This is a genomic window from Pseudomonas sp. GW821-FHT01E10, from assembly GCF_059422365.1.
On sequence record NZ_JBWKWT010000005.1, the window covers coordinates 1 to 55,265 of the forward strand.

General features: G+C 60.6%; 55 protein-coding genes (1 of these 55 running past the window's edge). 28 read left to right on the top strand and 27 right to left on the bottom strand.

Annotated features, from left to right (window positions below; genetic code table 11):
• Nucleotides 1-78: 78 nt before the first annotated feature.
• Nucleotides 79-1,476, bottom strand: a complete 1,398-nt coding sequence (locus AC07V0_RS11330) for a NorM family multidrug efflux MATE transporter (protein ID WP_018927512.1) — start codon at nt 1,474-1,476, stop codon at nt 79-81.
• Between the two features lie 157 nt (nt 1,477-1,633).
• Here AC07V0_RS11330 and AC07V0_RS11335 point away from each other — a divergent pair, with 157 nt between their 5' ends.
• From AC07V0_RS11335 to AC07V0_RS11345, 3 genes are all read left to right on the top strand, one after another.
• Nucleotides 1,634-2,554, top strand: coding sequence for a LysR substrate-binding domain-containing protein (locus tag AC07V0_RS11335; RefSeq protein WP_019580487.1), 921 nt, complete (start codon nt 1,634-1,636; stop codon nt 2,552-2,554).
• Nucleotides 2,555-2,739: 185 nt separating this feature from the next.
• The gene (locus AC07V0_RS11340) at nt 2,740-4,716 is read left to right on the top strand and encodes a methyl-accepting chemotaxis protein (RefSeq protein ID WP_086944353.1); all 1,977 of its coding nucleotides are present in this window, start codon (nt 2,740-2,742) and stop codon (nt 4,714-4,716) included.
• Nucleotides 4,717-4,898: 182 nt separating this feature from the next.
• Nucleotides 4,899-6,113 carry an aldose 1-epimerase family protein gene (locus AC07V0_RS11345; RefSeq protein WP_018927517.1) on the top strand — a complete coding sequence of 405 codons (1,215 nt, stop codon included), beginning with the start codon at nt 4,899-4,901 and terminating at the stop codon, nt 6,111-6,113.
• 6 nt (nt 6,114-6,119) lie between these two features.
• Here AC07V0_RS11345 and AC07V0_RS11350 read toward each other — a convergent pair whose 3' ends face one another.
• A complete protein-coding gene (locus AC07V0_RS11350) occupies nt 6,120-7,613 on the bottom strand; it encodes a YifB family Mg chelatase-like AAA ATPase (RefSeq protein ID WP_086944354.1) in 1,494 nt (497 codons plus the stop codon).
• A gap of 455 nt (nt 7,614-8,068) precedes the next feature.
• Between AC07V0_RS11350 and AC07V0_RS11355 the strand changes: the two genes are divergently transcribed.
• Nucleotides 8,069-8,332 (top strand): HigA family addiction module antitoxin, encoded by a 264-nt coding sequence (locus AC07V0_RS11355; protein WP_086944355.1) that lies wholly within the window; start codon nt 8,069-8,071, stop codon nt 8,330-8,332.
• Nucleotides 8,333-8,481: 149 nt separating this feature from the next.
• Here AC07V0_RS11355 and AC07V0_RS11360 read toward each other — a convergent pair whose 3' ends face one another.
• Nucleotides 8,482-8,748, bottom strand: coding sequence for an accessory factor UbiK family protein (locus AC07V0_RS11360; protein WP_007894783.1), 267 nt, complete (start codon nt 8,746-8,748; stop codon nt 8,482-8,484).
• Between the two features lie 416 nt (nt 8,749-9,164).
• Between AC07V0_RS11360 and glnK the strand changes: the two genes are divergently transcribed.
• From glnK to sutA, 4 genes are all read left to right on the top strand, one after another.
• Complete coding sequence (glnK, locus tag AC07V0_RS11365) at nt 9,165-9,503, top strand: P-II family nitrogen regulator (RefSeq protein WP_002555808.1); 339 nt, start codon at nt 9,165-9,167, stop codon at nt 9,501-9,503.
• A gap of 35 nt (nt 9,504-9,538) precedes the next feature.
• Nucleotides 9,539-10,876, top strand: a complete 1,338-nt coding sequence (locus AC07V0_RS11370) for an ammonium transporter (protein WP_018927528.1) — start codon at nt 9,539-9,541, stop codon at nt 10,874-10,876.
• A 212-nt stretch (nt 10,877-11,088) separates the two neighbouring features.
• A complete protein-coding gene (locus AC07V0_RS11375; protein WP_018927529.1) occupies nt 11,089-11,514 on the top strand; it encodes a secondary thiamine-phosphate synthase enzyme YjbQ in 426 nt (141 codons plus the stop codon).
• 102 nt (nt 11,515-11,616) lie between these two features.
• Nucleotides 11,617-11,940, top strand: coding sequence for a dormancy-specific transcriptional regulator SutA (gene sutA, locus AC07V0_RS11380; RefSeq protein ID WP_018927530.1), 324 nt, complete (start codon nt 11,617-11,619; stop codon nt 11,938-11,940).
• An 81-nt stretch (nt 11,941-12,021) separates the two neighbouring features.
• Here sutA and AC07V0_RS11385 read toward each other — a convergent pair whose 3' ends face one another.
• The 6 genes from AC07V0_RS11385 to lptM are packed head-to-tail and all read right to left on the bottom strand — an operon-like array spanning nt 12,022 to nt 16,632.
• On the bottom strand, nt 12,022-12,729 hold the full coding sequence (locus tag AC07V0_RS11385) for an HAD family hydrolase (RefSeq protein WP_019650117.1): 708 nt from the start codon (nt 12,727-12,729) through the stop codon (nt 12,022-12,024).
• Nucleotides 12,726-13,625, bottom strand: coding sequence for a tyrosine recombinase XerC (gene xerC / locus AC07V0_RS11390; RefSeq protein WP_019580498.1), 900 nt, complete (start codon nt 13,623-13,625; stop codon nt 12,726-12,728). The genes AC07V0_RS11385 and xerC overlap by 4 nt, the downstream gene beginning before the upstream one ends.
• Before the next feature lie 2 nt (nt 13,626-13,627).
• On the bottom strand, nt 13,628-14,353 hold the full coding sequence (locus tag AC07V0_RS11395) for a DUF484 family protein (RefSeq protein ID WP_064621066.1): 726 nt from the start codon (nt 14,351-14,353) through the stop codon (nt 13,628-13,630).
• Nucleotides 14,354-14,366: 13 nt separating this feature from the next.
• Nucleotides 14,367-15,197, bottom strand: a complete 831-nt coding sequence (gene dapF, locus AC07V0_RS11400) for a diaminopimelate epimerase (protein WP_018927533.1) — start codon at nt 15,195-15,197, stop codon at nt 14,367-14,369.
• Between the two features lie 4 nt (nt 15,198-15,201).
• On the bottom strand, nt 15,202-16,449 hold the full coding sequence (lysA, locus tag AC07V0_RS11405) for a diaminopimelate decarboxylase (RefSeq protein WP_018927534.1): 1,248 nt from the start codon (nt 16,447-16,449) through the stop codon (nt 15,202-15,204).
• A 9-nt stretch (nt 16,450-16,458) separates the two neighbouring features.
• Entirely contained in the window at nt 16,459-16,632 is a 174-nt protein-coding gene (lptM, locus tag AC07V0_RS11410) for an LPS translocon maturation chaperone LptM (protein WP_007941283.1), read from the bottom strand.
• A gap of 238 nt (nt 16,633-16,870) precedes the next feature.
• On the opposite strand from lptM, the gene cyaY reads away from it, so the two are divergent.
• From cyaY to rnk, 3 genes are all read left to right on the top strand, one after another.
• Nucleotides 16,871-17,203: an iron donor protein CyaY gene (gene cyaY / locus AC07V0_RS11415; protein ID WP_018927535.1), complete on the top strand. Its 333-nt coding sequence runs from the start codon at nt 16,871-16,873 to the stop codon at nt 17,201-17,203.
• 4 nt (nt 17,204-17,207) lie between these two features.
• Complete coding sequence (locus tag AC07V0_RS11420; RefSeq protein WP_081625749.1) at nt 17,208-17,426, top strand: DUF1289 domain-containing protein; 219 nt, start codon at nt 17,208-17,210, stop codon at nt 17,424-17,426.
• Nucleotides 17,427-17,685: 259 nt separating this feature from the next.
• The gene (gene rnk, locus AC07V0_RS11425; protein ID WP_007941285.1) at nt 17,686-18,096 is read left to right on the top strand and encodes a nucleoside diphosphate kinase regulator; all 411 of its coding nucleotides are present in this window, start codon (nt 17,686-17,688) and stop codon (nt 18,094-18,096) included.
• Between the two features lie 5 nt (nt 18,097-18,101).
• Here rnk and AC07V0_RS11430 read toward each other — a convergent pair whose 3' ends face one another.
• The 3 genes from AC07V0_RS11430 to AC07V0_RS11440 all read right to left on the bottom strand — a co-directional run bounded on the left by AC07V0_RS11430 (nt 18,102) and on the right by AC07V0_RS11440 (nt 21,862).
• Nucleotides 18,102-20,948, bottom strand: coding sequence for a class I adenylate cyclase (locus tag AC07V0_RS11430; RefSeq protein WP_495019598.1), 2,847 nt, complete (start codon nt 20,946-20,948; stop codon nt 18,102-18,104).
• A 207-nt stretch (nt 20,949-21,155) separates the two neighbouring features.
• Complete coding sequence (locus AC07V0_RS11435) at nt 21,156-21,401, bottom strand: TIGR02647 family protein (RefSeq protein ID WP_007894898.1); 246 nt, start codon at nt 21,399-21,401, stop codon at nt 21,156-21,158.
• Between the two features lie 176 nt (nt 21,402-21,577).
• Nucleotides 21,578-21,862 (bottom strand): hypothetical protein, encoded by a 285-nt coding sequence (locus tag AC07V0_RS11440; protein WP_018927538.1) that lies wholly within the window; start codon nt 21,860-21,862, stop codon nt 21,578-21,580.
• A gap of 125 nt (nt 21,863-21,987) precedes the next feature.
• Here AC07V0_RS11440 and AC07V0_RS11445 point away from each other — a divergent pair, with 125 nt between their 5' ends.
• Nucleotides 21,988-22,647 carry a glutathione S-transferase family protein gene (locus tag AC07V0_RS11445; RefSeq protein WP_018927539.1) on the top strand — a complete coding sequence of 220 codons (660 nt, stop codon included), beginning with the start codon at nt 21,988-21,990 and terminating at the stop codon, nt 22,645-22,647.
• 107 nt (nt 22,648-22,754) lie between these two features.
• Here AC07V0_RS11445 and argH read toward each other — a convergent pair whose 3' ends face one another.
• Entirely contained in the window at nt 22,755-24,149 is a 1,395-nt protein-coding gene (argH, locus tag AC07V0_RS11450) for an argininosuccinate lyase (protein ID WP_086944357.1), read from the bottom strand.
• Between the two features lie 462 nt (nt 24,150-24,611).
• Between argH and AC07V0_RS11455 the strand changes: the two genes are divergently transcribed.
• From AC07V0_RS11455 to AC07V0_RS11485, 7 genes are all read left to right on the top strand, one after another.
• On the top strand, nt 24,612-25,358 hold the full coding sequence (locus tag AC07V0_RS11455; RefSeq protein WP_086944358.1) for a LytR/AlgR family response regulator transcription factor: 747 nt from the start codon (nt 24,612-24,614) through the stop codon (nt 25,356-25,358).
• A gap of 136 nt (nt 25,359-25,494) precedes the next feature.
• Nucleotides 25,495-26,436: a hydroxymethylbilane synthase gene (gene hemC, locus AC07V0_RS11460; RefSeq protein ID WP_018927542.1), complete on the top strand. Its 942-nt coding sequence runs from the start codon at nt 25,495-25,497 to the stop codon at nt 26,434-26,436.
• Nucleotides 26,433-27,200, top strand: a complete 768-nt coding sequence (locus tag AC07V0_RS11465; RefSeq protein ID WP_018927543.1) for a uroporphyrinogen-III synthase — start codon at nt 26,433-26,435, stop codon at nt 27,198-27,200. The genes hemC and AC07V0_RS11465 overlap by 4 nt, the downstream gene beginning before the upstream one ends.
• A gap of 16 nt (nt 27,201-27,216) precedes the next feature.
• Nucleotides 27,217-28,371, top strand: a complete 1,155-nt coding sequence (locus tag AC07V0_RS11470; RefSeq protein WP_018927544.1) for a uroporphyrinogen-III C-methyltransferase — start codon at nt 27,217-27,219, stop codon at nt 28,369-28,371.
• On the top strand, nt 28,368-29,606 hold the full coding sequence (locus AC07V0_RS11475) for a heme biosynthesis protein HemY (RefSeq protein WP_018927545.1): 1,239 nt from the start codon (nt 28,368-28,370) through the stop codon (nt 29,604-29,606). Before AC07V0_RS11470 ends, AC07V0_RS11475 begins: the two co-directional genes overlap by 4 nt.
• A 361-nt stretch (nt 29,607-29,967) precedes the next feature.
• Entirely contained in the window at nt 29,968-30,519 is a 552-nt protein-coding gene (locus AC07V0_RS11480; protein WP_086944359.1) for a disulfide bond formation protein B, read from the top strand.
• A gap of 178 nt (nt 30,520-30,697) precedes the next feature.
• On the top strand, nt 30,698-31,168 hold the full coding sequence (locus tag AC07V0_RS11485; RefSeq protein WP_064621058.1) for an Rsd/AlgQ family anti-sigma factor: 471 nt from the start codon (nt 30,698-30,700) through the stop codon (nt 31,166-31,168).
• 61 nt (nt 31,169-31,229) lie between these two features.
• Here the strand turns inward: AC07V0_RS11485 and AC07V0_RS11490 are convergent, their stop codons facing one another.
• Nucleotides 31,230-31,895 carry an FKBP-type peptidyl-prolyl cis-trans isomerase gene (locus AC07V0_RS11490; protein WP_018927548.1) on the bottom strand — a complete coding sequence of 222 codons (666 nt, stop codon included), beginning with the start codon at nt 31,893-31,895 and terminating at the stop codon, nt 31,230-31,232.
• Between the two features lie 192 nt (nt 31,896-32,087).
• Here AC07V0_RS11490 and AC07V0_RS11495 point away from each other — a divergent pair, with 192 nt between their 5' ends.
• The gene (locus AC07V0_RS11495; protein WP_064621057.1) at nt 32,088-33,251 is read left to right on the top strand and encodes an AlgP family protein; all 1,164 of its coding nucleotides are present in this window, start codon (nt 32,088-32,090) and stop codon (nt 33,249-33,251) included.
• Here the strand turns inward: AC07V0_RS11495 and AC07V0_RS11500 are convergent.
• Entirely contained in the window at nt 33,248-33,712 is a 465-nt protein-coding gene (locus tag AC07V0_RS11500; protein WP_086944360.1) for a TIGR02444 family protein, read from the bottom strand. The two genes, AC07V0_RS11495 and AC07V0_RS11500, sit on opposite strands and share 4 nt — an antisense overlap.
• Before the next feature lie 50 nt (nt 33,713-33,762).
• On the opposite strand from AC07V0_RS11500, the gene AC07V0_RS11505 reads away from it, so the two are divergent.
• The 3 genes from AC07V0_RS11505 to AC07V0_RS11515 all read left to right on the top strand — a co-directional run bounded on the left by AC07V0_RS11505 (nt 33,763) and on the right by AC07V0_RS11515 (nt 37,013).
• Nucleotides 33,763-35,673, top strand: a complete 1,911-nt coding sequence (locus AC07V0_RS11505; RefSeq protein WP_064621055.1) for an ATP-binding cassette domain-containing protein — start codon at nt 33,763-33,765, stop codon at nt 35,671-35,673.
• A complete protein-coding gene (locus AC07V0_RS11510) occupies nt 35,673-36,263 on the top strand; it encodes a mechanosensitive ion channel family protein (RefSeq protein WP_019650132.1) in 591 nt (196 codons plus the stop codon). The genes AC07V0_RS11505 and AC07V0_RS11510 overlap by 1 nt, the downstream gene beginning before the upstream one ends.
• Before the next feature lie 117 nt (nt 36,264-36,380).
• Nucleotides 36,381-37,013, top strand: coding sequence for a LysE family transporter (locus AC07V0_RS11515; protein WP_018927553.1), 633 nt, complete (start codon nt 36,381-36,383; stop codon nt 37,011-37,013).
• Nucleotides 37,014-37,083: 70 nt separating this feature from the next.
• On the opposite strand, the gene AC07V0_RS11520 is transcribed toward AC07V0_RS11515, so the two are convergent.
• From AC07V0_RS11520 to AC07V0_RS11540, 5 genes are all read right to left on the bottom strand, one after another.
• Nucleotides 37,084-37,827 (bottom strand): hypothetical protein, encoded by a 744-nt coding sequence (locus tag AC07V0_RS11520; RefSeq protein WP_018927554.1) that lies wholly within the window; start codon nt 37,825-37,827, stop codon nt 37,084-37,086.
• Between the two features lie 3 nt (nt 37,828-37,830).
• Nucleotides 37,831-38,418, bottom strand: coding sequence for a penicillin-binding protein activator LpoB (gene lpoB, locus AC07V0_RS11525; RefSeq protein ID WP_007941608.1), 588 nt, complete (start codon nt 38,416-38,418; stop codon nt 37,831-37,833).
• A 38-nt stretch (nt 38,419-38,456) separates the two neighbouring features.
• Nucleotides 38,457-38,828 carry a YcfL family putative periplasmic lipoprotein gene (locus AC07V0_RS11530; protein ID WP_018927555.1) on the bottom strand — a complete coding sequence of 124 codons (372 nt, stop codon included), beginning with the start codon at nt 38,826-38,828 and terminating at the stop codon, nt 38,457-38,459.
• 15 nt (nt 38,829-38,843) lie between these two features.
• Nucleotides 38,844-40,238, bottom strand: coding sequence for a COG3014 family protein (locus AC07V0_RS11535; RefSeq protein ID WP_086944362.1), 1,395 nt, complete (start codon nt 40,236-40,238; stop codon nt 38,844-38,846).
• Between the two features lie 207 nt (nt 40,239-40,445).
• On the bottom strand, nt 40,446-41,843 hold the full coding sequence (locus AC07V0_RS11540; RefSeq protein WP_064621051.1) for a COG3014 family protein: 1,398 nt from the start codon (nt 41,841-41,843) through the stop codon (nt 40,446-40,448).
• 153 nt (nt 41,844-41,996) lie between these two features.
• Between AC07V0_RS11540 and AC07V0_RS11545 the strand changes: the two genes are divergently transcribed.
• Both AC07V0_RS11545 and AC07V0_RS11550 read left to right on the top strand, forming a co-directional pair.
• A complete protein-coding gene (locus tag AC07V0_RS11545) occupies nt 41,997-43,895 on the top strand; it encodes an FTR1 family protein (protein ID WP_086944363.1) in 1,899 nt (632 codons plus the stop codon).
• A gap of 106 nt (nt 43,896-44,001) precedes the next feature.
• Nucleotides 44,002-44,457 (top strand): YaiI/YqxD family protein, encoded by a 456-nt coding sequence (locus AC07V0_RS11550; protein ID WP_064621049.1) that lies wholly within the window; start codon nt 44,002-44,004, stop codon nt 44,455-44,457.
• Between the two features lie 49 nt (nt 44,458-44,506).
• On the opposite strand, the gene elbB is transcribed toward AC07V0_RS11550, so the two are convergent.
• Entirely contained in the window at nt 44,507-45,175 is a 669-nt protein-coding gene (gene elbB / locus AC07V0_RS11555; RefSeq protein ID WP_064621048.1) for an isoprenoid biosynthesis glyoxalase ElbB, read from the bottom strand.
• A gap of 114 nt (nt 45,176-45,289) precedes the next feature.
• Here elbB and AC07V0_RS11560 point away from each other — a divergent pair, with 114 nt between their 5' ends.
• Nucleotides 45,290-46,525 carry a sterol desaturase family protein gene (locus AC07V0_RS11560; RefSeq protein WP_086944364.1) on the top strand — a complete coding sequence of 412 codons (1,236 nt, stop codon included), beginning with the start codon at nt 45,290-45,292 and terminating at the stop codon, nt 46,523-46,525.
• On the opposite strand, the gene AC07V0_RS11565 is transcribed toward AC07V0_RS11560, so the two are convergent.
• The gene (locus AC07V0_RS11565) at nt 46,506-47,138 is read right to left on the bottom strand and encodes a DedA family protein (RefSeq protein WP_064621046.1); all 633 of its coding nucleotides are present in this window, start codon (nt 47,136-47,138) and stop codon (nt 46,506-46,508) included. The two genes, AC07V0_RS11560 and AC07V0_RS11565, sit on opposite strands and share 20 nt — an antisense overlap.
• Before the next feature lie 208 nt (nt 47,139-47,346).
• Between AC07V0_RS11565 and hemB the strand changes: the two genes are divergently transcribed.
• Complete coding sequence (gene hemB, locus AC07V0_RS11570) at nt 47,347-48,360, top strand: porphobilinogen synthase (RefSeq protein ID WP_018927563.1); 1,014 nt, start codon at nt 47,347-47,349, stop codon at nt 48,358-48,360.
• A gap of 18 nt (nt 48,361-48,378) precedes the next feature.
• Complete coding sequence (gene ppk1, locus AC07V0_RS11575; RefSeq protein WP_018927564.1) at nt 48,379-50,601, top strand: polyphosphate kinase 1; 2,223 nt, start codon at nt 48,379-48,381, stop codon at nt 50,599-50,601.
• A 181-nt stretch (nt 50,602-50,782) separates the two neighbouring features.
• On the opposite strand, the gene ppx is transcribed toward ppk1, so the two are convergent.
• From ppx to AC07V0_RS11600, 5 genes are all read right to left on the bottom strand, one after another.
• A complete protein-coding gene (ppx, locus tag AC07V0_RS11580) occupies nt 50,783-52,285 on the bottom strand; it encodes an exopolyphosphatase (protein WP_018927565.1) in 1,503 nt (500 codons plus the stop codon).
• 226 nt (nt 52,286-52,511) lie between these two features.
• The gene (locus AC07V0_RS11585; protein ID WP_018927566.1) at nt 52,512-53,249 is read right to left on the bottom strand and encodes an amino acid ABC transporter ATP-binding protein; all 738 of its coding nucleotides are present in this window, start codon (nt 53,247-53,249) and stop codon (nt 52,512-52,514) included.
• A complete protein-coding gene (locus AC07V0_RS11590) occupies nt 53,236-53,886 on the bottom strand; it encodes an amino acid ABC transporter permease (protein WP_007899375.1) in 651 nt (216 codons plus the stop codon). The genes AC07V0_RS11585 and AC07V0_RS11590 overlap by 14 nt, the downstream gene beginning before the upstream one ends.
• Complete coding sequence (locus AC07V0_RS11595) at nt 53,883-54,563, bottom strand: amino acid ABC transporter permease (protein WP_018927567.1); 681 nt, start codon at nt 54,561-54,563, stop codon at nt 53,883-53,885. The genes AC07V0_RS11590 and AC07V0_RS11595 overlap by 4 nt, the downstream gene beginning before the upstream one ends.
• A gap of 22 nt (nt 54,564-54,585) precedes the next feature.
• Nucleotides 54,586-55,265, bottom strand: partial view of a transporter substrate-binding domain-containing protein gene (locus AC07V0_RS11600; protein WP_028939126.1) — the 3' portion only. The gene runs 106 nt beyond the window's last position; the window shows 680 of its 786 coding nt (coding positions 107-786); its start codon lies off the right edge, out of view; the stop codon is at nt 54,586-54,588.

Below are 55,265 nucleotides of genomic sequence, written 5' to 3' on the forward strand. Positions count from 1 at the left end.
CCCCCCCCCCCCCCCCCCCCCCCCCCCCCCCCCCCCCCCCCCCCCCCCCCCCCCCCCCCCCCCCCGCTCCTACAGGGTTTAATCAGGCTGGGTGATTTGGAAGCTCGGCTGCGACGATGGCTCGCGCCGAATCATCCGCGTCATCTTCCACTCAAACGCCAGCGTCAGGCTCACCGCCGCACACGCCAGCCCCAGCGCCAACCCCCACCAGACGCCCGTCGGCCCCCAGTTCAGATGGAAGGCCATCCACCAGGCGGCCGGCGCACCAATCAGCCAATAGCAGCCCAAACCTACCAGGAACGTGGTCTTGGCATCCTTGAGTCCGCGAATGCAGCCCATGGCAATGGTTTGCGTGCCGTCGAACAGCTCGAACCACGCCGCCACCGCCAACAAGCTCACGGCCAGTTCGATGACCGGGCGAAACGCCGGGTCGTTGTGGTCGAGGAACAAGCCGATCAGCTGATTCGGCAGTAGCCAGAAGACCATCGCGAACCCCAGCATCGACACCGCCCCGAAGGCGATCCCGACCCGTCCGGCCAGCCGCGCATCCAGCAATTGCCCGGCGCCGTAATGCTGGCCGATGCGCATGGTGATCGCGTAGGAAAGCCCCGCCGGCACCATGAACGCCACCGAGACGATTTGCAGGGCGATCTGGTGCGCCGCCAGTTGCGTGCTGCCCATGGTGCCCATGCACAGCGCGGCGAAGGCAAACAGGCCGACTTCCACCGCATAGGTGCCGCCAATCGGCAGGCCCAGGCGCCACAATTCCTTCAAGTACTGACGATTGGGCCGCGACAGCCCCTGGCGCAACGGATAAGCGTCATAGGCCGGGTGCCGACGAATGTGCAGCGCGAGCGCCAGCGCCATCAGGTTGGCCACGATCGCTGTGACCAGACCGATGCCCATCAGGCCCATTTTCGGCAGGCCGAACATGCCGGTGATCAACGCATAGTTGAGCAGGAAGTTGGCCACGGTGCCGCCGAGGCTGATGACCATCACCGGCGTCGCCCGGCCGATGGCGCTGGTGAAGCCGCGCAGTGCCATGAAACTCAGGTAGCCGGGCAGGGCGAACGGCAGGATCAACAGAAACTGGCCGGCGGCCTGGACGTTGGTTGCGGTCTGGCCGAACAGCAGCAACACCGGTTTGAGGTTCCACAGCAGCAGACCCGCCACCAGCGCCATCAACCAGGCCAGCCACAAACCGGCCTGGGTCAGCCGCGCTGCGCCGATGATGTCGCCCGCGCCCTGACGAATTGCCACCAGGGTGCCGACCGCCGCGATCACGCCGATGCAGAAGATCGACACGAACGAATACGTCGCCGCGCCCAGACCGCCGCCGGCCAGCGCCTCGGGACTCAGGCGCGCCATCATCAAGGTGTCGGTGAGGACCATCAACATGTGCGCCAACTGCGAGGCAATCAACGGCCCCGCCAGCCGCAGGATGGCCCAGAGTTCAATACGCGCTGGATGCTGCATGATCATCACGCTCGATTGTCAGAGAGAACAGGAAGCGTCGATTCTCGGCGCTCTGCGGGGTTTCCACAAAGGGATAAAAAGGATGGGTAGCATGATTAAAACTCATGCTCGGGACTTTCTGATAAGTTGAGGCAATCGCGCTATAGGAGGTTTCCCAATGTCTCGTCGTCTCCCTCCCTTGTATGCCCTTCGAGCATTCGAAGCGGCGGCGCGGCATAGTTCGTTTACCCGCGCCGCCGAAGAGTTGTCGATCACGCAAAGTGCGGTCAGCCGGCACATTCGTACGCTCGAAGAGCATTTCGCCTGTCGGCTGTTTCATCGCAGCGGGCGCAACCTGCAACTGACCGAATCGGCGCGGCTGATCCTGCCGGGCATTCGCGAAGGCTTCACCGCCCTTGAGCGGGCCTGCAACACCTTGCGCGCCGAAGACGACATCCTGCGCATGAAAGCCCCGTCGACCCTGACCATGCGCTGGCTGTTGGCGCGGCTCAGTCGCTTTCGCCACCTGCGACCGGGGAACGAGGTGCAATTGACCAGCGCCTGGATGGACGTCGATACGGTGGACTTCAACCATGAACCCTTTGACTGCGCCGTCATCCTCAGCAACGGGCATTTTCCACCGGACTGGGAGACGACTTTGCTGTTCCCCGAAGAGTTGATTCCGGTGGGCGCGCCGAATCTGCTGAAGGATCAACCGTGGGACGTTGCGCGCCTGGCCAGCACCGAACTGCTGCACCCGACGCCGGACCGCCGTGACTGGCGCAACTGGCTGGAGCGCATGGGCCTGAGCGATCAGGTCTCGCTCAAGGGCGGGCAGGTGTTCGACACCTTGGAGCTGGGCATGATCGCTGCCGCCCGTGGCTACGGCGTGTCCATGGGTGATTTGCTGATGGTGGCGGAGGATGTCGCGCAGGGACGTCTGAGTTTGCCGTGGCCGACGGCCGTCGCCAGTGGTGAGAATTATTACCTGGTCTGGCCGAAAACCCGCCCGGGAGGTGAACGTTTGCGCCGGCTCAGCGATTTCCTGCAAGGCGAAGTCCGGGCCATGGAATTACCGGATGTCGAACGCCTGGGTTGAATCGATGGAGCCGCTGCGATGGCGGCCTTGAGCCATATCCCCGTTAATCACTCAAGTATTCGGCTTTGCCGCCGAAAATCTGCTGATGGAACCTTCGTACCAGGCTCCACGTTTTCCCCTCTATCAGAAATTTAGCCGAGTGCGACGGGATCAGGATGATCCGGCCCACTGGGTCAGGAGCTGTCATGTCTCAACCTCGTGCTCGGATTGCCTCACAGCTGGGTCTTGCGCTTGCCGTGATACTGGCGATTGTCATCAGCGGCAGCACCGTGTTTGCCCTGCGCTCGCTGGACGCCGCCAACCTCGCCACCCGCGAAGAGCACCTGGCCAGCGAGGCGCGGCTGCTGGCCGATCAGCTGAGCACGTTCCACGGCACGTTGCGTGAGAGTACCCAGCGCCTCAGCGGCCTGTTCGAGAAGCGCTTCAGCGCCGGTTTGAGCGTGCATCCGGATGAGCCGGTGACCGTGGCGGGCGTGCAGACCCCGGGCCTGCACCTGGGTGGCGAAGTGTTGAACAACAACTTCAAGGAAGTGGATGAGTTCAAGCAAATGACTGCCGGCGTTGCGACGCTGTTCGTGCGCAGTGGCGAAGACTTCATCCGGGTCAGCACGTCCCTGAGCAAACAGGACGGCACCCGGGCCATCGGCACATTGCTGGATCACGCTCACCCGGCTTATGCGCGCTTGATGGCCGGGCAGAGCTACGTCGGTCGCGCCTTGCTCTTCGAACGGTCCTACATGACTCAGTACACCCCCGTACGCGACAGCGGCGGTAAGGTGATTGCCGTGCTGTTCGTGGGATTCGATTACACCGACGCCCAGAACGCCCAGTTCGAAAACCTCAAGCGCTTCCGCATCGGCCAGACCGGCTCCCTGGCGTTGCTCGATGAGCAGAACAAATGGCTGGTGCCGATCGCCGGTGTGCAAGCATTGGACGTGGCCGTCCCGGCCATCGTCGGTCTGGCCAAGACACCGGGCAAGGGCGATTTCTGGAGCGACAAGTCGCAAGACTTCTACAGCATTGCCGTGCCGTTCGAAGGCGGCCCATGGTCGGTGGTGGCGAGCATGCCGAAAGCGGAAATCCGCGCGGTGACCTGGAGCGTCGGCATTCGCCTGGCCATCGGCAGCCTGTTGGCGATGTTGCTGGCGGTGGGTTCGGCGGTCTGGTTGTTGCGCAGCAAACTGGCGCCGCTGGGGGATCTGGTGCGTCAGGCCGAAGCCTTGGGTGCCGGTGATTTGAGCGTGCGCCTGAACGTGTCGAGCAACGACGAAATCGGTCAGTTGGCCCGCGCTTTCAACCAGATGAGCCAGGCCTTGTCGACCATGGTCGAGCACATTCGTAGAGCCTCGGAAGAGGTCAACAGCCGCGCCCAGGCGTTGTCCGGTCTGTCTGGCGGTGCCTATGAAGGGATGGAGCAGCAGTCCGGCGAAATCACCAGCATGGCCGGCGCCGTGGAAGAATTCAGCGCCACCTCGCTGAACATCGCCGACAACATGGGCAACACCCAGCGCCTGGCGCAGGAAAACGCACAGCAAACCCAGATCGGTCGTACGTCGATGGACGAAGCGTCCTCATCCCTGGAGCAAATCGCCGGTGCGCTGAACAGCACCGCGACGGTAATCAACACCTTGGGTCAGCGCTCCCAGGAAATCGGCGGCATCGTCGGGGTGATCACCGCGATCGCCGAGCAAACCAATTTGCTGGCGCTCAACGCTGCCATCGAAGCCGCCCGTGCCGGTGAACAAGGTCGTGGGTTTGCGGTGGTGGCCGATGAGGTGCGCAACCTGGCTTCACGCACTCGCCAGGCCACTGACGAAATTTCCGGGATGATCCAAAGTATCCAGCAGGAAACCGGCAACGCGATCAGCACCATGGAGCAGGGTAACGTGCTGATGCAGGAAGGCTTGTCGCGCAACGCCAACGTCGCCTCAGCCCTGGCGCGAATCGATGAGCAAAGTCGCTCGGCCGGTCAGCAATTCGCCGCCATCACCACCGCGACCCAGGAGCAAAGCAGCACCGCGACCTTGCTCAGCAGCAACCTGCAAAGCATTGCCTTGGCGAACAGTGAGCAGCGGGAAGTGGTGTCGAACCTGGCGGTGACTGCCAAAGAGCTGGAGAAGCTCGCGGCGGACTTGCGGCATGAGGTTGACCGGTTCCGCTAAGGCACCTCCGAAACAGCCATCGCGAGCAGGCTCGCGATGGCATCAACTCGATTCTGCGCGTTATCCACAAGCCCCGTATCGACGATCATTTGGCATTTGCCGTCGTGATCTCGATTTTTATGCTTGCTGAAACGTTTCTTCAAGTTTATAAAAATGGCACAACTCCAAGAAAGGCTGCTGCCATGACCCCGCTCAAACTCTTCGTTGCCCTCAGCGCACTGTCCGCTGCTTCCCACGCCATGGCCTGGGATTACGTCCTGCTCGATACCGACAAAGCCGCCCAGAACTGGCAGATCACCAGCCAGCAACTCGGCGTGAAAACCGACAAACCCTTCTCCGTGACCCTGCGCACCTTGCATGGCGGTCGGCAGGAGGGCGTCAGCATTGTCGACATCGATAATGGCGCGATGAAACTCTCGGTGGTGCCGACTCGCGGCATGAACGTGCTGCAAGCTTCGGTCGGCAATGTGCGCATGGGCTGGGATTCGCCGGTCAAGGAAGTGGTCAACCCGTCCTTCATCGAACTCAACGGTCGCGGTGGCCTGGGCTGGCTGGAAGGTTTCAATGAACTGGTCACCCGCTGCGGCTACGAATGGGTCGGCCATCCCGGCATGGACAATGGCGAGCTGCTGACCCTGCACGGTCGCGCCGCCAACATCCCGGCCAACAAAGTCACCCTGCACATTGATGAAAAACCGCCATACGCCATCAGCCTGCGCGGTGAACTGAAAGAGCAGGCATTCAAGAAGGTCGACTTCTCCGTCGCAACCGAACTGGTCACCGACCCCGGCAGCGTTGTGTTCGCCCTCAACGACACTCTGACCAACAACGGTGATTATCCGAAGGAATACCAAGCGCTGTATCACAGCAACTTCAGCACCCCGTTCCTGGAACAGGGCGCCCGCTTCGCCGCGCCGGTGAAGCAGGTGTCGCCGTTCAACGACAAAGCCAAGGGCGATTTGCCGGACTGGCAAACCTACCGCGCACCGACCAAGGACTACGACGAAACGGTTTACAACGTGGTGCCGTATGCCGATGCCAAGGGCGATACGTTGACCGTGCTGCATAACAAGGCCGGCAGCCTGGGTGTCTCGGTCGGCTTCAACACTCAAACACTGCCGGTGTTCTCCCTGTGGAAAAATACCGATACCCAGGGCCAGGGCTATGTTACGGGGCTGGAGCCGGGAACGAGCTTTTCCTATAACCGCCGGTATCAGCGGCCACTGAACCTGGTGCCGACAATTGCGCCGAAGGAACAGAAGCAGTTCCGTATCAGCTACAGCTTGTTGGCGGATAAGGCGGCTGTGGATAAGGCGTTGAAACGGGTGAGCGAGATTCAGGGCGGGCGCGAGACTGAAGTGCGGCAGACGCCGTTGGTTGATCTGACCAAGGGGTGATACGGACTAGAGCGTTGTTGGCCGATATTGCAGCGCTTCGGCCAGGTGTTCGCGTCTGATCCCGTCAGCCTGCTCAAGGTCCGCCAGCGTGCGCGCGACCTTGAGCAGTCGATGGGCCGCTCGCAACGACAGCGTTAAACGCTCGCAGGCGGATTCCAGCCAGTTTTCATCGGCTGTGGATAACTTACAGTGCCGGCGTAGGCCTGGCAGGTCGAGGAAGGCATTGGCGCAACTCTGGCGTTTGTGTTGCCGCTCTCTTGCATCAGCAACCAACTCGGCGGCGGTGGCTGTATCGTCGCCGGGATTCAACGCAGGATTCAACGCCGTGGCCTCACGAGCAACCGTCAGGTGCAGATCGATGCGGTCCAGCAGCGGCCCCGACAGTTTGTTGCGATAGCGCTGCACCATGTCCGGCGTGCAGGAACAACGACCACTTGGCTCGCCAAGATATCCACAGGGGCAGGGATTCATCGCAGCCACCAATTGAAAGCGCGCCGGAAAGCGAACGCGGTCCTTGGCGCGGGAAATCACGATGTGGCCGGATTCCAATGGCTCTCTCAACACCTCCAATACCTTGCGATCAAACTCTGGAAGCTCATCGAGGAACAACACGCCATGGTGGGCGAGGGTGATTTCGCCGGGTTGCGGTTTCGAGCCGCCACCCACCAGTGCCGGGCCTGAGGCGGAGTGGTGTGGCTGTCGGAAGGGACGCTGTGGCCAATGACTCAACGGCACACAACTGGCGACCGATTGAATCGCCGCGACTTCCAGTGCTTCGCTCTCGGCCAATGGCGGTAACAACCCCGGCAGACGACTCGCCAACAACGTTTTCCCCGTCCCCGGCGGACCGCTGAACAGCAGGTTATGAGCCCCCGCCGCTGCAATCAGCAAGGCTCGCTTGGCCGCAAGTTGTCCCTGAACTTCATTCAAGTCGGGATAGGGTTTGCTGGCGTAGAGCAAACCGTTGGAAGCGTAGGGTTCGATGGGCGTGTGACCATTGAAATGCGCGACCGCTTGAAGCAGATGATCCACCGCAATCACCTTCAACCCCGACGCCAGGCAGGCTTCTTCAGCGTTCGCTCGCGGGACTACCAGCGTGCGCCCGGCCTTGCGCGCCGCCAGCGCCGCCGGCAACACCCCGCGAACCGCACGCACCGCGCCCGACAGCGCCAGCTCTCCCAGGCACTCCACGTCATCCAGCGTCAACGTCGGCACTTGCACACTGGCCGACAGAATCCCCAAGGCAATCGCCAGATCGAAACGCCCGCCATCCTTCGGCAAATCGGCGGGAGCGAGATTCAAGGTGATGCGCCGCGCTGGAAATTGCAGCCCCGAATTGATGATCGCGCTACGCACCCGATCCTTGCTTTCCTTCACCGCCGCCTCGGGCAGCCCGACCATGGTCAGCGACGGCAAGCCGTTAGCCAGATGCACTTCGACGGTGACGGCGGGCGCATCCACGCCGACTTGGGCGCGGCTGTGGACGATGGATAGGGACATGGTCGTTCCTTGAGCTGACGGGGAACCGCTTCCTGCGGGTTTTTTAAAGCGTAGTAGGAGAGGGGCGCTTTAACGTGGCAGAAGAGCCGCCAAACTTTCGCAGGATGTTGCTGGGGCCGGTGAGTTGATTCCAGCCAGTTAAGCCATAACACGATCCGTAGCAGCTGGCGGAGCCGGCGCACGGCTGCGCAGCAGTCGTAAAATCAGATCACGCGGTGGATCAGGCAGACCGTACAACTTGGATTTACGACTGCTGCGCAGTCGAACGCAGCCTTCGGCAGCTGCTACAAAGGTTACGTCGCGGCTGGTATTTGGGCGTAATCAACCGAGGAGCTAGATTTCTTTGTAGGACCGGGCCTGGATAGATGAAGGACTTCGGTGAAAGAGTTCGGACGCTCTTGTCGGATCGGGGGGGATGCTTATGATCACAGCTGATCAAGCCCTAAGGAGGGGAGATGAGCAATTCTGGAATGCGGCCGATTCATCCTGGCGAAATCCTTGAAAAGGAGTTTCTAGAGCCTCTGGGCATTACGGCGACTGGTCTGGCTAGCGTGTTGAATGAAGGCACGGATGAAGTGAGTGCCCTTTTCATGCAGGAGAGAGGTATTAGTCCTGAGCTCACAAAGAAGCTATCGCGCTACCTGAAAACCACGCCCGGATTCTGGTTAAAACTGCAATCGACCTACGATCAGCGCAGGGCCGAAATCGAGCGTGGTTGAGCTTCGGGTACTTAAAAAGACTGCAGCGTCCGCGAAGCACGCTTGAACGATGGTTCCCACGCTCTGCGTGGGAACCATCCCGTGACGCTCTGCGTCACATCTGGAGCGTCCCTGGCGGCGTTCCCACGCAGAGCACGGGAACGATCAGGTTACTCGGCGTCAGCAGGTGGATTGAGCTTCGCTTCCAGCTCCGCCACTTTCGCCTCCAAGCTCTCCAACCGGGCGCGGGTCCGCGCCAGCACAACCATCTGGCTGTCGAATTCTTCACGGCTCACCAAGTCCAGCTTGCTGAAGCCGCTCTGCAACAAAGCCTTGAACTGGCTTTCGATTTCGCTTTTCGGCAGTGGGGTGTCGCCGCTGAAGAGGCGGGAGGCGGTGCCGCTCAGGGCGTCGAGGAAGTCTTTGGGCGCGAGCATGGGAAATGTCCTGTCAACAATGGCGGGCAGTGTACCACGCAGTGTCTATAGTCAATCTCGAAGGCTGGGATGCACGCTTTTCGCGCATGCGAGTGGAGAGCCACGCACTGTTGTTGTGCGTAACCGTGGCGTCAATCGGCTGGAGAGGCCTGCGTTAGCGGCCAAGGGCTTGAAATCAATGGCTTTTGGATAGATGGCAAGCTTTCTGCTTAGTCGCTGGTGACCCATGCACTGATGCAGTCGCTGTGACGAATGCAGTGCGCCAAGCGGAACGGGGGAAGTTTCGTGCGGAGTGGTTAGCTGGCGTCGGACGGGCAGGTAAAGCCGACGATGCGTTACAAAGCCAGGCACTGCGCTTAGACTTGAGTCGGGTTTGTTTTCCTGGGGCAAGTCCACCAATTCGGGAGAGAGTTTTCATGAAGCTAGTCACTGCCATCATCAAGCCGTTCAAACTGGACGACGTGCGCGAGTCGCTGTCCGAGATCGGCGTGCAGGGCATTACCGTTACTGAGGTCAAAGGCTTCGGTCGGCAGAAGGGTCACACCGAGCTGTATCGCGGCGCGGAGTACGTGGTCGATTTTCTGCCTAAGGTGAAGATCGATGTCGCCATTGACGACAAGGATCTGGACCGGGTTATCGAGGCGATAACCAAGGCCGCCAACACCGGCAAGATCGGTGACGGCAAGATCTTCGTGGTCAATCTGGAACAGGCGATTCGCATCCGTACCGGCGAAACCGATACCGACGCAATCTAAGCCGCCACAAACCCAACGCCCCAGGAGAAAACAAAATGACTCTGCGTAAATTCGCAGGGCTAGGAGCCCTGTTGTCCATCGTAATGCCTGGCCTGGCCATGGCGGCAGATCCGGTGGCGCCTCCAGTCCTCAATTCCGGCGATACCGCCTGGATGATGACCTCGACAGCCCTTGTGCTGTTCATGACCATCCCCGGCCTCGCGCTGTTCTACGGCGGCATGGTTCGTTCCAAAAACGTTCTTTCGTTGATGATGCAATGCTTCGCCATTACCGGCCTGGTCACCATCCTGTGGTTCCTTTACGGCTACAGCATGGCGTTTGACACAACGGGTATGGAAGCTAACGTCGTCAACCTCAATTCGTTTGTCGGCAGCTTCGCCAAGGCATTCCTCGCCGGCATCACGCCTGCCAGTATTACCGGCCCCGCGGCGCTGTTTCCCGAGGCGGTGTTTGTCACCTATCAGATGACCTTCGCCATCATCACCCCCGCGCTGATCGTCGGTGCTTTCGCCGAGCGGATGAAGTTCTCCGCAATGCTGGTGTTCATGGGGATCTGGTTCACCCTGGTTTACGCGCCGATTGCGCACATGGTCTGGAGCGGTCCGGGTTCGCTTTTGGGCGACTGGGGCGTGCTCGACTTCGCAGGCGGCACCGTGGTGCACATCAACGCCGGTGTGGCCGGGCTGATCGCCTGTCTGGTACTGGGCAAGCGTAAAGGCTTCCCAACCACCCCGATGGCTCCGCACAACCTCGGCTATACCCTGATGGGTGCCGCGATGCTCTGGGTTGGCTGGTTCGGTTTCAACGCCGGTTCCGCTGCCGCAGCCAACGGCACTGCCGGTATGGCCATGCTGGTGACTCAGATCGCTACCGCCGCCGCAGCCTTGGGCTGGATGTTTGCCGAGTGGCTGACCCACGGTAAACCGAGCGCACTGGGTATCGCTTCGGGCGTGGTGGCCGGTCTGGTTGCGATCACTCCGGCGGCGGGTACCGTTGGCCCGATGGGCTCGATGATCATCGGTCTGGCAGCGGGCGTGGTGTGCTTCTTCTGCGCCACGACTCTGAAACGCAAAATGGGTTACGACGACTCCCTCGACGCTTTTGGCGTGCACGGTATCGGCGGTATCCTCGGCGCGATCCTGACGGGTGTGTTCGCTGCACCGTCCCTGGGTGGTTTCGGCACCGTCACCGACATCGCGGCTCAAGTCTGGATTCAGTGCAAAGGCGTGGGCTTCACGGTGATCTACACCGCGATCGTCACCTTCATCATCCTCAAGGTGCTGGACGCTGTCATGGGTCTGCGCATCACCGAGGAAGAAGAAGCAGTCGGCATCGATCTGGCGCTGCACAACGAACGCGGCTACAACTTGTAAGCACGCCTATAAAAAATGCCCGGCTTGCCGGGTATTTTTTTGTCTTGATTTTGTCAGTGAAGGAAAGGCTGAAAGGTTTTTTCATACACGTTCAGGGGCGTTTACAACGGGTGTTTTTCTGCGGCCAATGGCTTACACGATTGAAGGAATATTAGGGCCTTTGTTTTTTCCCAGAGCGCGCTAGAATGCGCCCCGAACGTGCGGAGAACTGTATGTGGCAACAGACTCTGATTACCCTGCGGGCACGGCCCCGGGGCTTTCATCTGGTAACGGACGAGTTACTCGCCGGCTTGCCTGAACTCAAGGCGTGTCGGGTCGGTCTGTTGCATTTGTGGCTACAGCATACCTCGGCGTCGTTGACCATCAACGAGAACGCCGATCCGGCGGTACGTCGCGACTTCGAACGATTTTTCAATCGTCTGATCCCACAAGGAACGGACGACTATGAGCATAACGACGAAGGCCAGGACGACCTCCCGGCGCACTTCAAGGCCAGCGTACTTGGCTGTCAGCTCAGTTTGCCGATCTCGGCAGGCCGACTGGCGTTGGGAACCTGGCAAGGCGTTTATCTGGGCGAGCACCGTGATCATGGCGGTGCCCGTAAAGTCCTCGCCACCGTGCACGGTGAAGGGGAATAAACCGCTGGTCACCAGCGGTGGTTGAATTTTTTCCGGCGGCCTTCGACAGAAGGCAAAGCTGGGCTATAACTAATCTGCTTTTCGCAAGTCATGAGGTAGAACATGAGCGACGATGATCTGGAAAACGACGACCTCGAAGTAGGCGACGACGACGAAACCGAAGAAGGCCTGGAAGCGGCGGCTGAAGACGTCGCTGAAGACGACGGCGGTGATGTGCCCGTTCCGACTGCCAAAGGCAAAGCCAAGGCAGCGGTATCGGTCGATGAGCTGCCGAGCGTTGAAGCCAAGAACAAGGAACGCGATGCCCTGGCCAAGGCCATGGAAGAGTTTCTGGCACGGGGCGGCAAGGTGCAGGAAGTGGAGGCCAATGTGGTCGCCGATCCTCCCAAGAAGCCTGATAACAAGTACGGCAGCCGGCCTATCTAAGCGCCTGCTTCCTGCTTGCTGAAAAAAGCCCGCCGTCGCTGCGGGCTTTTTCATGGGTGAAAATCAAAAGATCGCAGCACCTCAAATATCGACTGAGTTCCAGCGGGCGAGCAGTGCAGGCAACTCGGTCAAACTGCGAATCTCGGCATCCGGCGCCTTCTCGGCTTCCCACACTTTGCCCGCCGGGTTAAACCAGATCGCTCGCAACCCCGCCTGCTGTGCTCCGGCAATGTCATCGCCAGGATGATCGCCGATATGCACCGCGGTTTCGGCGGTCGCGCCGCCCCGTTGCAACGCTTCATGAAACAGTCGCGCATCCGGTTTGGCGATGCCGATGTCTTCGGCGCACAGGGCAAACCTGAAGTAATCCGCCAGGCCCAGTCGGCGCACATCGGCGTTGCCGTTGGTCACTACACCGAGGGCGTAGTGCTTGGCGAGTGTCTCCAGCGTCGGCTCGACTTCGGGGAAAACTTCCAATTGATGCCGGGCATGCAGAAACACTTCAAAACTTTGATCAGCCAGGTCTGAGGCTTGACCATGGTCGTAACCAGCCTCTTCCAGAGCATGAAAAAGTACCCGCCGACGCAGCGCACTGATTCGGTGCTTGAGGTTCGGCTCGTTGCTCAACACCCGCTCGCGAATCGACCACAAATGCTCCACCGGCACCGCGCCCAGGTTCGGCGCATGCTCGGTCAGCCATTCACGCAATATGGCTTCGGCGCTGGCGATTACCGGGGCGGTGTCCCACAGGGTGTCGTCGAGGTCGAAGGTGATCAGTTGGATGGTCATGAATCATCGCCTTTAATGCGTTTGGCCCGTGGATGGGCGCTGTCGTAGACCGTCGCCAGGTGCTGGAAGTCCAGATGGGTGTAGATTTGGGTGGTCTTGATGTCTGAGTGGCCGAGTAGCTCTTGCACGGCGCGCAAGTCCTGAGAGGACTCCAGCAAATGGCTGGCGAAAGAGTGTCGCAACATGTGCGGGTGCAGGTTCTGCCCCAGCTCGCGCTCGCCGGCGGCCTTGACCCGCACCTGAATCGCCCGAGGACCGAGGCGCCGACCTTGCTGGCTGACAAACACTGCGTCGTCCGCCGGGTTGGTCATGGCCCGCAACGGCAGCCACAGTTCCAGTGCTTCACGAGCCTTTTGGCCCACTGGCAACAGCCGGGTCTTGCTGCCTTTACCGAGGACCTGGACCATGCCGTCAGCCAGGTCCAGCTGATCGAGGTTGAGCCCGGTCAGCTCGGAAAGGCGCAAGCCGGAGGAATAGAACAACTCCAGAATCGCCTGATCCCGACGGGCCAGAAAATCATCCTCCACCGCGCCTTCCAGCAGTTGCAGCGCACGGTCGGTATCGAGGGTTTTCGGCAGACGACGCTCGCCTTTGGGCGGTGCCAGGCCGTTGGCCGGATCGTGGTCGCATAGGCCTTCGCGGTTCAGATAATGATAGAGCCCGCGCACCGCCGACAGTAGCCGTGCCAGGCTACGGGACGATTGGCCTTGTGCATGCAAGCGGGCGATCAGGCTGCGCAGCCGCTGGATATCCAGTGCGGCCCAGCTGCCGATGTTCTGTTTGACGCACCAGCCAAGCACTTTGTCGAGGTCGCGGCGGTAGGCGTACAGCGTATGCGGCGACACTTGCCGCTCACTGCGCAGGTGTTCGCAGTAAGCGTCCAGTTGCCGTTCCACGATCAGCGTACCGAGCGCAGGGAGTTGTTGACCCGTGGCAGTACGCGACCCATGACTTCGGCGATGTAGCTGAGGAACAATGTGCCCACCGAACTCTTGTAGTGCTGCGGATCGCGGCTGGCGATGGCCAGAACACCGTGGATGCCCTGGTGGCTGATGGCGACGACGGCGGTGGAGCCGATCTGCTTGCGCTGTTCTTCGCCGAACAGGAAGTCCAGTTCATGCTCACGCAGGCTGCCGCAGACGCTCTTGTCTTCCGAGAGCAGGCCGCCGATGGCCGTTTGTGCGTCGGCGTGGGTGACCCAGCGGCCTACCGGCATCGGGTTGTCGCCCAGCAGGATCAGGCTGACGAAGGGCACCTGAAAGTCCTGGCGCAGGCTGTCTTCGACGCCGATCACCACGTCATCCAGGCTGGTCGCGTCCATCAACGTGAGAATCAGACGGCGGGTCTTGTCGAACAGGCGATCGTTGTCGCGGGCCACGTCCATCAAGTGCGAGAGACGATGACGCAACTCGATGTTGCGATCGCGCAGAATTGTCATCTGGCGTTCGACCAGCGAAATGGTGTCGCCGCGCTGGTGCGGAATGCGCAGGGCCGGGAGCAGTTCTTCATGCTCGATGAAGAAATCCGGATGAGCCTCCAGGTACGCGGCAATCGCCGCCGCCTCAAGGCTTTCGGAAGGGGATTCGTCGGGCTGTAGGGCGGGAACCTGGGGCTTGTCGGTCATGGATTTCGCTCACTCAAAGACGCACTTGTCCTTCGTATACGCGTACTGCCGGGCCGGTCATCATGACCGGTTGGCCAGGGCCTGCCCATTCAATGGACAGGCGCCCGCCGGGCAGGTCGATCAATAGCGGCGAATCCATCCACCCCTGGCTGATCGCGGCCACCGCGGCAGCACAAGCGCCGGTTCCGCAGGCCTGGGTTTCCCCGGCCCCGCGTTCCCAGACGCGCAACTGCGCGCGGTTCCGGTCGATGACCTGGAGAAAACCGACATTGACCCGTGCCGGAAAGCGCGGGTGATGTTCGATTTTCGGCCCCAGTTCATGCACCGGTGCTTTGTTGATGTCGTTGACCCGCAACACGGCATGGGGGTTGCCCATGGACACCGCAGCCAGTTCGACCATGGTGCCGTCGACGTCGACCTGATAGCTCAGGGCCTGGCTTGGGGCTTCGAACGGAATCTCGGCCGGCACCAGGCGCGGGGCGCCCATGTTGACGCTGATCTGGCCATCGTTGCGGATGTCCAGTTCGATGATGCCGCTTTTGGTCTCGACGCGAATCTGCCGCTTGGCGGTCAGGCGCTTGTCGAGCACGAAGCGGGCGAAGCATCGAGCGCCGTTACCGCACTGTTCCACTTCGGAGCCGTCGGCGTTGAAGATCCGATAGCGGAAATCCACGTCCGGGTTGCTGGGCGCCTCGACGATCAGCAACTGGTCGAACCCGATGCCGGTGTGCCGATCGCCCCATTGCTTGGCATGCTTGGGCAGAATGTGCGCGTGCTGGCTGACCAGGTCGAGAACCATGAAGTCATTGCCCAGGCCGTGCATCTTGGTAAAACGCAGCAGCATGGGGTTACTCCGGCAGCAGGCTTTCGCCAGCAAACAACTCGGCTACCGTCTCGCGGCGACGCACTTCAATTGCCTGATCACCGTCCACCAACACTTCAGCGGCGCGGCCGCGAGTGTTGTAGTTGGAACTCATGACAAACCCGTAGGCACCGGCCGAATGCACGGCCAGCAGGTCGCCTTCTTCCAGCGCCAGTTGACGATCCTTGGCCAGGAAGTCGCCGGTTTCGCAGATCGGGCCGACGATGTCGTAAGCACGCGCGGCGGTATCGCGAGGGCGCACGGCGGTAACGTCCATCCAGGCCTGGTACAGCGCCGGGCGGATCAGGTCGTTCATGGCCGCATCGACGATGGCGAAGTCTTTGTGTTCGGTGTGCTTGAGGTACTCGACCTGGGTCAGCAGCACGCCGGCGTTGGCAACGATGAAGCGGCCTGGCTCGAACACCAGCGCCAGGTCACGACCGTCGAGACGTTCGCGCACGGCCTTGATGTAGTCGGCGGCCAATGGCGGCTCTTCATCGCGATAACGCACGCCCAGACCGCCACCCAGATCGATGTGGCGCAGGTAGATGCCGCAATCGCCGAGGCGGTCGACCAGGCCCAGCAGGCGGTCGAGGGCATCGATGAAGGGCGGCAGGGTGGTCAGTTGCGAGCCGATGTGGCAATCGACGCCGACCACTTCCAGGTTAGGCAGTTGCGCGGCGCGGACGTACACGTCTTCGGCGTCGGCGATGGCGATGCCGAACTTGTTTTCTTTGAGACCGGTGGAAATGTACGGGTGCGTGCCGGCATCGACGTCCGGGTTGACGCGCAGCGAGATCGGCGCGCGAACGCCCAGCTCGGCGGCGACTACTTGCAGACGCTCGAGCTCGTCGGTGGATTCGACGTTGAAGCAGTGCACGCCGACTTCCAGGGCGCGACGCATGTCGTCACGGGTCTTGCCGACACCGGAGAACACGATCTTTTCGGGGCTGCCGCCAGCGGCCAGTACACGCTCCAGCTCGCCACGGGAAACGATGTCGAAACCGGCGCCCAAACGGGCCAGGACATTCAGTACACCCAGGTTGGAGTTGGCCTTGACCGCAAAGCAGACCAGGTGAGACGTGCCGGCCAGCGCATCGGCGTAAGCCAGGTACTGGGCTTCGATGTGGGCACGGGAGTAGACGTAGGTCGGTGTACCAAAGCGTTCGGCGATGGCGGACAGGGCAACACCTTCCGCGAACAGCTCACCGTCACGGTAGTTAAAAGCGTCCATGGCGTTCCCTTATTGGTAGACGTCGTGTTTGTGTGCTTTCGACGGAGACTGTTGCGACGACTTGGCCTGCTCTGCAGGATCCTGGCTGTCATCGGGCAGGTACAGCGGGCCTTTTTGACCACAGGCCGATACCAGGCAGGCAACCGCGACGAGCGCAGCAAGGGAAGAGATCAGGCGCTTCATGGCGAAATCCTTGAAAATGCGTTAATTGCGCCGGAGTATACCGGCCACCCGGCAGCTTGCCTATGTGACGCGGCTCCCGTCCGGCGGGCCTTTGACTGTGGCGCAGTAACTTGTCTTGCGTTGCGCAGGGATATTTCGTACCGCACCTCGTCCTTGGTGGTTATTCTTTGCAATCATCGGGGCTCGCCCGTATCTTGCGGCGCTTGAGCGTGAGTAGACACTTTTTGAGGTTCCCGTAATGAGTTTGACTGAAGCCCGTTTTCACGACCTGGTCGATGCCACCCAGCAGACGCTGGAGGATATTTTCGATGAGAGTGACCTGGATATCGATCTGGAGAGCTCGGCCGGTGTGCTCACCGTCAAGTTTGAAAACGGCAGCCAGTTGATCTTCAGTCGCCAGGAGCCGTTGCGGCAATTGTGGTTGGCGGCGGTGTCCGGCGGTTTCCACTTCGACTATGACGAAGAGAGCAAGCGCTGGATGTGTGACAAGAGCGACGAGCAACTGGGTGAGATGCTCGAGCGCATCGTCAAGCAGCAAGCCGACGTCGAACTCGATTTCGAAGGTCTGTGAGATCGTGACCCAGCCTGCGCCCGTTCGCCCGCCCAAACCGCTCTATAGCAACGTCAGCCCGGCAGTGCCTTCGCCGTGCAGCGGTGTGTGCCGGCTGGATGAGCAGAAGGTTTGCCTGGGGTGTTTTCGGCATGTCGAAGATATCCGCGAATGGCGCTCGGCCGATGATGAGCGGCGGCGGGTGATTTGTGCGCAGGCTGTACAACGCAAGATCTTGGCTTAAGGGCTTTTGTGGCGAGGGAGCTTGCTCCCGCTCGGGTGCGAAGCAGCCGCAAGGTTTTTAGGGCCGCTCCGCGCCCCAGCGGGAGCAATCTCCCTCGCCACAATGGTCAGCGCTGGGCCGTGGTCGCCCCCGGCTTGTTTATTTATTGAGCTGTGATAGTGTCCAGATACGCCTCAACCCATCGAGGCTCGTGAAAACCCCGCCTTTTTCTGGCGGGGTTTTGCTTTTTTCGTGCAGAAGAAAGGAGTCTGCCCTGATCATGACCGCACCTTCCATCACCCTTACCCGTCTGGACGTGCAACGTCTGGAGCGCCTGATCGACAGCCTGGATGACTCGCTGCCGGGCGTTATCGCGCTGCAAACCGAACTGGATCGCGCCGATACCCTGGTCGGTCACGAAGAGGTGCCGGCCGATGTCGTGACCATGAATTCTAAAGTGCATTGCCGCGAAGAAAGCAGTGGCAAGGACTACCACCTGACCCTGGTCTACCCCAAGGATGCCAACGCCGACGAAGGCAGGATTTCCATTCTGGCGCCGGTGGGCAGTGCGTTGCTCGGCCTGAAGGTTGGCCAGCACATCGACTGGCCGGCACCGGGTGGCAAGACCCTCAAACTGACCCTGCTGGAAGTTGAATCGCAGCCTGCCAATGGCGGCGCGTTCCCGGAATGAACCCCTCAGACCTGCTCGAGCGCCTCGTTCAATGCGCGCTCCAGGTCGGCCTTGTAGCGCAAATACAGATTGCTTGAACTCTGACCATCACCGAGCAGGCCCGACAGGTCCAGGTCGGTGATGTAGCAGCGATAGCGTTCGGTCTCGCGGCGCTGCTCGACGATTTCCCGGGCGACCACGCTGAACAGTTGGTCGCCATGTTCCAGCTCTGAAAATTCCCGCTGATTGCAATACAGCGTTACTTGCACCTGTCCTGGTGCGGCTTTGCCGACGATCGCCTGCACGTCATAGAACGGTTTGTTGACCGGGGTTTGCGGCGCCGGTCGGGCTTCGACCCGACGCGCCCGTGCGGAGCCTGAAGGCAATAACTGGTAATACAAAGTCTCCAGGCTCAGCGGCTGGGCGGCGTCCATCGGTAGCAAGGCGTCGCGCCGGTACTGGATCGATTGCAGGAAACGTTGCAGCGGCACCAGCAGGCTTTGTTCGTCGTGATAGGGCAAGCGTTGTTGCCACAAGGCATTGAACTCATCCAGTACGTACAGATCGGCCTGGTGTTCGTTGATCCGGTAGAACACCTGAACGCAGTCGGGTTGCCCCATGGGCAGGATCAGCGCCAGGTCGTGGTCTTCCAGTGCCATCGGGTCCAGATGCAGCGGGCTGTAGCTCGCCAGCTCTTCGCCGAGGTAGTCAAACAGTGCCGGCAGCGTGGCGAGCGCAACGTGATTGACCTGGCCGGGCACCAGCTCCAGCACGTGGTAATGCTGCTGGACCTGAATCAGGTAACGATGATTGAGTTTGCTCAGCAGCAGGTTTTGCGCGGTGTCGAGAACTTCTTCGACCCGTCGGGCAATGAATTGCGCGCGGTTGTGGCAGAAGCAACGGACCCGCAGCTTGGGCTGCTGTGGCCCGTCCGGCAGGTTGTTGAGGTAATCGCGCAGGCAGTCGAGCAGGGCGTGGGGGCCGTCAAAGCGGCTGACCAGCACCTCGTTCCAGCTGTTTAGCGTGACCTGATCCAGGGTCAGCACCAGATTTTCCCGCACGCCGGCGTAGCTCAGGGAGTCGGTGCGCTCGGTGGTCATCAAGATGTTCATGTCGCGATGGTGCTTGAGCGGATCAACGCCGACGTTCACCAGAATCAGTATTTCGCTCGGCACGCTGGCGCGCAGCAAAGGCTCTTCGGCGACGGTAGTCAGAGGCAGGGCGATGCTTTGTTGCAGGCTGCCGAGCAGGTTGAACAGTTCGAATTCGCTCAAGTCGCTGGTGCCGGGGTGCAGGGCCAGGCGGGTGCTGCTGTCGATCACGCCGTTACGGTGGCACCAGGTGAGCAGCTCGAGTAACTGGCGGCTGCGCTTGATCGGCGCAAAATGCTCCCACTCGTGAGCGGTCAGGCTGCCGTTGTACAAACCCCATTGGGTTTGCCCCGGCTCTCTCTTGTTCGGGGCTTGCACCAGCGTCAGGGTGTCTTCGGCCAGATCGGGGGCGATGCCCGGGTTGATGCATTCGACCTTGTCGGCCTTGCGCTCGAAGGCCGCGTACAACCGCCGGCCCAGCACATTGAGGTCGCGCTTGTTGATCAGGCTGACGGTCTGCTCGTTACGGGCAAACTGTGTCAGGAAGCGGTAGCTGTAATTCAGTTCGCCGACCAAGGCACGGCGCTCGGCGCTGACCTGGCGGACTTTCCACTGGCTGCGGCTGTCGAGCAACGCCAACTGACGCTGATCCCAATGCCATTCGTGGGCCAGACGTTCGAGCAGCGAACGCTGCCAGCTCTGGGGGCGACCGCTGCTGCCGGTGAGCTTGCGATTGACCTTCAGGTACAGCGCACGACGTACCAGTTCGAGCCGCTCCGGTTCGCCCCGAGCCGTGAGGTATTCCTCGATGCGCCGGTAAACCACCATGTACGGGTCCAGTTCATCGAGGTCCAGTCGATTGGCAAACACCGCCTGTTTGAAACGCAGGCTCAGGCAGTGGACTTTCGGGTGTTCACTGGCGTAGACCTCGGTCAGCAGCAGTTTGAGCACTGATTTGTAGGGCGATTCGATGCCTTTGAACAGCTGCCAGAGCCCGGCACCGATGAACTCCCCGGGAGGGATGTACGCCAGATGCCCCAGGTCCAGGGTTTCGTCGGCACGGATGAAGCGTTTGGAAAGCAGCGTGTGGGTGTAACGGTTGTACGCGGCCTCTTCGTAAACCGGCACCAGCCACCAGATGGGGGTGCGTCCGGCCAGCCAGATCGCGGTTCGATAGAACTCGTCCAGCAGCAGATAGTGCTGGGTGGTGCCACAGTCTTCCGAGCTCAACTGCGTATCGCGCTCGCCGAGCACGAAGCGGGCCGGGTCGATCAGGAAAAAGTGCGCCTCGGCGCCCTGGCTGGCGGCCCAGACTTCCAGCAACTGGCATTTCTTGCGCAGTTCAGCGAGCTCGCTTTCGCTCAGGTCCGGCCCATGACAGACCCACACGTCCATGTCGCTCTGATCGGCCTGGGCCAGAGTGCCGAGGCTGCCCATCAGGAACAGGCCGTGAATGGGGCGCGGCGGATTGCTGCCGTGGCGTGGTTTGTAGGAAAACGAGCGGGTCAGGCGTTGGGCTTCGGCGAGGGTGTTGGTATCGGGTTCGTAATTCGACAGGCCGGCCGGGGTGCTACCCGAAACGTAACCCGGCAATAGCGGATGATTGACGTGGAAAAACAGCGGCAGCAGGGTCAGCACCGTTTGCTGGCGGGTCGACAACCCTTCCATCGCACGGGCCATGCGACCCTCGTTGAGCTTCAGGAAACGGGCGCGCAGCTGGCTGAGAACCTTGCGATCGATTCCCTCGTCCAGATCGGGGCGGATTTCATGGGTGCGGGTCATGTCAGCTCAATCCGGCTCGCGGGGCTCGGACGCAGGAGGGCTCAGGGTGAGGGGCAGTTTAGCGCCTCGGCCCCGGGACTTTTAAGCTGATTTTGTTTTCCTGGCGTCAGATTTCTATCGTTTGGCGACGGCAGGTAACAGGGCCAGTCATCAAGTGTGCCCGCGGAAATCCCGTGACAGAGCTTTCCGTGGGCTACGCAGTGATGCTCAGGCTGTTTCCCGCACGGACAGAATGGTGAGAACGGTTTGCACGTTTTGTGCGGCGTCACGCCCCAGGCTGGTCAGATAACCGCCATCGGGCTGGGTGATCAATTCTTTGTCGAACAGTCTTTGTGCGGCGGCAATGGCTTTCGGGGCAGCGGTCTGATGAATTTTCAAACCTTCCTGGGAACTGTCCAGGTTGAAGAGTGCGAGGATTTCCAGTTCGGCAACCAACTCAGGGGTAAGCGACATAAGGACTCCAGACTTTCTAGGAATTAGACGATAGCGTCCCTAAGGTGAACCCGTCGGTGAGGCATGTCCAGTGCTGGCAACAGGGTTTTTCTCCCCCAGAGGCATTCCTCGGAAGGTGGTACGGACAGCGGGGGTGGTTTCTGTAGGAGCGAGCGCGCTCCTACAGGGGGGCGGGGTTATTGCTTTTCCGGCGGCAACTCTGGCAGTGCGCGCAGCGCCGTTTCATACCATTCGGTGTCGAATGCACGGTCCTCATCGAGCATGGCGTCGATCTCGTAGGCCAGCACATGGGCCATCAGGTTGAGGATTTCTTCACGCTCGTAACCCACCAGGGTCAGCTTGTTGAAGGTTGCCTTGGCCGCTGGCGGGTTGTCGCTTTCGATCTGGTTTTCGATTGCTTCGATCAGCGTCGTTTCGGCGAATTCTTCTTCGTCGTTGTCGATGTCGTTTGGCTCGCTCATGGCAGGCTCCTCAAGGAAAGGCGGCCAGTTTACCTGCATTCAGCATTGTGATGCTGCTGGCAAGAAGTGCCTGGGCGTTCTATAACTGGCGCTGCCAACCCCCTGCACGGCCTGGAGGCTATGTAATGCTCAAGCTTTATGGATTTTGCGTCAGCAACTACTACAACATGGTCAAGCTGGCGTTGCTGGAGAAGGGACTGCCGTTTGAGGAAGTACCGTTTTACCCAGGCACCAGCCCCGAGGCGCTGGCCATCAGCCCGCGCGGCAAGGTTCCGGTACTGGGCGTCGAGCAAGGTTTCGTCAACGAAACCAGCATAATTCTCGAGTATCTCGAGCAGAGCCAGAAAGGCACACCGCTGCTGCCGAGCGAGCCCTTCGAGCGAGCGCAGGCGCTGGCTTTGGCCAAGGAAATCGAGTTGTACATCGAACTGCCGGCGCGCGCCTGCTACCCCGAAGCGTTTTTCGGCATGTCAGTGCCGGAAGCGATCAAGGACAAGACCAAGGCCGAGTTGCTGCTGGGGTTCGCCTCACTGGGCCGGCACGGCAAGTTCGCCCCTTACGTGGCGGGCGACCGTCTCAGCATTGCGGATTTGTATTTCCTGTACAGCGTGCCGATGGCTTGTGCCGTGGCGCAGAAGCTGTTCGATATTGATCTGCTGGCTGAGATGCCGGCGGCCAGGGCGCTGCTGGAGCGTCTGGGGCAGAATCCGAACGTGCAGCGAATTGCGGCAGACAAGGGCGCAGCAATGCCCGCGTTTCTGGAGATGATCGCGTCGAAGAAATAGATTGTGTAACGATCTTGAGAATGCCTTTGCGGGCAAGTCTCGCGCCTGAGGGGTACGGTCCCCTGTAGGCGCGAGCGGTGCGGCGATCCGACTTGCCCGCGAAGCTTTTAACGGCTGGCGAGCAATGCCTGACCGCGAGCCACGGCAGCCTTGACCTGTGCCGGCGCGGTTCCGCCGATATGGTCACGGGCATTCACCGAACCTTCCAGGGTCAGCACGGCAAACACGTCCTGCTCGATCTGGTCGCTGAACTTGCGCAGTTCTTCCAGGCTCATTTCCGCCAGGTCCTTGCCGCTGTCTACGCCGTACTTCACCGCGTGGCCAACGATCTCGTGGCAATCACGGAACGGCAAGCCGCGACGTACCAGGTAGTCGGCCAGGTCGGTGGCGGTCGAGAAACCGCGCAGGGCCGCTTCGCGCATCATCGCGTGCTTGGGCTTGATCGCCGGGATCATGTCGGCGAAGGCTCGCAGCGAGTCGCGCAGGGTATCGGCGGCGTCGAACAGCGGTTCCTTGTCTTCCTGGTTGTCCTTGTTGTAGGCCAGGGGCTGGCCTTTCATCAGGGTCAGCAGGCCCATCAGCGCGCCAAATACCCGGCCAGTCTTGCCGCGAACCAGCTCCGGCACGTCCGGGTTTTTCTTTTGCGGCATGATCGAGCTACCGGTGCAGAAACGGTCCGGCAGATCGATGAACTGGAACTGTGCACTGGTCCACAGCACGAGCTCTTCGGAGAACCGCGACAAGTGCATCATCGCGATGCTCGCGGCCGAGCAGAACTCGATGGCGAAGTCGCGATCGGACACGTTGTCCAGGGAGTTGCCGCCAACAGCGTCGAAGCCCAGCAACTTCGCGGTGTACTCGCGGTCGATCGGGTAAGTGGTGCCAGCCAGCGCAGCACTGCCCAGCGGCATGCGGTTGGTACGCTTGCGGCAGTCCACCAGGCGCTCGTAGTCGCGGCTGAGCATTTCGAACCAGGCCAGCATGTGGTGCCCGAAAGTCACCGGCTGCGCGGTTTGCAGGTGGGTGAAGCCTGGCATGATGCTGCCGGCTTCGCGCTCGGCCTGCTCCAGCAAGCCTTTTTGCAGGCGGGTGATCTCGGCCAGGATCAGGTCGATCTCGTCACGCAGCCACAGACGAATGTCGGTGGCGACCTGGTCGTTGCGGCTACGGCCGGTGTGCAGCTTTTTACCGGTCACGCCGATGCGGTCGGTCAGGCGCGCCTCGATGTTCATGTGCACGTCTTCGAGGTCGATGCGCCAGTCGAACTGGCCGGCCTCGATTTCACCCTGGATGGTCTTCAGGCCATCGATGATGCTGTCGCGCTCGGCATCGGTCAGCACGCCGACCTTGGCCAGCATCGTGGCGTGGGCGATCGAGCCCATGATGTCGTGGCGATACAGGCGCTGGTCGAAGGTGACGGAGGCGGTGAAGCGGGCAACGAAGGCGTCGACGGGTTCACTGAAGCGGCCGCCCCAGGACTGATTGGTCTTGTCAGTGCTCATGAATTCGCTCGTATCGGCTTGAAGAAAGATGGCGTGGAACGCTGACGCGGATAATAACAGGGTTGTTAATCCTGTCGCTGACACTGGTCGATACGTTTTTTTCTCATGGGGCGATCCATACTCGAAGCCAGCGATGCGCAAATTGCGCAACGATATTTCTCATTTGAGCAATATCGTCGCGGCAACCGTCTACAGTTGGACAGTAGGATCAGCGCACTTCTCGATGCTGCAGCTGACTATAGAGAGAAGAGGGGTGTTCATATTGTGTATCAGCAAACCTTATGGCGATGCCTCGCCAACGCGGGCCTGGGCCGTCAGTCACCCGGCAGATGAAAATTTAGCCGCCGGTCTTGCGGCACTTTTTGGCCCTCGCGCTAGTCTTAGCGTGGATCGCGGTGACGGACGTCACTTCACCTGTCTACGCTATCTTTGTGCGAGACTCACGCAGGAATCCAGCGCAATATGAATGTCCTGATCGTTGATGACGAACCCCTGGCCCGCGAGCGCCTGAGCCGAATGGTCGGCGAACTCGAGGGATACAACGTCCTGGAGCCCAGCGCCACGAATGGCGAAGAGGCGTTGGCACTGATCGACAGCCACAAGCCGGATATCGTACTGCTCGATATTCGCATGCCGGGCCTCGATGGCCTGCAAGTGGCGGCACGATTGTGCGAACGCGAAACCCCGCCCGCCGTGGTGTTTTGCACAGGGCCCGATGAATTTGCCGTGGAAGCCCTACAGGCCAGCGCCGTGGGCTATCTGGTGAAGCCAGTGCGCACAGAACAGTTACATGAAGCATTGAAAAAAGCCGAACGCCCCAATCGCATCCAGCTCGCCGCCTTGACTCGTCCCGCCGCCGAAACCGGCAGCGGCCCACGCAGCCATATCAGCGCCCGCACCCGTAAAGGTATTGAACTGATCCCGTTGGGCCAGGTGGTCTACTTTATTGCCGACCACAAGTACGTGACCTTGCGCCATGAAGGTGGCGAAGTGCTGCTGGATGAGCCACTCAAGGCCCTCGAAGACGAATTCGGCGACCGTTTCGTGCGGATCCACCGCAACGCACTGGTCGCCCGCGAACGCATTGAACGGCTGCAACGCACCCCCCTGGGGCATTTCCAGCTGTTTCTCAAAGGCCTGAACGGCGACGCCCTGATCGTCAGCCGACGCCATGTGGCCGGCGTGCGCAAAATGATGCAGCAGCTTTAATCCGCCATTCAGGGCGGATTTCTACCCTGTTTTCGGACCTTGAGGGCCAGGGAGGCCATGCAGTTTCTGATACAAGTCAAAGTGGATTTGGCTGAGCTGTTATTATCTGCCGTATCTATTCAGTACGGATTGATCCATGTCCTCTCGCGAAATCCGCATCGCCACCCGCAAAAGTGCTCTAGCCCTGTGGCAGGCCGAATACGTCAAGGCTCGTCTGGAACAGGCCCATCCGGGCCTGCTCGTGACACTGGTGCCCATGGTCAGTCGCGGCGACAAGCTGCTCGATTCGCCCCTGTCGAAAATCGGCGGCAAGGGCCTGTTCGTCAAGGAGCTGGAAACCGCGCTGCTGGAAAACGAAGCTGACATCGCCGTGCACTCCATGAAGGACGTGCCGATGGACTTCCCCGAAGGCCTCGGTCTGTTCTGCATCTGCGAGCGCGAAGACCCGCGCGATGCATTTGTCTCCAATACCTTCGCCAGCCTGGATGAGTTGCCACCAGGCAGCATCGTCGGCACCTCCAGCCTGCGCCGCCAGGCTCAGTTGCTGACCCGTCGCCCGGATCTGGAAATCCGCTTCCTGCGTGGCAACGTCAACACGCGCCTGGCCAAGCTCGATGCCGGCGAATACGACGCCATCATCCTCGCCGCGGCGGGTTTGATTCGTTTGGGCTTCGAACACCGCATCACCTCGGCCATCAGTGTCGATGACAGCCTGCCGGCCGGAGGCCAGGGCGCGGTCGGTATCGAGTGCCGTAGCGCCGACACTGAGATTCATGCACTGCTCGCGCCGCTGCATCACCAGGATACGGCCATCCGCGTGACCGCTGAACGTGCCCTCAACAAACATCTGAATGGCGGCTGCCAGGTGCCGATCGCCTGCTACGCCGTGCTTGAAGGCGAGCAGATCTGGTTGCGTGGCTTGGTGGGCGATCCGAACGGCGGCCTGTTGCTCTGCGCCGAGGCCCGAGCGCCGCGCAGCGAGGCCGAGGCCCTGGGCGTGCAAGTGGCCGAAGACCTGCTGAGTCAGGGCGCCGACGCCATTCTCAAAGCAGTCTACGGCGAGGCTGGGCACGAGTGACTGGCTGGCGCCTGCTGCTGACGCGCCCTGCGGATGAATCGGCGGCGCTTGCCTGCGTGTTGGCTGACGCGGGGGTTTTCAGTAGCAGCTTGCCGCTTTTGGACATCGAGCCGATGCCGGCCTCTGCCACAATGCGCGCAGTGATTCAGGACCTGGATCACTATTGCGCGGTGATCGTGGTCAGTAAGCCGGCCGCCAGAATCGCTGTCGAGCTGCTCCACCAGCATTGGCCGCAACCGCCGGTTCTGACGTGGTTCAGCGTCGGCGCGGCAACGGCGCAGATCCTCGAGGCTAACGGGCTGGATGTGAGTTTCCCGGCCGACGGTGATGACAGCGAAGCCTTGCTTGAACTTCCACGGTTGCGCGAGGCTATCGCCCGTCCCGATCCTCGGGTGTTGATCGTGCGTGGGGAGGGTGGGCGCGAGTTGCTGGCTGAGCGTTTGCGCGAGCTTGGTGCTAGTGTCGAGTATCTGGAGTTGTACCGACGCGGCTTACCGCAGTACCCACCGGCAGCGTTGCCTGAGCGGATCGAGGCGGAACGCTTGAACGGGCTGGTGGTCAGCAGTGGACAGGGTTTTGAGCACCTGCACCGATTGGCTGGCGATGCCTGGCCGATCATGGCGCGGTTGCCGTTGTTTGTTCCAAGCCCCAGGGTCGCCGAGCTGGCACGCGCCGCCGGGGCCCAAACAGTTGTGGATTGTCGTGGCGCCAGTGCCGCGGCCTTGCTGACGGCGTTACGGGAGCACCCCGTACCCGTTTTCTAATGCAAAGGATGGATACGTGAGCAAAACAGCCTTGCCTAAAGATGACGTCCAGCCGGTGCTCGATGCGCCGGTAGAAGCACCGGTTGTAACCGGGCCACCTGCTACTGAGCCGCGCCGAGGCAATGGGCTGGCAATCGTCGCGCTGCTGTTGGGCGCTGCCGGTGTTGCCGTGGGCGGTTGGGGAGTCTGGCAGGTGCGTCACCTGCAAGCCGATAACCTGCAACAGTTGAGTCAGGTACAGGCGTTGAACGATCAGGCGCAGAGCCTGAAGCTCAACGAGCAGCGTCTGACCGCTCGCCTCGAACAAATGCCTGCCGCCGAAGAGCTCGATGCGCGCAGTCGCTTGGTCACTCAACTTCAGGGCGATCAACAGCGTTTGAATCAACGCCTGGAAACCGTCCTCGGTGCCAGCCGCAAGGATTGGCGTCTGGCCGAGGCTGAGCATTTGCTGCGACTGGCCAGCCTGCGTCTGTCGGCGTTGCAGGACATCAGCAGCGCCCAGGCCCTGGTGCAGGGGGCCGATGAGATACTCCGTGAACAGAATGACCCGGGGGCTTTTGCCGCTCGCGAGCAAGTGGCCAAAACCTTGGTGGCCCTGCGCAGTACCGAACAGCCGGATCGCACCGGGTTGTTCCTGCGACTGGGTGCCTTGCGCGATCAAGTGATCAGCCTCACCGAACTGGCGCCCGAGTACAAGGACCGTGGCGAATCCCTGCTGGGCCTGACGGCCGATGGCGACGGCGCCAGTCGCTGGGCGCAATGGTGGGATCAGATCTCGCGTTACATCCGAATCGATTTCAACGCCGACAAGAATGTCCGTCCATTGCTGGCAGGGCAGAGCCTGAGCCAGGTGCGTCTGGCCCTGAGCCTGGCGCTGGAACAGGCGCAGTGGGCCGCGCTCAACGGTCAGGCTGCGGTTTACACTCAGGCGCTGACCGAGGCGCGGGACGTGCTCAAGGGTAACTTCAATCCGGACAACCCTCAGAGCAAGATCATGCTGGAGCAGGTGGCCGAGTTGAGCAAACAGCCAGTCACGGTGGTCACGCCGGATCTGACAGGCACGTTGAGCGCCGTCCAGGCTTACCTTGAGCGACGCAACGTCAACGCCGAGGACTCAGTGAAACCTCTGGGCAAACCTGCCGCGAGCACTGCGCAGGAGGCCACACCATGAAACGTCTCTATGTGATCGTGTTCGTGGTCATCGCTGCCGCCGCCGCGTTGGGGCTGGCGATTGCCGAGCATTCCGGCTACGTGCTGATCGCCTACAAGAGCTTCCGTTACGAATCGAGCCTGTGGGCAACCCTGGCCTTGGTGGCCGTGCTGTGGCTGGTGTTCTGGGGCATCAAGGCGCTGGTCGAACTGGTGACAACTTCCGGTGGGGTGGTCAACCCTTGGTCGCGGCGCAATCGCAGTCGACGGGTGCAAGTGGCGATCGAGCACGGCCAGCTGGATTTGGCCGAGGGCCGCTGGGCCAGTGCTCAGCGTCACCTGTATCGCGCGGCAGAAGCCGAGCGTCAGCCACTGCTCTACTACTTGGGTGCTGCCCGCGCCGCGAACGAACAAGGTCTCTACCAGGAAAGCGATAACTTGCTGGAGCGCGCTTTGGAGCGACAGCCCCAGGCCGAGCTGGCGATTGCCTTGAGTCATGCCCAATTGCAGACCGACCGCGGCGACACCGACGGCGCCCTGGTCACCCTGCAAGCCATGCACGAGCGTCATCCTCATAACGTCCAGACCCTGCGCCAGTTGCAACGCCTGCATCAGCAGCGGGGCGACTGGTCGGCAGTGATTCGCTTGCTGCCGGAGTTGCGCAAGGACAAGGTGCTGCCGCCAGCCGAGCTGGCTGAACTGGAGCAACGCGCCTGGGGTGAGAATCTTTCGTTGGCGGCGCACCGGGAAGAGGACGGAACGGTCGGTTTGCAATCGCTCGCTCGTGCCTGGCAGCAGCTCACCGCCGCTCAGCGGCAGGAACCGCAACTGGTGCTCGCCTATGCCGAGCAACTGCGGCAACTGGGAGCGCAGGTCGAGGCCGAAGAGGTTCTGCGTACGGCTCTCAAGCGCAAATACGACAGTCATCTGGCACGCCTGTACGGTCTGGTTCGCGGTAGCGATCCGGCCAGACAGCTGCACACCGCTGAAGGTTGGCTCAAGGATCATCCGGCCGACCCGAGCCTGTTGCTGACGTTGGGCCGTTTGTGTCTGCAAAGCAGTCTGTGGGGCAAGGCCCGGGATTATCTGGAAAACAGTCTGCGTGTACAGCGTAATCCTGAAGCCTGCGCCGAACTGGCGCGGTTGCTGGCGCAATTGGGTGACACTGAACGCAGTAATCAGTTGTTCCAGGAGGGCTTGGGCCTGCTGGACGAGCGCTTGCTGTCGGCTCCGCTGCCGGTGCCGGCTCATGCTTGATGCCGGCCTGTAGCCGCTGCCGAAGGCTGCGTTCGGCTGCGCAGCAGTCGTAAATCAGGCGCCGCAGTCGGATCAGGTGAGTCGTGTTAAACCGACTACGACTGCTGCGCAGCCGAACGCCGGCTGCGCCAGCTGCTACAGGGGGAGTCGTTCGTCAGGGCAATCCAACCGCTCCGAGTCTGCCACTGTTTTTGAGTTGTGGTCCTGGTCTGGCAAAGTCCTACAGCGGACTACATCTTATCCTCTCGACTCTGTCGGGAATTCCCTACACTTCTGGTGAAGTGTCCGTGCTGGCCTGCCTTGAAAGGCTGCTGCGCTTTCCTCTACCGTAACCGCTTGTCTCTACAGTTACGGAAAAGCCATGTCTTTGGCCTGCTCACGCTCCTTGTTTTTCATGGTTTTCATTGCAGGTGCCCTGGCCTTGGGCGTTTCCTATTACCTGGAATATGCGGTCGGCCTCAAGCCTTGCGGGTTGTGCCTGTTGCAACGGGTTTGCCTGGCGCTGCTCACGGGTGTCTGCCTGATGGCTTCGGTGCAGGGGCCTGGTCGCTTCGGATCATTCCTGTATTGGTTACTGGGTCTGCTATGCAGTGTGGCGGGTACCGTCACGGCGTGGCGGCAGGTTGTGTTGCAGAGTGATCCGGTGCATCAGCTCTCGGCATGCTCGCCCAACCTGACTGATCTGTTTGCCAGTACGCCCTGGTTGTGTGCCTTGCAACGGTTGTTCAAGGGAACCGACGACTGCGCGGAAATTTCCTGGACGCTGTTCGACCTGAGTATCCCGGAATGGAGCCTGTTGTTCTTCGTTGCGATGATGATTCTGGGCGGGTATCAATTGCTGCGCCTTGTCTGGATCGCCTGTCAGCGACCGCTCAGCGGCGAGTCGTCGCACCGGGTATTGGCGGGCGATTAAACACTTGTATGAACTTTATCTCCTGCGTACCTTGAAGCCATAGGCGCGCGGGCATAATCTGGCCCGCACGTATCATTGGAATTATGTTGCTCGTTGCTGTTCTGCCTGACCCAGACCGGATGTGCCGAGTCTTGGTCAGGCGTAGAACGGCATGACCCATTAGGGAAGAGAGATCGCCATGTTAGATAGTTGTCAGAATGCTCAGGAACGCTGGGGTGGGGTTCATAAGCTCATTGACCGCTGGCTACAAGAGCGTGAAGAGTTGATAAAGTCGTTCCACGACTTGCGAAATGCCAAACCGGCTTTTGCCGACAAGTCCTTGAACGGTCGGTTCTGCGAGATTCTTGTCGATTACGTTTCTGCCTGGCACTTCGAAGTGAGTGAGCATCTGGTCAATGAGGCCAAGGCCTTTGGCGACGATGGCGGCCTTGAACTGGCGGAGCAGATCAACCCGCGTATCGACGTGAGCACCGAGATGGCGCTGTCGTTCAATGATCATTGTCACAAGGGTGACTGCAACGACACCGAGCGTTTCGCCGAAGCGCTGGAAAAGCTGGGCAGCCAACTGCGTGAACGCTTCGAACTGGAAGATTGCCTGATCGAAGTGCTGCACACCGCCCACAAGGAAGAGAGTTCGGTTCAGGCCTGAACCCTTCCCGGCTAGACACTGAAAACGGTGCGCAATGCGCACCGTTTTTCGTTTCCGGCATTCAGCTTGTAGCACCACGCAATTCGACTTCGAATACCAGCGGCGTGAACGGCGCGATCAAGTCGCCGGCACCGTCGGCGCCATAGGCTTGCGCCGATGGAATTACCAGGCGCCATTTTGCGCCGACCGGCATATTTTGCAGCGCGCTACGCCAGCCGCTGATCACACTATCAAGACTGAACCACTGTGGCTGACTGTTCTGATCGAACACGGTGCCATCAGGTAGACGACCGATATACAGCACCTGGACTTTGCCGTTCGGTCCTGCCTTCGCGCCAGTTCCGGGAGCCAGCTCGGTCAGCAATACTCCATCTGCCAATTGACGGACGCCAGGTTTGGTTTTTTCCTCATCGAGAAAGCGCCGCTCTTTTTCGAGGGCAACTTCGCTTTGCGCGACGGCGGGTTGCTCGGCGACCTGGGCTTCGTGCTCGGCAAGAATCTGTTCGATCTGCTCGTCTTTCAGCGCTAGCGGCTTACCTTGGTAGGCTTGCTGCAAACCTTCGAGCAGTGCCTGAAGTTGCAGGTCCGGAACCTCCTGGCGCAAGCGTTCGCCAAGGCTCGCACCCAAGCTGTAAGCGAGATCGTGAGCGTCATTTGTGGTGGTTTTTTCGGCGGCCTGGACCACGGAAAAAAACATGCACAGCGATAAAAAAAGGTAGCGCGACATAGGCACTCTCCGACCTGAGATGCGCAGGATTATGCCAGTGTGAATGCTCTCGAAGGTGAACTGGTTTTGCGTAAGCGCAGAACATTTTTACTTCGTTGCAACGCAGCGCTTTCGATACTGTCAACATGCCCTAGCGGCGGTTGCAGCAGAGGTCTAGTATGAGCCGCATTCACGTCAGCCAGGAGGTAAACCATGTCGGCCACCAAGAAGCCAGTAAATACTCCGTTGCACTTACTCCAACAACTCTCGGGCAGCCTGCTCGAGCACTTGGAAAACGCTTGTTCCCAAGCCTTGGCTGATGCTGAAAAACTGCTCGCCAAACTGGAAAAGCAGCGCGGAAAAGCGCAGGAAAAACTGCATAAATCCCGCACCAAATTGCAGGACGCTGCGGCGGCCGGCAAAGCCAAGGCACAAGCCAAGGCCAAAGATGCGGTGAAAGAACTTGAGGACCTGCTTGACGCCCTCAAGGCTCGTCAGTCCGAAACTCGCAGCTACATCCTGCAACTCAAACGCGACGCTCAAGAAAGCCTGAAACTGGCCCAGGGTGTCGGTCGTGTCCAAGAGGCTGTCGGCAAGGCGTTGTCCCTGCGTTCGGCCAAGCCAGCCGCGGCACCTGCGAAGAAAGCCGCTGCCAAACCGGTTGCTGCCAAAGCACCGGCCAAGCCTGCTGCGGCTCCTGTTAAAAAAACCGCCGCCAAAGCACCGGTAAAAGCTGCAGCGAAACCAGCCGCAAAACCTGCGGCGAAAAAACCAGTCGCTGCCAGCGCTGCGAAACCAGCAGCTAAAACGACAGCTGCCAAACCTGCCGCTAAGCCAGTCGCTGCCAAAACAGCTGCCGCTAAACCCGCTGCCAAAACCACGGCTGCCAAACCCGCCGTGGCGAAAACTGCAGCTGCAAAACCGGCCGCTAAACCTGCTGCAAAACCAGCAGCCAAAACTGCCGCCAAACCTGTCGCGGCTAAAACCGCTGCAGCCAAGCCTGCTGCAAAACCGGCGGCGAAACCTGCTGCAAAAACTGCAGCCAAACCCGCCGCTAAACCGGCTGCCAAAACTGCTGCTGCGAAACCTGCCGTCGCTGCCAAGCCAGCCACTGCCGCCAAACCAGCTGTAGCGAAACCAGCAGCCAAACCTGCCGCTGCCAAACCGGCTGCAAAACCTGCCGCCAAGCCAGCAGCAAAACCGGCCGTGAAAAAGCCAGTCGTTGCTGCAAAGCCGACTGCCGCACCTGTCGCCAAGCCAGTAACCCCGGCCCCGGCTGCATCGGCTTCGCCGGCTCCGGTAGCCACTACCTCGACAGCTTCGCCTGCGCCAGCGGCATCGTCGAGCACCAGCACTACCCCAACCAGCGCTTCCTAAGTGCCGGTTACCGCGACGCGCAGCTGATGCAGCGCGTCGCGGCTCAGGATGGCGGCGCCTGCTGCCATACCTTCCAGCCAGGCCGTTAGATCGGTCGCTTCACACTGCGGCCAACTCTGCGCCAAACGCTCCAGTCGCAACAGCAAATGCCTTTCGGCTTCCATCTCCAGTGTCTTCACTTGTTCGCGCAAATCATCCAGACCGGCATCCTCGCTGGCAGCGGCTTTCCATTGCTGGCGCAAGGTGCGTAACGGTTGCACGACATCCACGTCCCAAGGCCCGGCTATATCGCGTAGCAGCTGCAGGCGTTGTTCGTTGCAGGCGACTCCACGTTGCCCCAGCCACAATCCACAGAGCAGCAGGCACACATTCACACCCGCTGCCTGCAATTGCAGGCAGGCGTGTTCAACGCCGGGACGGGCGTAAGTGTCGAGGGAAAAGCTCCACAGGTCAGAGGACATAGTGCTACTCGCGCCAGTTGCGAGCGAAGCTGGTAGACTCCGCCGCCATTATGATTCGACTTCAGAACCTGACTTTACAGCGTGGCCCGCAACGTCTGCTAGAAGACGCCGAGCTGACCCTGCACGCCGGCCACAAAGCCGGCCTCATCGGTGCCAACGGCGCCGGCAAATCGAGCCTGTTCGCCTTGCTTCGGGGCGAACTGCACCCGGACTCGGGTGACTGCTTCCTGCCGGCCGACTGGCGCATCGCCCACATGCGCCAGGAGGTCGACACCCTCGAGCGCCTGGCGGTCGACTACGTGCTCGATGGCGACCTGCGCCTGCGTCAGGTGCAACGCGACCTGGCGGCGGCCGAAGCGGCCCATGACGGTGCCGCTCAGGCCCGCCTGCACTCGGAGCTCGACAGCGCCGATGGGTACACCGCCGATGCCCGGGCTCGCAAGCTATTGGCGGGCCTTGGGTTCACCAACGAGCAAATGGACCGGCAAGTAGGAGATTTCTCCGGTGGCTGGCGGATGCGTCTGAATCTGGCGCAGGCTTTGATGTGCCCCTCGGACCTGTTGCTGCTCGACGAACCGACCAACCACTTGGACCTCGACGCCATCATCTGGCTCGAAGAGTGGCTCAAAAGCTACCCCGGCACTTTATTGCTGATTTCCCACGACCGGGACTTCCTCGATGCCGTGGTCGATCACGTAGCTCACGTAGATCAACGCAAGATCACCCTGTATCGCGGCGGTTACACCGCGTTTGAACGGGCCCGTGCCGAACGTCTGGCACAGCAACAGCAGGCGTACGAGAAGCAACAGGCGCAACGTGCGCACATGGAAAGCTACATTGCCCGCTTCAAGGCCCAGGCCACCAAGGCCCGTCAGGCCCAGAGCCGGATCAAGGCGCTGGAGCGGATGGAAGAGCTGTCCGCCGCGCACGTCGATTCGCCGTTCGATTTCGTCTTTCGCGAATCGCAGAAAATCTCCAGCCCGCTGATCGATCTATCGGACGCTCGCTTGGGTTATGGCGAAAAAACCGTGCTGGAGAAGGTCAAGCTGCAACTGACCCCTGGCGCGCGGATCGGTTTGCTCGGCCCCAACGGTGCCGGTAAATCGACCCTGATCAAGAACCTCTCCGGTGAGCTCGAGCCATTGGCGGGCCGACTGACCCGGGGCGAGAACACCGTGGTCGGTTACTTCGCCCAGCATCAACTGGATTCCCTCGATTCCAAGGCCAGCCCGTTGCTGCACTTGCAGCGCCTGGCGCCAACCGAACGTGAGCAGACCCTGCGTGACTTCCTCGGTGGTTTCGACTTCCGGGGTGCACGTATCGATGAGCCGGTGTTGAATTTCTCCGGTGGCGAAAAGGCGCGACTGGCCCTGGCGCTGATCGCCTGGGGCCGACCGAACCTGTTGCTGCTCGACGAACCGACCAACCACCTGGACCTGGAAATGCGCCTGGCGCTGACCATGGCGTTGCAGGAATTCAGTGGCGCGGTTCTGGTGGTCTCCCACGATCGTCATTTGCTTAAAAGCACCACCGACAATTTCTATCTGGTGGCAGACGGCAAGGTCGAGGAGTTCGACGGCGACCTGGAAGACTACACCCGTTGGCTGGTGGAGTACCGTCAGCGCAACGTGCCGGTCAGCAATACCCCGGTCAACCCGGACAAGACCGACAAGAAAGCCCAGCGCCAGGCCGCCGCCGCGTTGCGTCAGCAACTGGCACCGCACAAGCGCGAGGCCGACAAGCTCGAAGCCGAGTTGGGCAAGCTGCACGAGAAACTGGCGAAGATCGACGCCAGCCTCGGCGACAGCGATATTTACGAGCCGGCACGCAAGAACGAATTGCGTGATCTGCTGGCCGAGCAGGCCCGGCTGAAGGTGCGTGAAGCCGAGCTGGAAGAAGCCTGGATGGAAGCGCTCGAATTGCTCGAAAGTATGCAGGCGGAGCTGGAGGCGCTGTCTTGATGGAGGCCTTCAAGCTGCCGTTGCCGGCGATGTGGGTCGAGCCGCTCTGGCTGGTCGTGCAAATCCTGCTGATCCTGCTGGCCGGCTATGTCGCTCAGCGCGTCGTCGCTAAAGGCCTGACTCGCCTGGGCGAGCGTTACCCGTTCCCGCCGCAGTTCTTGATGCCGCTGCGTGGTGGTTTGCGTTGGCTGATCATGGGTAGCGCGCTGATCTTCGTGCTGGAGCGTCTTGGGGTGTCGGCCACGGTGCTCTGGACCGCGTTGTCCGGCTTCGTGGCGGTAGCTGCCGTGGCGTTTTTCGCCATGTGGAGCGTGCTGTCCAATCTGTTGTGCGCGATCCTGATCTTCACCGTCGGCCCATTCCGAATCGGCGATGTGGTCGAGTTGGTGGACACCACCGACAAGCCGGGCGTCAAGGGCCGGGTGGTGGCGATCAATCTGCTCTACACCACGCTGATCGAAGCCGAAGAGCTCGGTACCGGCAGTGCCATGGTGCAAGTGCCCAACAGCCTGTTCTTCCAGCGCTCGGTTCGACGCTGGCGCGGTACTGATGTATTTCCTTCAAACGGGTTCGAAAAGCAGGCTCGATAGGACGCTACCGCCGTAAACGCTGGTCGGCAGTCACTCTGTCCTGCAAAAAATCGGTAGTCATTGATCGTAAGGCGCATTAGCTTAGACGTTTGTCACGAGTCTGAGTCGAGGTGTGCAATGCTGCTTCAAACATGGCTGGCATTTTTTGCCGCCTGCTGGGTAATCAGTCTTTCCCCCGGTGCCGGCGCCATTGCGTCGATGTCCAGCGGCCTGCGCTACGGTTTCTGGCGCGGTTACTGGAACGCCCTGGGTCTGCAACTGGGCCTGGCGTTGCAAATTGCGATTGTCGCTGCCGGTGTCGGTGCGATCCTCGCGGCCTCCGCCACTGCCTTTTATGCGATCAAATGGTTCGGCGTGGCTTACCTGGTCTACCTCGCGGTCAAGCAATGGCGCGCGCTGCCCAATGAGATGAGCGACGACGCTGCCATTCGGCAGATCGGCAAGCCGATGGCGCTGGTGTTCCGCGGTTTTCTAGTGAACGTCAGCAACCCCAAGGCTTTGGTGTTCATGCTCGCGGTGCTGCCGCAATTCATCGATCCCCACGCGCCGCTGGTGGCCCAGTACCTGATCCTCGGCGTGACCATGATCTGTGTCGACCTGATCGTCATGGCCGGCTACACCGGGCTGGCGGCCAAGGTCCTGCGTTTGTTGCGCACGCCCAGGCAGCAGAAACGCATGAACCGAACCTTTGCCGGGCTGTTCATCGGCGCGGCGGCATTCATGGCGACTTTGCGCAAAGCAGCGACATAAAGCTTCAGGCACAAAAAAGGCGACCTATTGAGGTCGCCTTTTTCATTACTACAGAGTGGCCAGTCTGAGATCAGTGCAGAATCACCGGCGCCGTATCTCGCGGCAGGTTATTACGCAGCGGTGCCTGCCCCGGCTGCTCGTAACCGCCACCACCGAGCTGTTGGCTCAGTTGCGATGCCACGTCTTCACCCAGCGCCTTGGACACGTCACGCACCACCCGTGGGCGGTTCAGGGAAACCCGGATGTCCCGGCCATTCACCAGTTTGGTGTCCTGACCTTCGCCCATCGCCGTGAAGGCCGAGGTGATCTCGAAGGTCTTGGTGTTGATCAGGCTGAAGTCCGCCACCAGCGTCAACGCCAGCACCGCCGAGTAACTGTCGGTGTTGGCCAGCTCATTCATGTCGCGGGTGAAGTCGATGTCTGACACGGTGCCGAACAGCACATAGTCGGCACCCTTGAAGCTACCGGCCTTGATGCGCTTGATCACGTCATACACGTCGCCTTTGGACGATGCCGTGTAAGGCGTGCCCTGCACCAGCTGGAACATGCCGGTGCGCAGGATCTCGCCCTTGATGTCGCCGGTGAATTTGCGCAACTCGCCTTGCTCGATGTAGCTGTTGGTGGCTTCGTACTCTTCGTAACTGGAAGAACCACTGGCGCCGTAATAGCTCTGGCTATGGTTACTCTGTGCCGAAACAGTGTGGACGTATTGCTCCACGCGCTCCTGGTACGCCAGATCCGCTACTGCAACTTTCGGGGCCGCTTGCACGCTGAACGCGCAAGCCAGGGCCATCATGCCAATCCATGTGCGCATCGATTAACGCTCCGTGGTTTTGCGGATCTCTTTTTCGTCCATCCACTCGGCCAGACCGCTTTCAACGTCGATCAATTGCAGGCTGAATTTGTAGAAGACGTCCTTGTAGTCGCTGCTGCGCTTGACGATCGAGCTGATCGAACCTTCAAGACGGTATTGGGCGGCAATCATGTTGCCGGTCTTGGCCACGGTGCTCTTCTTGTACAGGCCGCTCTGGTTTTGCAGCTTGAGCTGGTCGACCTGGCTCTGCATTGCGGTGTTGTCGCTGGCGAAACGGGCGACGCCGGACTTCATCAGCTGGGTCTTGATGCTGGTAGTGATTTCGCGGGTATCGATGTACTCGCTGGTCTTGTTCTTCACGTCGTAGACCTGAACCACCGGACGGCCTTGCAGGATGCCGGACTGGGCCAGGGAGCGGGTCATGGATTCGGCGATCATCTGCAGGTCGGTGGAGCCGAACTCGTTGGTCACGGTTTCCACGGCTTTGGTGTCGCCGTAGCTGATGTTTTTGCTGCCCAGCGTCGGTGAAGTGTTGGCGCAACCGCTGGCCAGGAGGGCGATGACGGCGATGAACGAAAAGCGTGCAAACATGGGAATGCTCTCTAGAACTGAACGAATAGGTGTCGGGCTTAAGGCGTTTTGATTTCGAGACGGAAATCCACGGCTTTGGCGGTTGGCGCAATGGCCTGGATGAAACTGGTCTGCTCGCCGTACATCATCTGGCTTTTCCAGGTTTCCTCTTCGGCAACCGGGAAGCCTTCAGGGCCGAGCCAGGCAAAGCGGTAGTAGAAGGTCTTGTTGTTGTAGCTGGTGTTGCTCAGCTGTGCGTTGACCGTCATGAAGCCGTTTTCCCGCGCCACGCGCATGGCGCCGACCACGATGTTCTTGAGCTTGCCCATGGCCACGACCTTGCTGGCAGCGCTGCCTGGCTCCGGTGGTGGCGGGGTGGCGCAGCCGGCCAGCAAGGCCAGGGCGACGACAGTGATGAGTTTGAAGCGCATGCAAAGACTCCGTTCTTAAGGTTGTTTGAGGCTGGCCACGGTGGTCGGGTTGGCGCTCGGGATCACATGAGCGGCCTGGCCGCTGGCGAATACCTGATTGCCCACGGCGCGCAGGCTGATGACCTGATAGCGCTGATCCACAGTGATCTTGACCACCGAACCGCCCACGGCGCTCGGCAGGGTGACTTGGTGCTCGCCTTTCTTCAAGCGTAGACGCACGACTTGAGTGGTGTCTGGCAGGGTACGCCATGTACGGGTATCGGCACCTTCGAGCACCGCTGAAGAGATCCCGACCGCAAGACCCGCCAGTGGGTTGGTTTCGTTGATCTTCTTCTGAGCCACGCCTTTGGTCACGGCACGGACGGTGGTGCGCAGGATGATGCCCGGCATGTCATCACGCAGCGCGCGGCGGGACATGGCGGTGGTGCTGTTGAGTTGCGTCAGGTTCACCTGCTGACCGTCTACGCCGATCTGGGCGAAGGGAGCGGTCGAGGTGTCCGGCTTGATGACCGGGAACGACAGCGGTGTGATCACCACCTGGTTGCTGATCGGCAATGGCAACGGAATGCGGATCGAGTCGCGGGACGGCGCCAGGCCGCTTTGCACGACGATCAGGATGTCGCTGTCCTCGTCCTTGGCGGGTTTGTCGAGATTCACCAGCGCCTGTTCCAGCAGCGGGGTGTTCGGGCGCAATTCGGCGGCCTTGCGATAGCCCGGTGCAGCCAGGTCTTTCTCGCCCAGGGCTTCATAGACGAAACCGGCCAGGTAATGGCTGAACGCACTCTGGTAGCTGTTTTTCAGGCTGACCACTTCTGGCGCGTCGAGGCTGGCCACCGGATAACCCTGGAGATCCTTGTACTGGGTTTTGACGCCTTCCTTCTCGGCCTGCTCTTCGCTCTTGAGGTATTCCTTGTCGCGCAGGTCGGCGATCACCGCTTCACGTTCGTGAGTTTTTTTGATCGCGGTGCGCGCGCCGTCGAAGTCGTTCACCGCCAGCAGGTTGAGGGCCATCTGCGTGGTCAGCATGACTTTCTCGTAGTCGTAGCCTTCGTAGCGACGGACTTTGTCATTGACCAGGAAGCTGCCGAACTGAGCCAGGTACTTTTCGGTGTCGAGCTTGACCGAGTCTTCCCACTTGCCCACCACCTGATCGGCGCTGCTCCAGGCATTCTGGCTGCCGGACAAGTCGCCCTTGGCGCGCAGCAGTTCACCCTTCTCGAAGTAATAGAGCAGGTCTTTGTCGGCGCCGGTGTTGTTCTTTTCCAACAAGGTCAAGGCGCCGTCGACGTTGCCGGCAGCCAGTTGCTGGTTGGTTTGTGCCAGTTCGGAATCGTAGTTGCGAAAAGCCGAACAGCCGGAGAGCAAGGTGACAGCGCTGAGCGCGATCGAGGTAAGGGCGCGAGAGGCCATAGGGGGTACTTCTTCCCTGAGTATAAGCAGCCGCGCGTGCTGGTCGGGCTGTTGGGACCCATCGGCAGGGAGACTGGCGCCCTGCCAATTCCTCATAAAAAGAGGAGCTTAAATGCCGTATCGCGATAACGACGGCGCGGCATTATAAACAGGGATGCTGGCTATGTAATGGCTTTTTAATTGTATGTTTTCACAACGTGCCATTACTTATTTCTGGCCTGATACCGGCGCTGGCGAGGTTTGCACATAAGTCTTTCCGACGACGAATGCCACGGTGTTTATTGTGCGCAGGTTGATGACTTGGAAGTCGCGGTCGATGCGCAGGGTTACCGGCGGGGTGCCGGGCGCGTTCGGCGCGCTGAACAGGTGTTCACCTTTTTTCAGCCGCAGACGCGCGACCAGGGTTTTGTCCGGCAAGGTACGCCATGTGCGGGTGTCGGCCTCCTCGAATGGGTCTTCGCGCGTGACCACCAGCGATGCTTTGGCCGGGTTGCGTTGGTTTTCCTCAGCCTGGCCGATAGCCGCCATGTTGGCGCGGAACATGGCCCGCGAGATGATGGCGGGCATGTCATCACGCAAGGTGCGCAAGGCCATGTCGGTGACGCTGTTGAGTGCGGTCAGCGGCCGTTTTCGACCATCGACGATGATGTGGTCGAATGCTGGCGTGATGGTGTCCGGGATCATCACCGGGAAAGAAATCGGGGCAACGATCACCAGGTTTTCGTTGAGCCGTACCGGAATCGGCACGCGCACCGAGCTGCGTGCCGGTGCCAGGCCGCTTTGGACAATGATTAACACATCACTTTCATCGGCTTTTGCCGGCGGTTTGTCGAGATTGCGCAACGCCTGCTCGAGAAACGGCAGGTTCGGGCGCAATTCAATTGCCTGGCGATAGCCCGGCGCGGCGAGATCGCGTTCGCCGAGGGCTTCATAGGTGAAGCCAGCCAGGTAATGACTGAAGGCACTCTGATAGCCGTTTTTCAATTCGATGACGGCTGGCGCATCGAGGGTGGTCACCGGGTAGCCTTGCAGATCCTTGTAACGCACCGAAATGCCCTGGGCCTTGGCCTGCTCTTCGAGCTCTTCGTATTGCCGCTCGCGCTGGCGGGCAATCAGTGCTTCGCGTTCGTGGGTTTTCTTGATGTCGGCGCGGGCGCCGTCGAAGTCATTCGCAGCCAATTGGTTGAGGGCCATTTGCGTGGTCAGCATGACTTTTTCGTAATCGTAACCTTCGTAGCGACGCAGTTTGTCGTTGACCAGCATGGTGCCCATTTCATTGCCAAACCGTGTGAGCAGTTTCATGGCCCCGGAGGGCACCGCTTCTTCGCGCTGGAATACCATCTGGTCGGCGCTGCGCCAGGCTTTCTGGCTCTCCGGCAGCGCATTGGCGACACTAAGGATGGCGCCTTTCTCGAAGTAATAGAGCAGATCCTTGTCTTCCCAGGGATTGTGCAGCTCCACTAGGTCCAACGCACCCTGGAGGTTGCCCACCAATAGTTGGTCATTGGTCTGTTGCATCTCCTGATCATAATTTCGGTACGCGGCACAGCCACTCAGTTGTAGGGCGAAACTCAGCAGCAAAGAGAACAACAGGCAGGAGCGCATGGACGATGATTCTTCCCTGATCGGATACCGCGAGGAGATAGCAGTTTGCCGCCCAATGTACACGCCGTTATGCGGGAAATACCAACAAAGCTTGAGCGAAACTCATTGGAAGTGAACAATGTGTTACTTCGTATTTCCATTTGAGATTTATTCATGACTGGCTTCTCTCGTTTTCTGGCGTGGCTCGTGCTGCCGATGATCGCGTTCTGCAGCTTCAATGCGCTGGCCGAAACCGCGGAGGGTGCGCCCAAGGCCCTGCATTTGCTCGATTACATTGCCGCCGATTACCCGACGGCGGTCGAGGGAGGCAAGGTTATTGATGAGGCTGAGTATCTCGAACAGCAGACATTCCTGGGGGAGCTGCAAGGGTTGATCGCCGATTTGCCGGCCAAACCCCAGCGTGCCGAACTGGAGCAGGGCGTTAACGGTCTGCGCACCGCGATCGCCGCTCGCAAGGACGGCGCGGACGTCACCCGTCAGGCGCGGCAGCTGGGGGCAAAACTGGCGGTGACCTATGAAGTCAGCCAGGCTCCGGTCATTACCCCGGACCCGACCCGCGGCGCGCCGCTGTATGCCCAGCAATGCTCGGTGTGCCATGGCGATACGGGCATCGGTGACGGCCCGGCAGGTGTCGGCATGACGCCACCGCCGACCAATCTGCGCGATGCCGCGCGACTGGACCGTCTGAGCCTCTACGCGCTTTACAACACGCTGGGTATGGGCGTCGAAGGTACTGACATGCCGGCCTTCGCCGATCAGCTGGATGATCGTCAGCGTTGGGACCTGGCGACCTACATCGCCGGCTTCAGCGCCGATCCGGCCGCGGCAAAATCCGAAAAAACCTACAACATCGCCGACCTGGCGCGTCAGACGCCAGCCGAAGTGCAGGCCGTCGAAGGTCCGCAAGCGGCCGCGACCTTCCGCGCGCAACGAGCGCAACCGCCGCAGGTCAAGCGTGGCCCGGGGCAATTGCTTGAATACACGGCGGCCACGCTGGACAAGAGTATCGCCGCCTATCGCGCTGGCGAGCACGATCAGGCCTACGACCTGTCGGTGGCGGCGTACCTGGAAGGCTTCGAACTGGTTGAAAGCTCTCTGGACAACGTCGACGCCAACGTACGCAAAGACACTGAAAAGTCCCTGATGGCTTACCGTCAGTCGTTGCAGGACGGCTTGCCAGTGGCCCAGGTCGAGCAACGTCTGGAAGTGGCCAAGGCCAAGCTGAAAGAATCCGCTGGCCTGCTCGGTAGCGATGGCTTGAGCTGGTCGCTGAGCTACATTTCCGGTCTGTTGATTCTGTTGCGAGAAGGTCTGGAAGCCATTCTGGTGCTCGCGGCGGTCCTCGCGTTCCTGCGCAATACCGGCCAGCAATCGGCGGTGCGCAGCGTCAACATCGGTTGGGGCCTGGCGCTGTTGGCCGGGCTGGCGACCTGGGCGGTGGCGGCGTATGTGATTGACGTCAGCGGGGCCCAGCGTGAGCTGCTGGAAGGGGCCACTGCGCTGTTTGCCAGTGTCATGGTGCTCTGGCTCGGTGTATGGATGCACGACCGTCGCCACGCAGCGGCCTGGCAGGATTACATCAAGAGCAGCCTGGTGAGCGGCGGTGGGCGTTTCGGGTTTGCGATCCTGGCGTTCTTCTCGGTGTATCGCGAACTGTTCGAAGTGATCCTGTTTTACGAAACCTTGTGGTTGCAGGCGGGGCCTGCGGGGCATAACGCCGTAATGGCTGGCGGCGCGACGGCGCTGGTTATGCTGGTCGGTCTGGCCTGGGTGATTCTGCGCGGCTCGGCAAAGCTGCCGCTGGCACTGTTCTTCGGCATCAATGCCGGATTGCTGTGCGCGTTGTCGGTGGTGTTTGCCGGCCATGGCGTGAAGGCGTTGCAGGAAGCCGGGGTCTTCGGCACGCGGCCGGTACCGTTCTTTGACTTCGACTGGTTGGGGATCCACGCTGACGCGTATTCGCTGAGTGCCCAGGCTGTGGCGATCATTGCGATCATCGTGCTGTACAGTCGCAGCCGGATGGCCGAGAAGCGGCAGTTGCCGGCTTCTTAAAAGCATTCGCTGCGCTCATATTCGCGGGCAAGCCCGCTCCCACAGGTTCAGCGCTAACCTTATGGGAGCGGGCTTGCCCGCGATGCTTTTCAATAGAGGAAATCCAATGCGCGTATGGATCGATGCCGACGCCTGCCCTCGGGCAGCCAAGGATCTAGTGGTGAAGTTCGCCCTCAAGCGCCAGTTCGAAGTGGTACTGGTGGCCGGTCAGCCGCAGATCAAGCCGGGCCTTGCGCTGGTGAAACTGATCGTGGTGCCCAGCGGCCCGGATGCCGCCGACGATTACCTGGTGGAACACGCGGTGCCGGGGGAGTTGGTGATTTGCAGCGATGTGCCGCTGGCGGATCGGCTGGTGAAGAACGGCGTTGCGGCGCTGGATCCGCGGGGTAAGGAGTTCGATGCGCAGAACATGGGCGATCGACTCGCGGTGCGTAACCTGTTCACCGACTTGCGCGAGCAGGGGCAGATGAGCGGCGGCCCGGCGCCGTTCGGCGAGCGCGAGAAACAGGCGTTCGCCAATGCGCTGGACCGGATATTGACCCGGTTGTCGCGTAAAGCTTGAGCAAGACGGTAATGATCGTTCCCACGCGGAGTGGGAACAATCACGAGTGTTACTCGTCGTTTTCGTGGGTCAGTTCCAGTACGCGGTCGACCAATTTGTTGATGCCGGAAGCGGCTTCGCTGATCGATTGCGCGAGCATGTACGCCGGTGTGCTCACCAGCTTGCGCGCCTTGTCTTCGACAATGTCGGTCACTGCGCACTCAGCGTGGGTGGCGCCCATCTTGTTCATCGCGGCGGCGGTATCGGCATCGTTGCCGATGGTGCAGGTCACGCCCGGGCCGTAGATTTTTGCCGCCAGGGCCGGCGAGATGCAGATCAGCCCCACCGGTTTGCCAGCCTCGGCGAACGCTTCGGTCAACGCCAGGACGTCAGGTTGAACGCTGCAGCCGGCGCCTTCGACGGCAAAGTTCGACAGGTTCTTGGCCGCCCCGAAACCGCCGGGAACGATCAGCGCATCGAAGTCTTCGACGTCCGCTTCACGGATATCCTTGATGTTGCCCCGGGCGATACGCGCCGATTCCACCAGCACGTTGCGCGATTCGGGCATTTCTTCGCCAGTCAGGTGGTTGATCACATGTAACTGCGCGATGTTGGGTGCGAAGCACTGCACCTGGGCACCGCGCTGGTCCAGCCGCAGCAGGGTGATCACGCTTTCGTGGATCTCGGCGCCGTCGTACACGCCACAGCCGGAAAGGATCACTGCAATTTTTTTGCTCATGGGCTTTTCTCCAGATTCATGGCGTTAAATGTCCACTAATTTGTCACTCGTTGCCATAGGGTTAATTCGCGGCTACACCTAATCTCTGCTGAACGATTCCGATCAGGTCGCGTCATGAACTTCATTCTGTATGCGGTGCCGTTTTTCTTTGTGCTGATTGCGGTCGAGTTGTTGGCCGACCGTTGGCGCGGGGTGAGCAATTACCGCGTGGCAGACGCGATCAACAGCCTCAGCACCGGCGTATTGTCGACTACCACGGGCCTGTTGACCAAAGGTGTCGGCCTGGTCACTTATGCCTTCGCCCTGGAACATCTGGCCTTGATCGAGCTGTCGGCCGACAGTGTCTGGGTCTGGGTGTTTGCATTCGTCTTCTACGACTTCTGCTACTACTGGCTGCACCGGATGGGCCATGAGCGCAACATCCTCTGGGCCGCGCATTCGGTGCATCACCAGAGCGAGGACTACAACCTCTCCACGGCCCTGCGCCAGACCAGCACCGGGTTTCTGTTGAGCTGGATCTTCTACCTGCCCCTGGCCGTGCTCGGCGTGCCGCTGCTGGTGTTCGTCAGCGTTGCGGCGTTGAACCTGTTGTACCAGTTTTGGGTGCATACCCGGCATATTCCCAAGCTTGGCTGGTTCGAGTGGTCCTTCGTCACGCCGTCCAATCATCGGGCTCACCATGCACAGAACGCTCTCTACATGGATCGCAACTACGGCGGGGTGTTCATTATTTGGGACCGTCTGTTCGGCTCGTTCCAGGAAGAGGACGATAACGAACCGGTGATATTCGGCGTGACCACGCCGCTGGCGAGCTGGAATCCGTTGTGGGCGAACGTGCAGTTTTACGCGCAGTTGTGGGATGACGCCCGGCGCGCCGAGCGCTGGTGGGACAAGCTGCGGATCTGGTTCATGCGCACCGGTTGGCGGCCGGCGGACGTGGCGGCCAAATACCCGATGAACAAGCCGGACCTGGCTCAGTTCCGCAAATTCGAGGTGCCGCTGGACGGACGTCAGCAGTGGTATGTGGCGCTGCAGTTCTGCGTCTACATCGCCTTGGGCAGTTACTTGATGAATTTGGAGCAGAGCCTGCCGACCGCAGCCCTGGTGTTGGGTTGGGGCGCCGTGGCGTTGGGGTTGTTCGTGTTGGGTGCAGCCCTGGAGAATCGCCCGCAGGCGTTGAAGCTGGAGCTGTTGCGGCTGGTGTCGAACCTGCCGCTGGTGTGGCTGGCGCCGATGGTCGGGCTATGGCCGGGCAGCGCGGTGGGTTGGGTAGGGCTGCTCAGTTACAGCCTGCTCAGCGGTATCGGTCTCTACTGTTGTAGAAACCGCGTCACTCGATGGGCGTCGTAGGTTCGTTGGACTTGGCCTGTTCGGCTTTCAGTGCCTGCTCATCGGCGTAGATCTTTTTCGCCAAGCGGGCATTCTTGAAGCGTCGCCGCAGCCACAGGACAAAGCCCAGGACCAGCAGGGCGCCCAGCACCCACAGCTCGTACTTCTTGACACTGCCCAGCATACCTTCGAGCACCGCGCCGAAGTGATACGCAGCCGCTGCCAGCGCCGCAGCCCAGATGGCCGCGCCAATCCCGTTGAGCAGCAGATAGCGTCCCGGCGGATAGCCCGACAGACCGATTGCCACCGGCATCACGGTGCGCAAGCCATAGACAAAGCGGAAGCTCAGCACCCAGATGTCCGGGTGCTTGCGGATATGTTCCAGTGCCCGATCGCCCATCAATTGCCAGCGCGGTTTGCGCGCCAGCAATTTGCGCCCGTGCTTGCGCCCCAGGAAGTACCACAGCTGATCGCCGGCATAACTGCCGAAGAACGCCACGACCACCACCAGGTTGATGTCCATGTACCCACGGAACGCGAGGAAGCCTGCGAGTACCAGAATGGTTTCGCCTTCGAAAAACGTGCCGAGGAACAGGGCAAAGTAGCCGAAGTCATGTAGGAATTGTTGGAGCATTGTCTGGGTGCTGGCGAAATGAACGCGCAGCCTAACCCTTCGTGCACATTCATGAAAGTGTCCAAATGTGTCTCGACGTGAACATTTCCTACAAGGACAATGGAATGCGGCTACCTGTCACAGGGGTGCACACAACTGTCATACGTTGGTCATAATGGCCGCTTATAACTGTCACGCTCGCCCGCCAGCGCGGGCTCAGGAGTCTGCCGTGAGCTTTACCCCCGCCAACCGTTTGTTTCCTGCAACCCGCCTGCGTCGCAACCGTCGTGATGATTTTTCGCGTCGTCTGGTCCGTGAAAACGTACTGACCGTCGATGACCTGATCCTGCCGGTATTCGTGCTGGACGGTGAAAACCGTCGCGAAGCAGTGGCGTCGATGCCGGGCGTCGAACGCCTGACCATCGATCTGTTGCTGGAAGAAGCTGCCAAATGGGTCGAGCTGGGCATTCCGGCGCTGGCACTGTTCCCGGTGACGCCACCGGAACTCAAGTCACTGGATGCCGCCGAAGCCTGGAACCCCAACGGCATCGCCCAGCGCGCTACCCGCGCTCTGCGTGCGCAGTTCCCGGAGCTGGGTGTGATCACCGACGTCGCCCTGGACCCGTTCACCACCCACGGTCAGGACGGCATTCTCGACGAAGAAGGCTACGTAGAGAACGACATCACCGTCGACGCACTGGTTAAACAGGCTTTGTCCCACGCCGAAGCCGGCGCTCAAGTGGTGGCTCCGTCAGACATGATGGACGGCCGCATTCAGGCGATCCGCGAAGCGCTGGAGCTGGCGGGGCACGTTAATGTGCGGATCATGGCCTACTCGGCCAAGTACGCCAGTGCCTACTACGGCCCGTTCCGCGATGCGGTGGGTTCGGCGTTGAACCTGGGCAAGGCCAACAAGGCCTCCTATCAGATGGACCCGGCCAACAGCAACGAAGCCCTGCACGAAGTGGCGGCCGACTTGTCAGAAGGCGCAGACATGGTCATGGTCAAGCCAGGCATGCCGTATCTGGATATTCTTTATCGGGTCAAGGAAGCGTTCAAAGTGCCGACCTTTGTGTATCAGGTCAGCGGCGAATACGCCATGCACATGGCGGCGATCCAGAATGGCTGGTTGAGCGAAGGGGTTATCCTCGAATCCCTGACCGCTTTTAAACGTGCAGGCGCAGATGGCATCCTGACTTACTTTGCCGTCCGTGCTGCTCAATTGTTACGAGAGCAAAAATAGCCCTCCCAGGAACATTCGATGAATACCGAAGGACTCACTGAAGTTGCCGTAAAAGACGCTCAACCTGTGGTGGAGCAAATCGCTGAAACTCCGCCGGAGCTGGAGCCCGCTCCACCTGCGGTGGTGGCCGAGCCCGTTGTGGCGGCGCCAGCGATTGCCATTCCCGGTCTGGATGACAGCAGCCTGTACATCCATCGCGAGCTCTCGCAACTGCAGTTCAACATCCGCGTGCTGGAACAGGCGCTGGATGAGTCCTACCCATTGCTGGAGCGGCTGAAGTTTCTGCTGATCTTCTCCAGCAACCTGGACGAGTTCTTCGAGATTCGTGTGGCCGGCCTGAAGAAGCAGATCACCTTCGCCCGTGAACAGGCTGGCGCCGATGGCCTGCAACCGCATCAGGCCCTGGCTCGCATCAGCGAATTGGTGCACGGTCACGTCGACCGCCAATACGCGATTCTCAACGACATTCTGTTGCCGGAACTGGAAAAACATCAGGTCCGCTTCATCCGTCGTCGTTACTGGACTACCAAGCTCAAGACTTGGGTCCGCCGTTATTTCCGCGACGAGATCGCGCCGATCATCACCCCGATCGGTCTCGACCCGACGCACCCGTTCCCGTTGCTGGTGAACAAGAGCCTGAACTTCATCGTCGAGCTCGAAGGCATCGACGCCTTCGGTCGCGATTCCGGCCTGGCGATCATCCCGGCGCCGCGTCTGCTGCCGCGGATCATCAAGGTGCCGGAAGAAGTCGGCGGCCCGGGTGACAACTATGTATTCCTGTCGTCGATGATCCACGCGCACGCCGACGACCTGTTCCAGGGCATGAAGGTCAAGGGCTGCTACCAGTTCCGCCTGACCCGGAACGCCGACCTCGCGGTCGATACCGAAGACGTGGAAGACCTGGCCCGCGCCCTGCGCGGCGAGTTGTTCTCCCGTCGCTATGGTGATGCGGTGCGGCTGGAAGTGGCCGACACTTGCCCGAAACACCTGTCCGATTACCTGCTCAAGCAGTTCAACCTGCAGGAGACCGAGCTGTATCAGGTCAATGGTCCGGTCAACCTGACCCGGCTGTTCAGCATCACCGGCCTGGACAGTCATCCGGAGCTGCAATACACGCCGTTCACCCCGCAGATCCCGAAACTGCTGCAGAACAGCGAGAACATTTTCAGCGTGATCAGCAAGCAGGACATCTTGCTGCTGCACCCGTTCGAGTCCTTCACCCCGGTGGTCGACTTGCTGCGTCAGGCGGCCAAGGATCCACACGTGTTGGCGGTTCGCCAGACGTTGTATCGCAGCGGCGCCAACTCGGAGATCGTCGATGCGCTGGTGGATGCGGCGCGGAACGGCAAGGAAGTGACGGCGGTGATCGAATTGCGCGCGCGGTTCGATGAAGAATCCAACCTGCAGCTGGCCAGCCGTCTGCAGGCGGCCGGCGCCGTGGTGATTTACGGCGTGGTCGGCTTCAAGACCCACGCCAAGATGATGCTGATTCTGCGTCGCGAAGCCGGCGAGATTGTTCGCTACGCTCACTTGGGTACCGGCAACTACCACGCGGCCAACGCCCGTCTGTACACCGACTACAGCCTGCTGACCTCCGACGATGCCTTGTGCGAAGACGTCGGCAAACTGTTCAGCCAGTTGATCGGCATGGGTAAAACCCTGCGCATGAAAAAACTGCTGCACGCGCCGTTCACGTTGAAGAAGGGCATGCTCGACATGATTGCCCGGGAGACGCAATTCGCCCTCGACGGCAAACCGGCGCACATCATCGCCAAGTTCAACTCGCTGACCGATCCAAAGGTCATCCGCGCGTTGTACAAGGCCAGCCAGTCCGGGGTACGCATCGATCTGGTGGTGCGCGGCATGTGCTGCCTGCGACCGGGCATCGCCGGGGTATCGCACAACATCCACGTACGTTCGATCATCGGTCGTTTCCTGGAGCACACCCGGGTCTTCTACTTCCTCAATGGCGGTGAAGAGCAGATGTTCCTGTCCAGTGCCGACTGGATGGAACGCAACCTCGACAAGCGCGTCGAGACTTGCTTCCCGGTCGAGGGCAAGAAGCTGATTTTGCGGGTCAAGAAAGAGCTGGAGCTTTATCTTACCGACAACACCCACAGCTGGAGCCTGCAGTCGGACGGTCGCTACGTCCGTAATACACCGACTGGCAACCAGAACCCGCGCAGCGCCCAGGCCACCTTGCTGGAGCGGTTGGGCAGCCCGATTCTGGCGGTGCGTTAACGCAAACCTTGGGCGATAAAAAATGGCGATCCATGTGGATCGCCATTTTCATTTCCACCACCGTCCCTTGTAGGAGCTGGCTTGCCAGCGAATGGCTTTCAAGTCATGCATCCATTTCAAGGACGCCTTCGCCAGCAAGCCGGCTCCTACAGGACCGTGTTCGGCGACCATTTTCGGTTTTTTAGCGAACGTTCAGCACGAAGCTGACGCGGGTCAGCCATTCGGCTTCCAGGGCGAAGTCGGCCTGGGTCAACTGGTTGTCATCCAGCCAATGTTCCGGGAATAACACATCCAGGCTGTCGCCGTTGGCGTGCAGCACGACCTGTGGCATTTCCTGGGTGCCACGGATGTGGTGGAACAGAATCGCGAAGCGCAGCAGCACGCACAGGCGAATCAGCTTGATGCCGTCGTCGCCAAAATCGGCAAACCTGTCCTTGGGAATATTGCGACGGTGGCCACGCACCAGTAGCGCGAGCATCAGTTGGTCTTCGCGGGAGAACCCGGCCAGGTCCGAGTGCTCGATCAGGTAGGCGCCGTGTTTGTGGTACTGATAGTGCGCGATGTCCAGGCCCACTTCGTGGACCTTGGCCGCCCAGCTCAGCAGTTCGCGCCAGACACCGTCGTCCAGGTCCCAATCCTCGGCCACTTGATCGAAGGCATGCAGCGCCTTGCGTTCGACCCGCGCGGCTTGCTCCAGGTCGACGTGGTAGCGCTCCATCAGCGAGCTGAGCGTGCGCTCACGGACATCTTCGTGATGATGACGGCCCAGCAGGTCATAGAGCACGCCTTCGCGCAGGGCGCCTTCACAGTGGTCCATGCGTTGCAGTTCGAGGGCATCGAAGATCGCTTCGAGAATCGCCAGCCCGGCGGGAAAGATCGCCCGGCGGTCGGGCTTGATGCCTTCGAAGTCGATTTTCTCGACATCACCGAGCTTGATCAGCTTGCGCTTGAGCCAGGCCAAGCCTTCGGCGTTCACCTCGCCAGTGCCATGTCCGCCGGCCTTCAGTGCCAGGCCAATGGCGCGAATGGTGCCCGAGGAGCCGATGGCTTCATCCCAGGTCAGGCGGTGCAGGGCGTGTTCGATGCTCATGATCTCCAGCCGCGCCGCGGTGTACGCCTGGGCGTAGCGGGCCGGGGTGATCTTGCCATCCTTGAAATAGCGTTGGGTATAGCTGACGCAACCCATTTGCAGGCTTTCGCGCAGCAGCGGTTCGAAGCGCTGGCCAATGATGAATTCGGTACTGCCGCCGCCGATGTCGGCCACCAGGCGTTTGCCCGGGGTGTCGGCGAGGGTGTGGGAGACGCCGAGGTAAATCAGGCGCGCTTCTTCACGGCCGGAGATGACTTCTACCGGATGGCCGAGGATTTCTTCGGCCCGATGGATGAATTCACCGCGGTTACGGGCTTCGCGCAGGGCGTTGGTGCCGACGATCCGCACGGTGCCGGGCGGCATACCGCTGATCAGTTGGGCGAAGCGCTTCAGGCAATCGAGCCCGCGTTGCATTGATTCTTCGCTGAGTTGACGCTCTTCGTCGATGCCGGCGGCCAGCTGAACCTTCTCCCCGAGACGCTCGAGAATCCGGATTTCGCCGTTCTGGGCCTTGGCCACGACCATGTGAAAGCTGTTGGAGCCCAGGTCGATTGCGGCGATCAGGGACAGATTCTTGACTTGGGATAGCGGCATGGTCAGGGGGTCTCGGTCGATAACCTCGACATCCTGCCACGATCAAACGCTCGCGCCAACGCGCAGAGTTGAAAGCCTTGATCCAACCCTGTGGCGAGGGGGCTTGCCCCCGTTCGGCTGCGCAGCAGTCGTAAAACCTGCATGCGCGGTCTATTTGGAGTTGATGTGAATGGTTTTGGGGCTACTTCGTAGCCCAACGGGGGCAAGCCCCCTCGCCACAGGGGTGTCAGCCCGCCGCCTCCACGGTCCCAATGAAGTTCGCCAGCTCCGCCGTCTGCGGATTGGCAAACAACACCTTCGGATCTCCCACCTCATGCACCTTGCCCTGGTGCATGAACACCAATTTGTCGCCCACCTCCCGGGCAAAACGCATCTCATGGGTGACCATGATCAATGTCATACCTTCCCTGGCCAGTTGCCGGACCACGCTCAACACTTCATTGACCAGTTCCGGGTCCAAGGCCGAGGTGATTTCGTCGCACAGCAAGACTTTCGGCGACATGGCCAGCGCCCGGGCGATCGCCACCCGCTGTTGCTGGCCGCCAGAGAGTCGATCCGGGAAGGCGTCGAATTTCTCGCCCAGCCCGACCCGTTCCAGCATCTGTCGCGCCAGCTCGGTGGCTTTGGCTTTCGGCACTTTCTGCACCACTTGTGGCGCAAGCATGACGTTTTCGCCGACGGTCAGGTGCGGGAACAGGTTGAACTGCTGGAACACCATCCCGACTTTCTGCCGCAGGCTGCGCAGGTCGGCGCGGGCGGCGTCGAGGTATTCGCCGTCGACTTCGATCACGCCGTCATTGATCGATTCCAGACCATTGAGGGTGCGCAGCAAGGTGGACTTGCCCGAGCCGCTGCGACCGATGATCGCCACCACCTGGCCTTCCTCGATACTCAGATCGATGCCTTTGAGTACATGGTGGTCGCCGTAATATTTATGCAGGGCGGAAATTCTAAGCAGAGGCATGCAGTCTCCTTTCCAGGTAGCGCGCACTGAGGGACAAGGGGTAGCAGAGCAGGAAGTAACCGAGGGCGACGAGGCCGTAGACCATGAAGGGTTCGAAGGTCGCGTTGGCGAGCATGCCGCCGGTCTTGGTCAGTTCGGTGAAGCCGATGATCGAGGTGACGGCGGTGCCCTTGACCACTTGCACCGAGAAGCCCACGGTCGGCGCCACGGCGATGCGCAGCGCTTGTGGCAGGATCACGTAACGCAATTGCTCCAGCGGGTTGAGCGCCAGGCTCGATGAGGCTTCCCACTGGCCATTGGGGATCGAGTCGACGCAACCGCGCCAGATCTCCGCCAGGTAGGCGCTGGTGAACAGTGTCAAGGCAATCGCCGCCGCCATCCACGGTGAAATTTCCACACCGGCCAAGGCCACACCGAAGAACACCAGAAACAGCTGCATCAACAGCGGCGTGCCCTGGAACAATTCGATGTAGGTGCGGGCGAAGTGGCTGGGCAGGGATTTCTTTGAAATCCGCATCACCATGATCAGCAAACCGATCAGCCCACCGCCGATAAACGCCACCAGCGACAACGCCAGCGTCCATTGCAGGCCTGTGAGCAGGTTGCGCAGGATGTCCCAGAAGGTGAAATCGCTCATTGGCTGCTCCTTGCGCTGCTCTTGGATATGTAGCGGCGACCGATCCAGTTCAGCAATTGGCGGATCAGCAGCGCCATGCACAGGTAGAGCAGCGTGGTCAGGGCGTAGGTTTCAAAGGCGCGAAAGTTACGCGACTGAATGAAGTTGGCGGCGAAACTCAGCTCTTCGGTGGCGATCTGCGAACAGACCGCCGAGCCGAGCATGACGATGATGATCTGGCTGCTCAGGGCCGGCCAGACCTTGCCCAGTGCCGGCAGCAGAACCACGTGGCGGAAGGCTTCGAAACGCGACATTGCCAGGGCGGCTGCGGCTTCCAGTTGTCCGCGGGGAATCGCTTGAATGCCGGCGCGGATGATCTCGGTCGAATAGGCGCCCAGGTTGATCACCATCGCCAGCACCGCCGCCTGCCATTCGGAAATCTGCAGGCCCAGCGACGGCAAACCGAAGAAGATGAAAAACAACTGCACCAGAAAGGGTGTGTTGCGGATCAACTCGACGTAGACCCCGAAAATGCCGGCGAACGGGCGGATGTTCCACGCCCGCACCAGTGCGCCGATGATGCCCAGAGCGACCCCGAACACTGCGCCAACGGCCGTCAGCTCAAGGGTGAACAACGCACCGCGCAGCAGCAGGTCGGTGTTTTCCACCACCGGCAAGAAATCGAACTGATAAGCCATAAGTCGTCTCCCGAGCGAACGATCAGAGATCGGCCGGCAGCGGTTCTTTCAACCAGGTTTGCGAGTTCTTTTCCAGCGCACCGTCAGCCTTGGCGGTGGTGAGGATCTGATTGACCTTGTCCAGCAACGCCGGCTCGTTCTTGTTCACACCGACGTACACCGGCGAGTCCTTGAGCTTCACTTTCAGGGCCGGTACGCGTTTCGGGCTTTTCTCGCTGATGGCCACCATCACCACGTTGCCGCTGGCGATCAGGTCGACTTGCCCGGCAAGGTAGGCGGCGATGGTCGAGTTGTTGTCTTCGAAGCGTTTGATAGTCACGCCTTCGGGGGCGACTTTGGTCAGCTCAATGTCTTCGATGGCGCCACGGGTGACGCTGATGGTTTTGCCCTTGAGATCGTCCAAACCCTTGATGGCGGCGTCTGGCGGACCGAACACGGCGAGGTAGAACGGCGCGTAGGCACGGGAGAAATCGATGACTTTCTCGCGTTCAGGGTTCTTGCCGAGGCTGGAAATCACCAGGTCGACCTTGCCGGTGGTCAGGAACGGGATGCGGTTGGTGCTGTTGACCGGGGTCAGTTCGAGTTTGACCTTGAGTTGGTCGGCGAGCAGTTTGGCGGTGTCGATGTCGAGGCCGCGCGGTTTCATGTCCGGGCCGACCGAGCCGAACGGCGGGAAGTCCTGGGGCACGGCGACTTTGAGGG

What these genes read in the sequence shown, in the direction of transcription:
- AC07V0_RS11565 (WP_064621046.1), bottom strand. Translation starts at nt 47,138, where the DNA reads ATGCTCCAACAATTCCTACATGACTTCGGCTACTTTGCCCTGTTCCTC.
- AC07V0_RS11360 (WP_007894783.1), bottom strand. Translation starts at nt 8,748, where the DNA reads ATGCTCGCGCCCAAAGACTTCCTCGACGCCCTGAGCGGCACCGCCTCC.
- AC07V0_RS11330 (WP_018927512.1), bottom strand. Translation starts at nt 1,476, where the DNA reads ATGCAGCATCCAGCGCGTATTGAACTCTGGGCCATCCTGCGGCTGGCG.
- AC07V0_RS11495 (WP_064621057.1), top strand. Translation starts at nt 32,088, where the DNA reads ATGTCGGCCACCAAGAAGCCAGTAAATACTCCGTTGCACTTACTCCAA.
- elbB (WP_064621048.1), bottom strand. Translation starts at nt 45,175, where the DNA reads ATGAGCAAAAAAATTGCAGTGATCCTTTCCGGCTGTGGCGTGTACGAC.
- rnk (WP_007941285.1), top strand. Translation starts at nt 17,686, where the DNA reads ATGACCGCACCTTCCATCACCCTTACCCGTCTGGACGTGCAACGTCTG.
- AC07V0_RS11395 (WP_064621066.1), bottom strand. Translation starts at nt 14,353, where the DNA reads ATGACCGACAAGCCCCAGGTTCCCGCCCTACAGCCCGACGAATCCCCT.
- AC07V0_RS11370 (WP_018927528.1), top strand. Translation starts at nt 9,539, where the DNA reads ATGACTCTGCGTAAATTCGCAGGGCTAGGAGCCCTGTTGTCCATCGTA.
- AC07V0_RS11375 (WP_018927529.1), top strand. Translation starts at nt 11,089, where the DNA reads ATGTGGCAACAGACTCTGATTACCCTGCGGGCACGGCCCCGGGGCTTT.
- AC07V0_RS11485 (WP_064621058.1), top strand. Translation starts at nt 30,698, where the DNA reads ATGTTAGATAGTTGTCAGAATGCTCAGGAACGCTGGGGTGGGGTTCAT.
- AC07V0_RS11430 (WP_495019598.1), bottom strand. Translation starts at nt 20,948, where the DNA reads ATGACCCGCACCCATGAAATCCGCCCCGATCTGGACGAGGGAATCGAT.
- AC07V0_RS11515 (WP_018927553.1), top strand. Translation starts at nt 36,381, where the DNA reads ATGCTGCTTCAAACATGGCTGGCATTTTTTGCCGCCTGCTGGGTAATC.
- AC07V0_RS11585 (WP_018927566.1), bottom strand. Translation starts at nt 53,249, where the DNA reads ATGCCTCTGCTTAGAATTTCCGCCCTGCATAAATATTACGGCGACCAC.
- argH (WP_086944357.1), bottom strand. Translation starts at nt 24,149, where the DNA reads ATGAGCACTGACAAGACCAATCAGTCCTGGGGCGGCCGCTTCAGTGAA.
- AC07V0_RS11435 (WP_007894898.1), bottom strand. Translation starts at nt 21,401, where the DNA reads ATGTCGCTTACCCCTGAGTTGGTTGCCGAACTGGAAATCCTCGCACTC.
- AC07V0_RS11445 (WP_018927539.1), top strand. Translation starts at nt 21,988, where the DNA reads ATGCTCAAGCTTTATGGATTTTGCGTCAGCAACTACTACAACATGGTC.
- AC07V0_RS11520 (WP_018927554.1), bottom strand. Translation starts at nt 37,827, where the DNA reads ATGCGCACATGGATTGGCATGATGGCCCTGGCTTGCGCGTTCAGCGTG.
- AC07V0_RS11455 (WP_086944358.1), top strand. Translation starts at nt 24,612, where the DNA reads ATGAATGTCCTGATCGTTGATGACGAACCCCTGGCCCGCGAGCGCCTG.
- ppx (WP_018927565.1), bottom strand. Translation starts at nt 52,285, where the DNA reads ATGCCGCTATCCCAAGTCAAGAATCTGTCCCTGATCGCCGCAATCGAC.
- AC07V0_RS11475 (WP_018927545.1), top strand. Translation starts at nt 28,368, where the DNA reads ATGAAACGTCTCTATGTGATCGTGTTCGTGGTCATCGCTGCCGCCGCC.
- AC07V0_RS11560 (WP_086944364.1), top strand. Translation starts at nt 45,290, where the DNA reads ATGAACTTCATTCTGTATGCGGTGCCGTTTTTCTTTGTGCTGATTGCG.
- AC07V0_RS11510 (WP_019650132.1), top strand. Translation starts at nt 35,673, where the DNA reads ATGGAGGCCTTCAAGCTGCCGTTGCCGGCGATGTGGGTCGAGCCGCTC.
- sutA (WP_018927530.1), top strand. Translation starts at nt 11,617, where the DNA reads ATGAGCGACGATGATCTGGAAAACGACGACCTCGAAGTAGGCGACGAC.
- hemC (WP_018927542.1), top strand. Translation starts at nt 25,495, where the DNA reads ATGTCCTCTCGCGAAATCCGCATCGCCACCCGCAAAAGTGCTCTAGCC.
- AC07V0_RS11355 (WP_086944355.1), top strand. Translation starts at nt 8,069, where the DNA reads ATGAGCAATTCTGGAATGCGGCCGATTCATCCTGGCGAAATCCTTGAA.
- AC07V0_RS11550 (WP_064621049.1), top strand. Translation starts at nt 44,002, where the DNA reads ATGCGCGTATGGATCGATGCCGACGCCTGCCCTCGGGCAGCCAAGGAT.
- AC07V0_RS11540 (WP_064621051.1), bottom strand. Translation starts at nt 41,843, where the DNA reads ATGCGCTCCTGCCTGTTGTTCTCTTTGCTGCTGAGTTTCGCCCTACAA.
- AC07V0_RS11340 (WP_086944353.1), top strand. Translation starts at nt 2,740, where the DNA reads ATGTCTCAACCTCGTGCTCGGATTGCCTCACAGCTGGGTCTTGCGCTT.
- AC07V0_RS11350 (WP_086944354.1), bottom strand. Translation starts at nt 7,613, where the DNA reads ATGTCCCTATCCATCGTCCACAGCCGCGCCCAAGTCGGCGTGGATGCG.
- cyaY (WP_018927535.1), top strand. Translation starts at nt 16,871, where the DNA reads ATGAGTTTGACTGAAGCCCGTTTTCACGACCTGGTCGATGCCACCCAG.
- AC07V0_RS11535 (WP_086944362.1), bottom strand. Translation starts at nt 40,238, where the DNA reads ATGGCCTCTCGCGCCCTTACCTCGATCGCGCTCAGCGCTGTCACCTTG.
- AC07V0_RS11440 (WP_018927538.1), bottom strand. Translation starts at nt 21,862, where the DNA reads ATGAGCGAGCCAAACGACATCGACAACGACGAAGAAGAATTCGCCGAA.
- AC07V0_RS11590 (WP_007899375.1), bottom strand. Translation starts at nt 53,886, where the DNA reads ATGAGCGATTTCACCTTCTGGGACATCCTGCGCAACCTGCTCACAGGC.
- lysA (WP_018927534.1), bottom strand. Translation starts at nt 16,449, where the DNA reads ATGGACGCTTTTAACTACCGTGACGGTGAGCTGTTCGCGGAAGGTGTT.
- ppk1 (WP_018927564.1), top strand. Translation starts at nt 48,379, where the DNA reads ATGAATACCGAAGGACTCACTGAAGTTGCCGTAAAAGACGCTCAACCT.
- AC07V0_RS11335 (WP_019580487.1), top strand. Translation starts at nt 1,634, where the DNA reads ATGTCTCGTCGTCTCCCTCCCTTGTATGCCCTTCGAGCATTCGAAGCG.
- AC07V0_RS11545 (WP_086944363.1), top strand. Translation starts at nt 41,997, where the DNA reads ATGACTGGCTTCTCTCGTTTTCTGGCGTGGCTCGTGCTGCCGATGATC.
- AC07V0_RS11490 (WP_018927548.1), bottom strand. Translation starts at nt 31,895, where the DNA reads ATGTCGCGCTACCTTTTTTTATCGCTGTGCATGTTTTTTTCCGTGGTC.
- AC07V0_RS11345 (WP_018927517.1), top strand. Translation starts at nt 4,899, where the DNA reads ATGACCCCGCTCAAACTCTTCGTTGCCCTCAGCGCACTGTCCGCTGCT.
- glnK (WP_002555808.1), top strand. Translation starts at nt 9,165, where the DNA reads ATGAAGCTAGTCACTGCCATCATCAAGCCGTTCAAACTGGACGACGTG.
- dapF (WP_018927533.1), bottom strand. Translation starts at nt 15,197, where the DNA reads ATGCTGCTGCGTTTTACCAAGATGCACGGCCTGGGCAATGACTTCATG.
- AC07V0_RS11595 (WP_018927567.1), bottom strand. Translation starts at nt 54,563, where the DNA reads ATGGCTTATCAGTTCGATTTCTTGCCGGTGGTGGAAAACACCGACCTG.
- lptM (WP_007941283.1), bottom strand. Translation starts at nt 16,632, where the DNA reads ATGAAGCGCCTGATCTCTTCCCTTGCTGCGCTCGTCGCGGTTGCCTGC.
- AC07V0_RS11480 (WP_086944359.1), top strand. Translation starts at nt 29,968, where the DNA reads ATGTCTTTGGCCTGCTCACGCTCCTTGTTTTTCATGGTTTTCATTGCA.
- AC07V0_RS11530 (WP_018927555.1), bottom strand. Translation starts at nt 38,828, where the DNA reads ATGCGCTTCAAACTCATCACTGTCGTCGCCCTGGCCTTGCTGGCCGGC.
- lpoB (WP_007941608.1), bottom strand. Translation starts at nt 38,418, where the DNA reads ATGTTTGCACGCTTTTCGTTCATCGCCGTCATCGCCCTCCTGGCCAGC.
- AC07V0_RS11500 (WP_086944360.1), bottom strand. Translation starts at nt 33,712, where the DNA reads ATGTCCTCTGACCTGTGGAGCTTTTCCCTCGACACTTACGCCCGTCCC.
- AC07V0_RS11505 (WP_064621055.1), top strand. Translation starts at nt 33,763, where the DNA reads ATGATTCGACTTCAGAACCTGACTTTACAGCGTGGCCCGCAACGTCTG.
- AC07V0_RS11385 (WP_019650117.1), bottom strand. Translation starts at nt 12,729, where the DNA reads ATGACCATCCAACTGATCACCTTCGACCTCGACGACACCCTGTGGGAC.